General features: G+C 38.7%; 53 protein-coding genes and 1 pseudogene (2 of these 54 only partly in view). 26 read left to right on the top strand and 28 right to left on the bottom strand.

Annotated features, from left to right (window positions below):
* Positions 1–937: the 5' portion of a hemolysin family protein gene (locus C9J45_RS06950; protein WP_107208268.1), read on the bottom strand. The gene continues 353 nt to the left of window position 1, outside the view; the window shows 937 of its 1,290 coding nt (coding positions 1–937); it begins with the start codon at positions 935–937; its stop codon lies off the left edge, out of view.
* Between the two features lie 398 nt (positions 938–1,335).
* Here C9J45_RS06950 and C9J45_RS06945 point away from each other — a divergent pair, with 398 nt between their 5' ends.
* Entirely contained in the window at positions 1,336–1,704 is a 369-nt protein-coding gene (locus tag C9J45_RS06945) for a lipoprotein (RefSeq protein ID WP_107208269.1), read from the top strand.
* Between the two features lie 364 nt (positions 1,705–2,068).
* Here C9J45_RS06945 and C9J45_RS06940 read toward each other — a convergent pair whose 3' ends face one another.
* A complete protein-coding gene (locus C9J45_RS06940; RefSeq protein ID WP_107247678.1) occupies positions 2,069–2,461 on the bottom strand; it encodes a nitrous oxide-stimulated promoter family protein in 393 nt (130 codons plus the stop codon).
* 241 nt (positions 2,462–2,702) lie between these two features.
* Here C9J45_RS06940 and C9J45_RS06935 point away from each other — a divergent pair, with 241 nt between their 5' ends.
* Entirely contained in the window at positions 2,703–2,996 is a 294-nt protein-coding gene (locus C9J45_RS06935; protein WP_005367981.1) for a hypothetical protein, read from the top strand.
* A gap of 185 nt (positions 2,997–3,181) precedes the next feature.
* Here C9J45_RS06935 and C9J45_RS06930 read toward each other — a convergent pair whose 3' ends face one another.
* Positions 3,182–4,057 (bottom strand): NAD(P)-dependent oxidoreductase, encoded by an 876-nt coding sequence (locus C9J45_RS06930; RefSeq protein WP_107292348.1) that lies wholly within the window; start codon positions 4,055–4,057, stop codon positions 3,182–3,184.
* A 307-nt stretch (positions 4,058–4,364) separates the two neighbouring features.
* On the opposite strand from C9J45_RS06930, the gene C9J45_RS06925 reads away from it, so the two are divergent.
* Both C9J45_RS06925 and C9J45_RS06920 read left to right on the top strand, forming a co-directional pair.
* A complete protein-coding gene (locus C9J45_RS06925) occupies positions 4,365–5,702 on the top strand; it encodes a PLP-dependent aminotransferase family protein (RefSeq protein ID WP_107292347.1) in 1,338 nt (445 codons plus the stop codon).
* A 129-nt stretch (positions 5,703–5,831) separates the two neighbouring features.
* Positions 5,832–6,470, top strand: coding sequence for a thiopurine S-methyltransferase (locus C9J45_RS06920; protein ID WP_107208272.1), 639 nt, complete (start codon positions 5,832–5,834; stop codon positions 6,468–6,470).
* A 105-nt stretch (positions 6,471–6,575) separates the two neighbouring features.
* On the opposite strand, the gene purT is transcribed toward C9J45_RS06920, so the two are convergent.
* From purT to C9J45_RS06875, 9 genes are all read right to left on the bottom strand, one after another.
* Positions 6,576–7,754, bottom strand: coding sequence for a formate-dependent phosphoribosylglycinamide formyltransferase (gene purT / locus C9J45_RS06915; RefSeq protein ID WP_107247650.1), 1,179 nt, complete (start codon positions 7,752–7,754; stop codon positions 6,576–6,578).
* Positions 7,755–7,947: 193 nt separating this feature from the next.
* Positions 7,948–8,832 (bottom strand): DMT family transporter, encoded by an 885-nt coding sequence (locus C9J45_RS06910; RefSeq protein ID WP_107247649.1) that lies wholly within the window; start codon positions 8,830–8,832, stop codon positions 7,948–7,950.
* Between the two features lie 149 nt (positions 8,833–8,981).
* Positions 8,982–9,869: a cytidine deaminase gene (gene cdd / locus C9J45_RS06905; RefSeq protein ID WP_005367973.1), complete on the bottom strand. Its 888-nt coding sequence runs from the start codon at positions 9,867–9,869 to the stop codon at positions 8,982–8,984.
* Positions 9,870–10,097: 228 nt separating this feature from the next.
* On the bottom strand, positions 10,098–10,781 hold the full coding sequence (locus C9J45_RS06900; protein WP_107247647.1) for a CidB/LrgB family autolysis modulator: 684 nt from the start codon (positions 10,779–10,781) through the stop codon (positions 10,098–10,100).
* Positions 10,778–11,122: a CidA/LrgA family protein gene (locus C9J45_RS06895; RefSeq protein ID WP_107292346.1), complete on the bottom strand. Its 345-nt coding sequence runs from the start codon at positions 11,120–11,122 to the stop codon at positions 10,778–10,780. The genes C9J45_RS06900 and C9J45_RS06895 overlap by 4 nt, the downstream gene beginning before the upstream one ends.
* Before the next feature lie 125 nt (positions 11,123–11,247).
* Positions 11,248–11,769, bottom strand: coding sequence for a hypothetical protein (locus C9J45_RS06890; RefSeq protein WP_107208277.1), 522 nt, complete (start codon positions 11,767–11,769; stop codon positions 11,248–11,250).
* 239 nt (positions 11,770–12,008) lie between these two features.
* Positions 12,009–13,430, bottom strand: a complete 1,422-nt coding sequence (gene sbcB, locus C9J45_RS06885; RefSeq protein WP_107292345.1) for an exodeoxyribonuclease I — start codon at positions 13,428–13,430, stop codon at positions 12,009–12,011.
* 549 nt (positions 13,431–13,979) lie between these two features.
* On the bottom strand, positions 13,980–15,155 hold the full coding sequence (locus C9J45_RS06880) for a serine hydrolase (RefSeq protein WP_107292344.1): 1,176 nt from the start codon (positions 15,153–15,155) through the stop codon (positions 13,980–13,982).
* Between the two features lie 215 nt (positions 15,156–15,370).
* Positions 15,371–16,444, bottom strand: a complete 1,074-nt coding sequence (locus C9J45_RS06875; protein WP_158259519.1) for a sensor domain-containing diguanylate cyclase — start codon at positions 16,442–16,444, stop codon at positions 15,371–15,373.
* Between the two features lie 321 nt (positions 16,445–16,765).
* Here C9J45_RS06875 and C9J45_RS06870 point away from each other — a divergent pair, with 321 nt between their 5' ends.
* A complete protein-coding gene (locus tag C9J45_RS06870; protein WP_233217650.1) occupies positions 16,766–17,068 on the top strand; it encodes a hypothetical protein in 303 nt (100 codons plus the stop codon).
* Positions 17,069–17,129: 61 nt separating this feature from the next.
* Here the strand turns inward: C9J45_RS06870 and C9J45_RS06865 are convergent, their stop codons facing one another.
* The 3 genes from C9J45_RS06865 to C9J45_RS06855 form a co-directional block, all read right to left on the bottom strand.
* A complete protein-coding gene (locus C9J45_RS06865) occupies positions 17,130–17,432 on the bottom strand; it encodes an antibiotic biosynthesis monooxygenase (protein ID WP_107292342.1) in 303 nt (100 codons plus the stop codon).
* Positions 17,433–17,541: 109 nt separating this feature from the next.
* Complete coding sequence (locus C9J45_RS06860) at positions 17,542–18,576, bottom strand: HupE/UreJ family protein (protein ID WP_107292341.1); 1,035 nt, start codon at positions 18,574–18,576, stop codon at positions 17,542–17,544.
* Positions 18,569–19,378, bottom strand: coding sequence for a peptidyl-prolyl cis-trans isomerase (locus C9J45_RS06855; protein ID WP_107287380.1), 810 nt, complete (start codon positions 19,376–19,378; stop codon positions 18,569–18,571). The genes C9J45_RS06860 and C9J45_RS06855 overlap by 8 nt, the downstream gene beginning before the upstream one ends.
* A 205-nt stretch (positions 19,379–19,583) precedes the next feature.
* On the opposite strand from C9J45_RS06855, the gene C9J45_RS06850 reads away from it, so the two are divergent.
* Complete coding sequence (locus tag C9J45_RS06850) at positions 19,584–19,991, top strand: GNAT family N-acetyltransferase (RefSeq protein WP_107208118.1); 408 nt, start codon at positions 19,584–19,586, stop codon at positions 19,989–19,991.
* 59 nt (positions 19,992–20,050) lie between these two features.
* The gene (locus C9J45_RS06845) at positions 20,051–20,482 is read left to right on the top strand and encodes a DUF2000 domain-containing protein (RefSeq protein WP_107208119.1); all 432 of its coding nucleotides are present in this window, start codon (positions 20,051–20,053) and stop codon (positions 20,480–20,482) included.
* Positions 20,483–20,767: 285 nt separating this feature from the next.
* Here the strand turns inward: C9J45_RS06845 and C9J45_RS06840 are convergent, their stop codons facing one another.
* Positions 20,768–21,337, bottom strand: coding sequence for a DUF2938 family protein (locus C9J45_RS06840; RefSeq protein ID WP_107287381.1), 570 nt, complete (start codon positions 21,335–21,337; stop codon positions 20,768–20,770).
* Positions 21,338–21,539: 202 nt separating this feature from the next.
* Here C9J45_RS06840 and C9J45_RS06835 point away from each other — a divergent pair, with 202 nt between their 5' ends.
* Complete coding sequence (locus C9J45_RS06835) at positions 21,540–22,430, top strand: LysR family transcriptional regulator (RefSeq protein WP_107292340.1); 891 nt, start codon at positions 21,540–21,542, stop codon at positions 22,428–22,430.
* Positions 22,431–22,604: 174 nt separating this feature from the next.
* Here the strand turns inward: C9J45_RS06835 and C9J45_RS06830 are convergent, their stop codons facing one another.
* The gene (locus C9J45_RS06830; protein ID WP_107292339.1) at positions 22,605–23,081 is read right to left on the bottom strand and encodes a peroxiredoxin; all 477 of its coding nucleotides are present in this window, start codon (positions 23,079–23,081) and stop codon (positions 22,605–22,607) included.
* 375 nt (positions 23,082–23,456) lie between these two features.
* Between C9J45_RS06830 and C9J45_RS06825 the strand changes: the two genes are divergently transcribed.
* The 4 genes from C9J45_RS06825 to C9J45_RS06810 all read left to right on the top strand — a co-directional run bounded on the left by C9J45_RS06825 (position 23,457) and on the right by C9J45_RS06810 (position 27,318).
* On the top strand, positions 23,457–24,068 hold the full coding sequence (locus tag C9J45_RS06825; protein WP_107246681.1) for a hypothetical protein: 612 nt from the start codon (positions 23,457–23,459) through the stop codon (positions 24,066–24,068).
* A 16-nt stretch (positions 24,069–24,084) separates the two neighbouring features.
* Positions 24,085–25,572, top strand: coding sequence for a hypothetical protein (locus C9J45_RS06820; protein WP_107292338.1), 1,488 nt, complete (start codon positions 24,085–24,087; stop codon positions 25,570–25,572).
* Between the two features lie 503 nt (positions 25,573–26,075).
* Entirely contained in the window at positions 26,076–26,882 is an 807-nt protein-coding gene (locus tag C9J45_RS06815; RefSeq protein WP_107292337.1) for a DUF6597 domain-containing transcriptional factor, read from the top strand.
* 52 nt (positions 26,883–26,934) lie between these two features.
* A complete protein-coding gene (locus C9J45_RS06810; RefSeq protein WP_107292336.1) occupies positions 26,935–27,318 on the top strand; it encodes a VOC family protein in 384 nt (127 codons plus the stop codon).
* A 189-nt stretch (positions 27,319–27,507) separates the two neighbouring features.
* Here C9J45_RS06810 and C9J45_RS21740 read toward each other — a convergent pair.
* Positions 27,508–27,650: pseudogene (locus C9J45_RS21740) on the bottom strand (phage integrase N-terminal SAM-like domain-containing protein); the annotation flags it as partial.
* 15 nt (positions 27,651–27,665) lie between these two features.
* On the opposite strand from C9J45_RS21740, the gene C9J45_RS06805 reads away from it, so the two are divergent.
* Together C9J45_RS06805 and C9J45_RS06800 are read left to right on the top strand one after the other, a co-directional pair.
* Positions 27,666–27,965: a DUF3088 family protein gene (locus C9J45_RS06805; RefSeq protein WP_107292335.1), complete on the top strand. Its 300-nt coding sequence runs from the start codon at positions 27,666–27,668 to the stop codon at positions 27,963–27,965.
* 186 nt (positions 27,966–28,151) lie between these two features.
* The gene (locus C9J45_RS06800) at positions 28,152–28,469 is read left to right on the top strand and encodes an antibiotic biosynthesis monooxygenase (RefSeq protein WP_107246676.1); all 318 of its coding nucleotides are present in this window, start codon (positions 28,152–28,154) and stop codon (positions 28,467–28,469) included.
* 292 nt (positions 28,470–28,761) lie between these two features.
* Here the strand turns inward: C9J45_RS06800 and C9J45_RS06795 are convergent, their stop codons facing one another.
* The gene (locus C9J45_RS06795) at positions 28,762–29,052 is read right to left on the bottom strand and encodes a hypothetical protein (RefSeq protein WP_107208129.1); all 291 of its coding nucleotides are present in this window, start codon (positions 29,050–29,052) and stop codon (positions 28,762–28,764) included.
* Positions 29,053–29,445: 393 nt separating this feature from the next.
* Here C9J45_RS06795 and C9J45_RS06790 point away from each other — a divergent pair, with 393 nt between their 5' ends.
* Positions 29,446–30,048, top strand: a complete 603-nt coding sequence (locus C9J45_RS06790; RefSeq protein WP_107290793.1) for a LysE/ArgO family amino acid transporter — start codon at positions 29,446–29,448, stop codon at positions 30,046–30,048.
* Between the two features lie 117 nt (positions 30,049–30,165).
* On the opposite strand, the gene C9J45_RS06785 is transcribed toward C9J45_RS06790, so the two are convergent.
* The gene (locus C9J45_RS06785) at positions 30,166–30,501 is read right to left on the bottom strand and encodes a multidrug efflux SMR transporter (protein WP_107208131.1); all 336 of its coding nucleotides are present in this window, start codon (positions 30,499–30,501) and stop codon (positions 30,166–30,168) included.
* Positions 30,494–31,825: a hypothetical protein gene (locus C9J45_RS06780; RefSeq protein WP_107292334.1), complete on the bottom strand. Its 1,332-nt coding sequence runs from the start codon at positions 31,823–31,825 to the stop codon at positions 30,494–30,496. Before C9J45_RS06780 ends, C9J45_RS06785 begins: the two co-directional genes overlap by 8 nt.
* 478 nt (positions 31,826–32,303) lie before the next feature.
* Here C9J45_RS06780 and hflX point away from each other — a divergent pair, with 478 nt between their 5' ends.
* The 3 genes from hflX to C9J45_RS06765 all read left to right on the top strand — a co-directional run bounded on the left by hflX (position 32,304) and on the right by C9J45_RS06765 (position 35,104).
* Positions 32,304–33,647: a GTPase HflX gene (gene hflX / locus C9J45_RS06775; protein ID WP_107208167.1), complete on the top strand. Its 1,344-nt coding sequence runs from the start codon at positions 32,304–32,306 to the stop codon at positions 33,645–33,647.
* Between the two features lie 311 nt (positions 33,648–33,958).
* Positions 33,959–34,531: an elongation factor P-like protein YeiP gene (yeiP, locus tag C9J45_RS06770; RefSeq protein WP_107246668.1), complete on the top strand. Its 573-nt coding sequence runs from the start codon at positions 33,959–33,961 to the stop codon at positions 34,529–34,531.
* 111 nt (positions 34,532–34,642) lie between these two features.
* A complete protein-coding gene (locus C9J45_RS06765; RefSeq protein ID WP_107208134.1) occupies positions 34,643–35,104 on the top strand; it encodes a GNAT family N-acetyltransferase in 462 nt (153 codons plus the stop codon).
* Positions 35,105–35,197: 93 nt separating this feature from the next.
* Here C9J45_RS06765 and C9J45_RS06760 read toward each other — a convergent pair whose 3' ends face one another.
* Together C9J45_RS06760 and C9J45_RS06755 are read right to left on the bottom strand one after the other, a co-directional pair.
* Positions 35,198–35,407 carry a cold-shock protein gene (locus C9J45_RS06760; RefSeq protein ID WP_005367917.1) on the bottom strand — a complete coding sequence of 70 codons (210 nt, stop codon included), beginning with the start codon at positions 35,405–35,407 and terminating at the stop codon, positions 35,198–35,200.
* 481 nt (positions 35,408–35,888) lie between these two features.
* Positions 35,889–36,098, bottom strand: coding sequence for a cold-shock protein (locus C9J45_RS06755; protein ID WP_005367915.1), 210 nt, complete (start codon positions 36,096–36,098; stop codon positions 35,889–35,891).
* 517 nt (positions 36,099–36,615) lie between these two features.
* Here C9J45_RS06755 and C9J45_RS06750 point away from each other — a divergent pair.
* On the top strand, positions 36,616–36,924 hold the full coding sequence (locus C9J45_RS06750; protein WP_105060198.1) for a DUF496 family protein: 309 nt from the start codon (positions 36,616–36,618) through the stop codon (positions 36,922–36,924).
* Between the two features lie 357 nt (positions 36,925–37,281).
* On the opposite strand, the gene rsmF is transcribed toward C9J45_RS06750, so the two are convergent.
* From rsmF to C9J45_RS06730, 4 genes are all read right to left on the bottom strand, one after another.
* Positions 37,282–38,712 carry a 16S rRNA (cytosine(1407)-C(5))-methyltransferase RsmF gene (gene rsmF, locus C9J45_RS06745; protein ID WP_107208135.1) on the bottom strand — a complete coding sequence of 477 codons (1,431 nt, stop codon included), beginning with the start codon at positions 38,710–38,712 and terminating at the stop codon, positions 37,282–37,284.
* Positions 38,713–38,860: 148 nt separating this feature from the next.
* A complete protein-coding gene (locus C9J45_RS06740; RefSeq protein WP_107292333.1) occupies positions 38,861–41,488 on the bottom strand; it encodes an MlaD family protein in 2,628 nt (875 codons plus the stop codon).
* Positions 41,469–42,665, bottom strand: coding sequence for a paraquat-inducible protein A (locus tag C9J45_RS06735; RefSeq protein ID WP_107208137.1), 1,197 nt, complete (start codon positions 42,663–42,665; stop codon positions 41,469–41,471). The genes C9J45_RS06740 and C9J45_RS06735 overlap by 20 nt, the downstream gene beginning before the upstream one ends.
* Positions 42,666–42,782: 117 nt before the next feature.
* Positions 42,783–44,615, bottom strand: coding sequence for an ABC transporter ATP-binding protein (locus tag C9J45_RS06730; RefSeq protein WP_107208138.1), 1,833 nt, complete (start codon positions 44,613–44,615; stop codon positions 42,783–42,785).
* Between the two features lie 84 nt (positions 44,616–44,699).
* Here C9J45_RS06730 and C9J45_RS06725 point away from each other — a divergent pair, with 84 nt between their 5' ends.
* From C9J45_RS06725 to C9J45_RS06710, 4 genes are all read left to right on the top strand, one after another.
* The gene (locus C9J45_RS06725) at positions 44,700–45,158 is read left to right on the top strand and encodes a GAF domain-containing protein (RefSeq protein WP_107208139.1); all 459 of its coding nucleotides are present in this window, start codon (positions 44,700–44,702) and stop codon (positions 45,156–45,158) included.
* A gap of 109 nt (positions 45,159–45,267) precedes the next feature.
* Positions 45,268–45,900: an RNA chaperone ProQ gene (proQ, locus tag C9J45_RS06720; protein WP_107208140.1), complete on the top strand. Its 633-nt coding sequence runs from the start codon at positions 45,268–45,270 to the stop codon at positions 45,898–45,900.
* An 18-nt stretch (positions 45,901–45,918) separates the two neighbouring features.
* Positions 45,919–47,922 (top strand): carboxy terminal-processing peptidase, encoded by a 2,004-nt coding sequence (gene prc / locus C9J45_RS06715; protein ID WP_107292332.1) that lies wholly within the window; start codon positions 45,919–45,921, stop codon positions 47,920–47,922.
* A gap of 200 nt (positions 47,923–48,122) precedes the next feature.
* Entirely contained in the window at positions 48,123–48,788 is a 666-nt protein-coding gene (locus C9J45_RS06710; RefSeq protein ID WP_107208142.1) for a lipocalin family protein, read from the top strand.
* Between the two features lie 153 nt (positions 48,789–48,941).
* On the opposite strand, the gene pncB is transcribed toward C9J45_RS06710, so the two are convergent.
* Complete coding sequence (gene pncB, locus C9J45_RS06705) at positions 48,942–50,141, bottom strand: nicotinate phosphoribosyltransferase (RefSeq protein ID WP_107292331.1); 1,200 nt, start codon at positions 50,139–50,141, stop codon at positions 48,942–48,944.
* Between the two features lie 673 nt (positions 50,142–50,814).
* Here pncB and pepN point away from each other — a divergent pair.
* From pepN to C9J45_RS06690, 3 genes are all read left to right on the top strand, one after another.
* On the top strand, positions 50,815–53,439 hold the full coding sequence (gene pepN / locus C9J45_RS06700) for an aminopeptidase N (RefSeq protein WP_107292330.1): 2,625 nt from the start codon (positions 50,815–50,817) through the stop codon (positions 53,437–53,439).
* 126 nt (positions 53,440–53,565) lie between these two features.
* Positions 53,566–53,790 (top strand): DUF2835 domain-containing protein, encoded by a 225-nt coding sequence (locus C9J45_RS06695; RefSeq protein WP_006645627.1) that lies wholly within the window; start codon positions 53,566–53,568, stop codon positions 53,788–53,790.
* A 112-nt stretch (positions 53,791–53,902) separates the two neighbouring features.
* A protein-coding gene (locus tag C9J45_RS06690) for an NAD-glutamate dehydrogenase (protein ID WP_107246661.1) crosses the window boundary here: on the top strand, positions 53,903–57,671 show its 5' portion. 1,055 nt of this gene lie beyond the right edge of the window; 3,769 of the gene's 4,824 nt are visible here — the first part of the coding sequence; its start codon is at positions 53,903–53,905; its stop codon lies off the right edge, out of view.

Below are 57,671 nucleotides of genomic sequence, written 5' to 3'. Positions count from 1 at the left end.
CCACGAAGGCAAAGTCTGTACCTGAGCTTTGGAACATTTCTAATAGCGTTGTACCTGTCCAGTTTTCTGGTACGAAAACGGGAGGGGTTAAGTAATCTAAAATTGATAGTGGATTTTCAGCCGTATTATCATTGATAAATTGTAATAACTGCTTGGCATTTAATGTGCCTTTTAAATCGCTGAAGCCGTTATTTCCAACAGGAAGGCAAGCATGCGTGCTTGAGAGTAATTTTTGTAAATAGCTCTCAGGCGAATAATTTAAATCAAGATACGCAATTTCATTTCGTGGCGTCATCATTGAAGATACTTTGCGGTCATCGAAATTGAAGACATTACGCACCATGTTATGTTCATGCTGGTGGATAACACCTGACTGAGAACCTTCCGCGATCACTGCACGGATATCATCTTCTGTTAGTGCTGAACTGTCGTCTTTTCCTTTGCCCAATAAACGCAACAGTAAATCGGTTGAGTTTGCCAATAGCCAGACAAATGGACGAGAAATAAAAGCGATAACTGCAATTGGGCGGGCGAAAAATACCGCAATAGAAACAGCGTTTACTTGACCTAATCGTTTAGGGACTAATTCACCAATAACAATCGATACATACGTTAAAACAATGACCGCAATTGCTGAAGCAGTAAAGCCAACGGATTTTGCAGGAAGGCCTAACTCAATTAACCAATGTGAAATAGGGCCAGCTAATGCAGCTTCACCAATAACACCGTTCAGAATACCAATAACAGTGATACCGATCTGCATTGTTGATAGAAATTGAGTTGGTGATTCACCTAGCTCTATTGCTTTTTGAGCAGAGATATTCCCTTCATCTGCTAATCGCTGTAGCCGGTTTTTCTTTGCTGTGACAAGTGCTATCTCAGACATAGCAAATAATCCATTAATAATGATCAAACAGACCAAAATAATGATACTCATTTATTTCTCCTAGAAACTTCGAGTGCACCATAGGGTGGGAATAAAAATAGGTGCGTCTATAACATGAATAAAAGAAAGCCTATTCACACATTGTAGGTGATTATATCTATAGTATGCCTATAAGGTTAATTAAAAATTAACCTTTATTGGTTATTGATAAGAAATAAATTATGTATTCGTTTAGCCAATAAACAGAAGTGAAAACAATTAGTGATACTTGTTAGGGTAAAGAGGTGAAATTGTGAATTTGTTGTTGCTGGTTTGTGATTGATGGATGTTAGCACTGTCTCAGCAATGCTAATTCATTGAACTTGTTATGTTTGATATAGTCTACGTAAAACTTTCTTTGTTATAGTGAACAAAGATCACCGTTCAGCGGAATACATGAGGATATCAGTGTGAAAAAAATTCAACTTGGCCTTGTTGCAGTTACAACGGCATTATTATTAACAGGCTGTGGGGAAGCAAAAATCACCGGTACGCCAATTAAGAATGTAGATTCTATCGCGGTGACGTCCGCAGAAGATATTGATGTGTTTTGTCCTACAGGTATTTGTACTTTTGAATTAACGGCTTCTAAACCTGTTACCGCAACTGTCACCATGCATTACGATTACACCAAGCTATATACCAAGATTGAAGGTGTTGACGTCATTGGGGAAGGGGCAAAAAATGCGAAAGTTGTTGATGACGATCAGTTTACTGTCGATATTAGCAGCGCAGATAAACCTGTGAAAATTCAAGTAATTGATTATTATCGAAACTAAATAAAACTCATCCGTTATCAAAAAGCAGCGATCATCTATCGCTGTTTTTTTAGGTAGCAATACTCTAAATATTTAAAGTGATGAGCCTTTACTGATAAATACCAGCCATTTGTTACTACAATTAACATGTTGACTGTTTTATTTATAAAAAGTCATGAAACGAAACATTTATGTACATACGGGCTATTTTCAATAGTTTCCTTCTTATATCGGTATTTCTTGTCATTACATTGATGTATGTTTTTTACACAGCAGTAAATGGGCTGATTATAAAGTAGCCAAGCCCTAAAGCGGACTTAAAAGTAAATGAAATATAAAAGTAAAAATATATTTTACTGAACATTTAACTTTTACTTGTTGTTTATTAACTCTTTCTTATTTTTCTGTTTGAAGTCATTGCTTGATTTAACGCTTTAACTTTTCTTTTATCATTAATTAAGTGTGTAATAGCCATTATTGGATGTTTATACATCATTTTAGGGCCCGAATAACGCATAATTGTTTGTGATTTGACCTTTTCTTGAACGTTGTAGCAATGAATAGGGCACTGTCGACATGTCGGCTTGTTGATACCATAAGGACAACGATCTAGCCTTTGTTTTACGTAGTTTTTGAAAGATTCACAGTCTTCACATAAATTAACTTTTTTACATTTTTCGTAATGGTGATGTGAGCAGTAAATTTCGATCATTGCTGAAATCGTCAAATATTCACGATTTAATTTACCTAGCAGCTTAAAGTTAGTGTTTATAGTCATCATTTTGTATTTCTTAATAGACTCTATCTAATACTGTCATTATACAAACATGTATATGAAATAACATTTAAGTTTTTAGAGGGTGAATATGAAATTAAATCGTGTTTTTAATGATAAATAGCATCATCTTTGTTACCAAATTGAAAAAAAGTATCAGTTTTTTAAAGAAACATAAGGCGATGGGTTGATTTAAATAGGCTAGAGCAGTAGTATCCACGCCTCGATTTTTATGGTGGTGTATATGAGCAGATTTGAGTGCCTTGAAAGAATTGTCGACGAATATCGTAAAAAAGTTCGTGACGCTGAGTTTAACCGTCAGAACGATAGCGAAGTTGCTAAAGTTCTTGTTTTACTAGTCGGTAACTCTATGTTCAGTCTGGCTGATGAATTTGCTGATTGGGTTAATCGTGGTGGCGATCGTAGCTACGGTGGTAAGTTTTTTGTTTCTAAGCAACTAATGACGTTGTTAGAGCCTGTAACTTTCCGTGGTGTAACAGTACGTCGTGATTCGATTAAACTATTCAGAATTTCGTAAGCTGAATGGATTCAATCGGTATTCCATGACTCCAATGTAGAATTGGAAAACGGATTTTTGATCTTGATGTTTATCGGGGTCGGCAGAAGGGGATGCAAGTGCATCCCTTTCGCTTTTCTGGCGTTATGTAATATCGGTTTTCACAAAGTCACTTTCTCATCTCAGTGGCTGAGGTCTAGGTAAAATTAAACCGCTTTATTGAAAGCTTTAATCAAGACAGATGTATCCATTCTGCCTAGCCCTTCGTTTTGTAATAAGCCATAACGTTTATCCACTGCGTCCGTCAGTGGTAATTCAAGATCGTGTTTTTTCGCTTCATCTAAACAAAAGCCCATATCTTTACGCATCCAATCAATAGCAAAGCCAAAATCAAATTTATCTTCAGCCATCGTTTTAGCACGATTTTCCATCTGCCAAGAGCCCGCCGCACCATGCTTTAGTACGCTGACAACTTGTTCGATATCAAGGTTTGATTTTTGTGCCAGCGTTAATGCTTCACTCAATCCTTGTAGTACACCGGCAATACAAATTTGATTCACCATTTTACAGCGTTGACCTTGTCCATAACCGCCAACCAATACCGCTTGTTTCGCGTAGCTGTTTAAAATCGGTAATACGTTATCAAAAACAGCTTGTTCGCCACCGCACATGATAGTAAGTGCACCATTTTCAGCACCGGCTTGACCACCAGAAACTGGCGCATCAACAAAGTTAACGCCTTGAGCTAAGCATGCTTTCGCTAACTCTTCAGCAAGTTCCGCAGAGGTTGTCGTATGATCAACAAGCGTAGAGCCCGCTTTCATGCCTGCTAAAACGCCGTCAGCGCCAAATACAACGCTTCGAACGTCATTATCGTTACCAACACAAAGCGCAACCACATCTCGGTTCTGAGCAGCTTCACGCGGTGTTTCACTGTATTGTCCTGAAAACTCCGATGCCCATTGCTGTGCTTTAGAGGTCGTGCGGTTATACACAGTGGTGTCGAAACCTGAATTAAACAGGTGACGTGCCATTGGGAAGCCCATTACACCCAAACCAATAAAAGCGATACTTGTTGTCATAGGTTTCTCCTTACCAAATACAGTAAAATTGAGTTATGTCATTATGTGATATGTCGTCAGCAGGCAATGCCTTTATTCATAAACGATGGCGAGCTGAACGTTTGTTATTAAAGGTTGTAACTACCTTTGTAATATCAGATTTTATCCATTTGTGCTCATTGTTAGCTAAATGGTTACCAAATGATGGTTAGTACACTAGGGGTTACATTGACATATGTCAATTTGTTTATTTAAGGTATCATTTTTGAGCTAACTTGGTTAAAGTTAGTTAAGTGATTGGTGATAATGATAAATATAGGATCAGACTGTGAGTGTCGCTAAATATAAACAAATAGCAAAAACAATAGAGGCGCGCATAGACAATGGTGAATATCCGAAAGGGTTTAAATTGCCGACACACCGTGTACTTGCGGATGAGTTAAACACCACACCCGCGACGGTAGCTAAAGCATATCAGTTACTGGTAGATAAAAAACGCGTGGAATCGTTTGTTGGGCGTGGAACATTTGTATGCTCACCATCAAGACTCAGCGATGTCATTCAACCTGCTGATGATGAAACTGATTTTAACTTCTCTATCTTGCAACCTTGCTTGTCTCAAAACCTGTCTCCACTGCGTGATGCTATGATGAATGCAGCAGATCAACTGAGTTGTCATTTAATGGGCTACACCGAACATTCAGGCCATGAAAGCCATCGTTTGGCTGCTGTAACATGGGCGAAAAAGTTTGGTTTGGAAGGGGGGAATGTTAAAAATACCTTGTTGACGAATGGCGCACAGCATGGCTTATCGTTACTTATTCATACGTTAACAGAGCCTGGTGATACCATCGCGGTAGAAGCCTTAACTTACCCCGGTATTATGGCGATCGCTCAAGCAGCAGGTCGTCATGTGGTTGGGGTCAAACTTGATGAGCAGGGGATGTGCCCTGATGATCTGCAACAGGTGATAACTCAACATCAGCCTAAATTAGTCATTGTCGTGCCATCTCATCAAAACCCAACAGGTATCACCATGCCGCCAATAAGACGAGATGCCATTGCAACAGTGATTGAACGCAATAATATTTGGTTAATTGAAGATGATATCTACGGCTTTTTAAATCCAGATCCTATCGCCGCGATCAGTAATCGCATTCCACTGCATAGCTTTCATATTTCAGGTTTATCAAAAGCCCTTAGTCCTGCTTTACGCTGTGGCTTTTTAAAAGTACCCGAATCACATATCGCGGTTTTACAGGCCACTATTCGCGCTAACATTTGGCTATCGTCACCGCTAAATTATATTGCTGCAACGCAGTTAATTGAGAGTGGTGAAGCCTTTGAGTTAGCAGAAAACCAGCGTGAAACTGCCTGTAAAAGGCAACAACTAGCCCGTGATATTTTAAGCCATGATGGTAATGAAACTGGTTTTCAAATCTGGTGGCCGTTGCCTCAACATTGGCAGCAGGAACGCTTTGTGATGGAAGCAAAAAACCAAGGGTTAATTGTCAGTAGTGGGCGTTATTTTAATGCAAATGGCGACGATCCGAAGCATATCCGTTTGTCTCTAATGGCTATTAATTCTGAGCAGCGGTTACAACAAGGTTTAACATTATTACGCGATTTAGCTCACTCTGAAGTCAGCAGCGTTATCCCGTTTTAAGCGCAAAGATAGCAAAATTGACAGTCACTGCGAAGTTATAAAAAGCGACTGTTAGCACTCTTTGAAAGCCACTGACCTATGTTATTATTTCAGCATTATTATTTTAATTAGAAAAAGTCGAGTCATAAAATGGATGCAGAATTTTGGCACTCACGCTGGGCAGAAAATCGAATTGGTTTTCACTTATCAGAGGTTAATCCGTTACTGATCAAGCATTGGTCGGCGTTAAATGCACAACGTGATGATCGCGTGTTTGTCCCTATGTGCGGTAAGTCGGAAGATCTTGTGTGGTTAGCACAAAAACATGACCACGTGATTGGGGTTGAGCTGAGTGATATTGCAGTTAAAGCCTTTTTTGCAGAAAACCTGTATACACCTTTAGTGACAGGTGTTGGTCATCAACATCTTTACCAATTTGATGAGATTTCGATTTACCAAGGTGATTACTTCACGCTAAATATCGATCCTGTCGATGTGGTTTATGATCGCGCTGCATTAATTGCAATGCCAGAAGATATGCGACAAATGTACGTCGACAAACTGTTATCGTTGGTTAAAACTGGCGGTCGTATTTTGTTGGTGACGTTAGACTACCCACAAGATGAATTGGCAGGGCCTCCTTTCTCAGTGCCAAAAGCAGACGTTGAAGCATTATTTGCGGGTTGTAAAGTGACGCATCTTGAACGTGATGATGCCGATGAAAGTCATCCTCGTCGCCAACGTGGTTTATCGCGATTTGCCGAAGAAGTATGGTTAATTGAAGTATAACTTGTTGTTATAAAGTACAGATAAAAATAAAGGCATGGTTTCTTATTAGTGGAAACCATGCCTTTTTGCTGATAGAGAAATTGTAATATGCTGAGTTAAGCGTGGTTAATCGAAAATGACTTCAACATCACCAGCGGCATTGACGGCATCATTTACTGCGCTAACAATATCTTCTCGACGTGTAAGCGCGACACCTAAACGACGACGACCATTAATTTCAGGTTTACCAAATAATCGGATCTGTGTTTGTGGGCGAGAGAGTGCAGGTAACAGGTTATCGAAACGGATGTTTGATGATACACCTTCAGCAAGGATCACTGCAGAAGCTGATGGGCCATATTGGGTGATGTGTTGAATGGGTAAACCAAGGAAAGCGCGAACGTGAAGCGCAAATTCTGATAACTCTTGTGAAATAAGCGTCACCATACCCGTATCATGTGGGCGAGGAGAGACTTCACTGAATAACACGGTATCGCCTTTAATAAATAGCTCAACACCAAATAAACCAAAACCGCCAAGTGCGTTCACTACTTTTTCTGCTACATCCTGTGCCGCTTTTAATGCTGCTTCAGACATTTGCTGTGGCTGCCATGACTCACGGTAATCCCCATCTTCTTGACGATGACCAATAGGTGCACAGAAATGCACACCATCCACCGCACGAACAGTTAATAACGTGATTTCGTAATCAAAATCAACAAAGCCTTCAATGATCACACGACCCGCACCAGCACGACCGCCTTCTTGTGCGTATTGCCAAGCAGATTCAATATCAGCCTCGGTTTTAATCACACTTTGACCTTTACCTGATGAACTCATAATTGGCTTTACGACACATGGCATACCAACGCGATGTACCGCTGCTGAGAAATCATCAAATTGATCGGCAAATTCATAAGGTGATGTAGGAATCGATAAGGTTTCAGCGGCTAGGCAACGAATACCTTCTCGGTTCATTGTCAGTTTCGTCGCATTAGCGGTAGGCACAACGTTAACACCTTGCTGCTCTAATTCTACAAGCGTGTCAGTGGCAATGGCTTCAATTTCAGGAACAACGTAGTCGGGCTTTTCTAGTTCAATAATGTGTTTTAACGCCTCGCCATCGAGCATATCAATCACATGGCTACGATGTGCAACTTGCATTGCTGGCGCGTTGGGGTAGCGATCTGCGGCAATCACTTCAATACCTAAACGTTGGCATTCAATCGCGACTTCTTTGCCAAGCTCGCCAGAGCCTAAAAGTAAAACACGTGTTGCATTTGAACCATTAGCTGTACCTAACATTATTATTCCTTACTATTTATGTTGGATAGTGTTGGTTGGGCGTGATAATACCTTGTTTTTTTATTTAAGCAAACGTTTGCGTCGGGATTTAAATAGACTTTAAAAGTAAATATTAGAAAAGCTTTAGAGCTTATAATAAAAAACCGCCAAGAAGGCGGTTAGTGAATCTTTTATGGGGTACGGTTATTACTAGCTATTTTCGCTTTTCCCATTGGGTGATAAAGGCCACAGAAGCAATAATAATCGCCGCACCTAACCATAATCGACCCGGTGGTACCCAACCAAATACAAGCCAACCACCTAACACGTTTAGTGGTAATTTTGCGTGGTCGAATGGTTGAACAAATGACGCATCAGCGACGGCATAGGCTTTAGCAATCGCCCATTGTGCCAGTGCGGTTAACAGACCAGCAGCGATGATTAATGTCCATGTTGTGCCGCCTGTTGGCATAGTAAAATCAGGTAGAGCCAGTAACAAGTTAAATGGCGTGATCAGAATAAGTAAATACATCACAACAGTGGTTGGTGATTCTGTAGTAGATTGCTTTTTCACCATCAAAGAATAACCCGCCCAGAAAACCGCAGCGCCGACAGGTAATAATGTCGCAATACTAAATGAATCAGACCACGGCTCTAAAATGATCATTGCACCAATAAAGCCAGCAAGCGTTGCGCACCAACGTGCAGCGCCAACTTTCTCTTTTAGTAATACACCTGAGCCAATAGTTGCAAATAACGGTGAAGTCATAAGCAGTGCAATGCCTTGCCAAATAGGAACAGGATAGGCAAGTGCCCATAGCCAGAGTTGGATACCAATCACCGCAAGAAAGACACGGAAACAGTGCTGGAAGAATTGCTCTGTCTTTAGTGAACGGCGAATACCCATGGTTCTCAGCCATGGCAGCATAGCCACCAGTGCAACAAAGTATTGGATTAACGCAAAAGTAGTTGAAGAGACATGGAGCTTAATACTGAGAAATTGTGCAAGGCTATTTACAATCGCAAAGGCAAGGCCTGCAGAAAGCATCCATCCGGCACCTTGGACTGGGTTATGAACTGGGGTATGTGAATCAGACATTAAAAATTGGTTTCGTCAAAAAAGCATAGCGAGATAATACGCTTTTGTTTTTAGATAGCCAATATAACTGATTGTGTTGAATGCATTAGGCAATAAAAAACCGCCTATTATGGCGGTTTTACATCAACAGATATTGCTAGCACTAACGATTAGTAAGCAACATAAGTCATTTGAATATCAGGATTTAGTGCTTCTAGTAGTGCTTGAGTACGCGCTAATTGACTGATTAGGCTTTCTGCACTTTCTACTAATGCCGCTTCAACTAATTCAGATAGTTTGTAACCTGACATATTCATGTTGATTAGCGCAACTTGCAGCGGTGGTAGGCTTGGGTTAAATGCTGCATTTTCAGCATACATACCCACAAAAACACGACCATCTTTGGCTTTTAATGCAACACCACTGAAGTTCTTAGAGTACGGTGCATGAGAGCGGTTTGCAGCATCACAAGCAGCAACAGCAAGCTCTGATTGCTCAGCAATCGTAATACCATTATTAATGTCGCTTAATAGCGCATCTTTAATCCCAAGATCAGCAGGGCCGAAAGATTCAGGCAGGTATTGTTGCAGTGTCATTGGCTGACGTTCAGGAAGTTGAATAACTAAATCTTGCGCCGTATTCAATTCATTCATGAACTGACGACAGTGACCGCAAGGGCTGTAGTTAATCGTTACGTCTTTAATGCCTGTTTCACCTTTGATCCAAGCATGGCTAATTGCAGATTGCTCAGCATGGATCGTACACGCCATACTTGCGCCTACAAATTCCATATTTGCACCGAAATATAGGCGACCAGATGTACCACGAACAATAGCACCAACATAGAAATTAGAAATAGGAACAACAGCGTAAGCAGCAGCAACAGGAAGGAGAGCAAGACGAAGATCAGTATCAGATAAATTAGTTTGGGAAACTAACTGTTCAAATTGTTCAGGACTAATTGTTGAATCAAAATCTTTATCTTCAATAATTGGTCGTAAAGCTGATGCAAGCTCTTTAGGTAATTGACCTAATGCATCCATAACTTTTGCGTGCATTGGTGTGTTACTCCGTATTGTTGATGGAGAAACATTCTAAGTTAATTGTCATTAATCAAGTGTGATTTGAATCACATTAATAATGATAGTGTAGGTTGGTATACATTATCGAGAGCGAACTCACACATGTAAATGTAATTTTTCCTGTAATAAATAGTTATCAAAACATTATGAACTTAAAACTAATAAGAATTAGTGTTTAAGCTCATAACATGAGATAGGAATAACTTAGTGGAAAAACAGGTGTTCTAAAATAGGGAACATGATGGGAGCGAGTAACGTTGTCATGATCCCACAGATAACTAACGCTAATGAGCTAAATGCCCCTTCTTGATAATTTTCTTCGACAGCTTTTGCTGTACCTAAAGCATGAGATACCGTACCAATCGTTAACCCTTTTGCTAACGGATGGTAAATACGGACCAGTTTCATCACTGGATAACCTAACACCGCACCAAATAGCCCAACAATAATCACCATTGCTGCTGTAATCGCAGGAATCCCGCCAATTTGTTGAGAAGCGGCCATCGCAAGTGGTGTGGTAATAGATTTTGGTAAAATACTGGCTGCAAGTTGAGCATCAGCACCCATTAAAAACGCAATGGAGGTACCAAATGTCATCGACAAGATACTACCAACAAAACAGGCACTTAAAATTGTTTTCCACTTACGCTTAATTAAAGGCAGTTGCTGATATAAAGGTAAGGCTAAGGCCACTACCGCAGGACCTAACAAATAGTTAATTATTTCGTTATCTGCAAAGTAGGTTTCATACGGCACCTGTAACCAATGCAGTGCAGCGATTAAAATAATCAGCGAAATGAGCAATGGATTAAAAAGTGGATTACGAATCTTCATTGCTAAATAGCGCATGCTGTAAAATACCACTAGCGTTGCAACTAACCAGATCATGACTCTTTTTCCTTATGATGAAGCGCAAGGCCGATCACAAGCAATACAATTAATGTGCTGCCTAATGTGCTCGCAAAGATGATAGTTGCATTGTGCTTAATTAAACCAAGGTAGTTTATTAAGCCAACTCCAACAGGCACGAATAGCAATGCCATGTGTTTGATGAGTAAATTACAGGTTTTATCGACCCATTTTGTTTTGCATATGCCAGTAACGAGGCCAAAGAACAGTATAAACAAGCCAATAATACTGCCAGGGATCGGCAAATGAGTCAGATGTTGTATGCCTTGACCAAGTAAAAAGCAAAACATAACAATGGCAAAAGATCGAATGTAATCCATAGTAAAAAAAGTAATGCTAGAAAATTTTATTTATCATACAAATAAACGTGTTATTTGTCACACAAAAAAGAGCATTATTTAGATAATTCGTTAAAAAATGTAGATCGCGTGATATTTATTGATGCTTAATTCCACAAAAATAGACCAATGAGCGCGGCAAGTGTCAAAAGAATCGTCACTTTTAGCCAAATAAAATCGATTACCACATACTTAAACCATGCTTTATTGAATAACAAAGGCTTTTTTTTAGAAGGGGTAGCACGAGGGCAAGGACGGGTAGTAAAAGGCAGTCGACGTGATGTTTTCGAAGGTAATGGGACACGAAAGCCATAGTGAGGCACAACATGGATAGGTATCGCCATTACTCCGTTACATTGTAACTTCCCTGTAAGTGATACCAGTAGTAAATTCAAGTCATAATTGTGATCACTGGTTTCTTCAAACGCATCTAATGATGTAAACGTTTTACGGTAGAGTGAATCGGCTCCAATCACTTCTCCAGCGCAGAGACATAACACTTCTAATAACCGAGATTCTTCTCGCGTTAATAACGTTTGCGTATGATCTTTCCATATCAATAGATGCTTTTCAGGAAAAAAATCTATTTTGTCGTAGCTATAACATTTCAATAGGGTTTGTGTTGTCATAGTGCACACCTACCGCTTAATAGATCTCGAGCGTCACGGTATCAATGATCGCTATTCCGTTATTAATAAACGCAAATCAGTGAGCCGTTTTATTGTTGTCTTTAATTGTTAACGTTAATGACGTAATCATCAAATAAATCACTACATAATAATCTTAAAAAAAAGAAGCCTATTCGCGACATTCAAAAAGAAAATCACGTAATAGGCTTCATTTATCGCTATCGTATTAATAAAAAGGTTTAAACCAATTTAGAAACATAGTCATAGAGAGATTTTAAAACTTTCATCTTATTTTCGTCAGATTCATGCTCGTAGGCGACAGCCTCAAAGTTTTCCATATACTTTGGCATATTCATTTCAAAGAAATCCTGACAATGATGCTTCCAGCGTACTTGCTCTTCATAACTTAACGTCATTGGGAAATTACGGGCACGATAGCGGAATAACAGCGGCTTAATACGCTTGTCATCGACATTGATTTCAAGTGAAGCTAACTGATCGGGTGTCGTTTCACGGATAATATCCATGGTTGAACGATCAGCAGTAGAGAAGAACCCATCGTAGAGCATCGCATCAACATTATCGTTAGCCGCATATTCACGTTTAACACTAAACATTTCGATTAACTTTTCACGAATTTCAGGGTGCTGCTTAATTAAGGCAAGGTTCTTTAAACATTGCTCTCTATCAATCCCTAAACGCGCGGCATCTTCAGCTTTTAATGTTTTAGCTGGAGCAAGAACAGGGCACTTATTCAAATGCACTTCTTTAACGGGCACCGGTAATTCATCTGGTGCTAAATCAACACGCTTAGTATATAAACGCTCACGCAGTTGGTCGGCATCAAGCTCAATTAATGGGGTAGGATCAAGCGCGAGGTTCACTGTAATAACAGCGTTCTTATTATCAGGGTGCCATGCCACAGGCACAATCCAACTCGTATTGCCACAATCAGTACCAAACATGCCAGAGATATGTACTAACGGCGTTAAGTTAACAATATCGATTAATTCTTGTAGCTTGCGCTTATGACGTAAATCAAACAGGTAATCAAACAACTTAGGTTGATTCGTTTTAATGATTTTAGCCAGCTCGATTGTCGCGTAAACATCAGCCATTGCATCGTGAGCATTCGCGTGTTCAATACCATTGGCAACAGACAGCTTTTCAAGTTTAAAGCTAGGGCGATCTTCATCATCCAGCGGCCAGTTGACACCTTCTGGGCGCAATGCGTAACAAGTACGCATAATATCTAATAAATCCCAACGCGAGTTACCATTTTGCCACGCCCAACCGTATGGGTCGAAGAAGTTGCGGTATAAGGTATAGCGCGTTACTTCATCATCAAAACGAACGTTGTTGTAACCAATGACACATGTATTGGGTTTTGACAGTTCAGCATGAATCGCTTCAATAAATTCAGGCTCTGATAAGCCTTTTTCCATCGCTTCTTGCGGTGTAATACCTGTGATTAAACACGCTTCAGGTGACGGTAAGTAATCGGCTGGTGGCTTACAGTAAATAACGAGTGGCTCACCAATAATGTTCATGTCCATATCAGTACGGACACCCGCAAACTGGCAAGGACGATCATTGGCAGGACTTGCGCCAAACGTCTCGTAGTCAATCCAATAAAGTGTTGCTTGGTTCTTATCGTTCATAAATCATCCATAGCCATTACGGTTGTTATTATTACTCTTTATCTAAGCAATGGCTTGTTGTTAAAACCGCTTATAAATTCAGCAGTTTATTGTATTTAAGTCGTTAAACGCTTCAGAGTAAAACCCTAAGCACGCATAACATTAAGTATCCCGTATTTAAGGGCAAATAGGCAAGGCGGGAGGCGGATAAATTAATCGTGGTGTTGAGATATAGGACTTCCAGAATACCGATGGCGTCACTATTTTATTTGCAGAGCAGTTAGAAAGCTTACTTAAAGATATTGCTGCTGGGTTTATTGGTTTGGATAGAAATTAATGTCTCGGTTCTTCCGAAAGAGCAAATTGCGCTAACAGCTCATGCTCTCAGGAGAATAAAATTTTTCTGTAAACCACCACCGAGGTGGGTGAATAAGACCTCGGTGGTGAAGGGGAGAGCGTGATGCGTAACGTTATAAAAAAGAGAAAGTGCATTCAAATAAAAAGGGAGCCAAATACAGCAAATTATTAGTACCTTAAGCTTACATAACTAACGGTACTCGTATAAATACATTATGTTATATATTCGGCTTCGTCGATCCCAAGTGACGGCAGAATATAATCGACGATCAGCTTAAAAGGGTAAGTATCATCTTGATCCATATACGCACCTGATGTGATAACAATCGTCAGTTGGAGCTGTGGAATGATAAAAACTTCTTGACCACCTGTACCTCTCATTCCTGCTATATCTATTTTTTTACCCTCTTTTTTTATTGTTGGAAACCACCAGTTATGGCCGTAAGCAATAGACTTATTAGGCCAAAATTTACCTTTAGGTTTTAAAGACTCTTGTGCCCATTGTTTTGAAAAAATACGCTGACCCTTCCATACCCCTTGGTTTATATAAAGTTGTCCTAACTTCGCAAGATCTCTTGGACGTAAATATAAACCTGATGAACCTAAATAATCACCGGTCACTTCATGAGCAAACCAATCATAATGAGTGATACCTAGTGCTTGGAATATTGCTTGATTGGTATATTCTTTAAGGTTCATCTTTGTGATTTTTTCTATTACTCCACCTAGTAATACACTCATAGCTCCTTGATAGACAAATGTTTTACCGGGCTGATCTTTAATACCTTTTTGGAAAATATATTGATAAGGGTCATCGGATAACCACATGGACATCGCATCGCTATGTCTTTCATGCCATTCTGCCCAATCAAGACCACTATTGAAATCTAAAGCATGTCGAAGTTTAATTTGCCTTTTCTTTTCAAAATTGGGGATATCTTTTTTATTAAAATAATCAAACAGCGAGACATCAGTATTGGCTATTTCTTTTTTATATAAAAGATGGCCAATTAATGTTGATGTGACCGTCTTGGTAACTGATTTTATATTGTGATACGTATCGGGTGAAGGTGGAAAAAAATCTGGCATTGGGGTGCCATCTCCAGAGTGCCTAACAGGGTAATATTGTTCAAAAATTAATTTATCATTCCGTGTTATCAGCAATGACTGCACCTTTTTTGACTTACGTAAGGTTACTTGCTGGTGAAGTTCAATTAGCTTATCTGGGTTAAAACCTTCTGCTTTGGGGGAGCTAACTTTCCAATCATTTTGTTCAGACGTTTGAGTCCAATTAAAATCACTCATGTCAGTTTTAGGAGGAAAGGTTATCATCCATAAGATAAAAATAGCAGGTGATAATAATAATCCGATTTTGATAATACGTTTCATCTTGGCTGCTTGAAATTTGTTCACTTAAAATAAATTAAACAATTTATTAACATGCCGGTAGGTTGAAAATCAATCTAATGGTTCTTAATTTACGTGTTGGAATTGATTTAATTTATAATGTGAAATAATTACATTTTGGATGAAAGATAACGGGAGTAAGCACAAGATTATTTGCAGAGCAGTGAGAAAGTTTACTCAAAAATATGCTGCTTTAGTTAAAGTGACGTATCGCTATAAACACCTAAACGGTGCTGCTTTGCATGATACATTGCTTGGTCTGCTTTCTGAATGAGTTGATCTAAGGCTTGATTTTCTTCTGTTGACGTTGCGACACCAATGCTTACACCAAACCCCAGATCTAATATATTGGCTGGTACTTTGGCCATAATAGCGTCGTGAAGTCGGTTTGCGACTTGAGTACCATCTCTTGTATGGGTGTTTTCCATTACGATAATAAACTCATCGCCACCAAAACGGGATGCAATATCACAGTCACGTACTTGTTGAGATATAACGTCTGAAACTAAAACAAGTAGATCATCACCAACTTTGTGACCCAAATTATCATTCACTAATTTAAATTTATCCAGATCGATAAATAACAGTGAGCTTTTTAAATTTTTTCGTAGGCACAGTGATAAAAATTTAGTTGCGACTTCATTTAAATAAGTACGATTATGAAGCTTGGTTAATTCATCATGTGTTGCGCTAAAGCGTAGCTGTTCTTCGAGTATTAATTTCTCGTAAGCGACTGATATAATGAGTGCAGCGACATTAACGATTTCTTCTTCAATGTCCGAAGGTGATTTAGGTTCACTATGGTAAATGGCGAATGTGCCTAATACATTTGAATTTGAATCGGTATAAGGTACAGACCAGCAAGAGTGTAGATTTGCTTTTTGTGTAATGGCTAAAAACGGCTGCCAGTTTGGGTGTTCATTGATATTGCTAGCAATGATTGTTTTGTTAAGAAAGGCTGCCGCACCACAACTTCCTACATTTTTTCCGATTTTGATACCATTAACAGCTTCATTATAAAAATCAGGAAGGTTGTTTTTTATCCCTGTATGTAAAGTACCTTGTTGTTGATTTAAAGTGAGAATGGAGACTTTGCTGCCTGGTAAAAAACTTTCTACCATATCAACCATTCGCTCTAGGAAAGGTTCAATTTTTGAGCTCAGAACAAGGTCTCTCAATAATAAATTGAATTTGCGATGTGCAGATAAAAGCATCGATTCTTTCTTCACAATAGGCATATCTTTTTTATTAAATTTTTCTAATTTTAGCATTTTATTAACATTGTGTGGCATGGATACACTATCTATTTTGCTTGTTAACAATTGCACTTAAGTCTTTTAATTTAAAAGCTATTAATTGTTTTTTAGTGATAACAAGTGGTTGTTAGAGAAGTGACTTAATTTTCAATAAAAGTGGTGTGATAGTTAATGTATCTGCTCATTTCTTTACTTATGTGTAATATGATACAACGCACGACTATGTGTATATATCGTTGTGGCACGTTTACCTTGCAAGGCTAGGTGCGTAAGGTGCTGTTTTAAAGTTAAATGGCAGGCAACTTGTCTTTGCGCCTACACCAAGATGGAGTAAATGTGAGTACTGCAGCGATATTTCTGATTATATATCTGATCCCCGTACTGTCTTTTGCAAGTACGATTGGTACTTATATGTTGCTTCATGGTGAGAGTCTTAGCCATCCTCTGATCAATGTTGTTTTGCTGATAGTCGCTTCTGGTTTTATCGTTTCATCTTATCTTTCTGTAAAGCTGATCTCTAAGTTCGTTAGCGAGAAAGTGATGTATTTTGGCATCGTTTTTACTGTATTAGCTTGGCTATTAGGCGTGATCGCGGTGGTGTTTAATCTTGTAATGTTTAAAGAACTCTTCAGTATTTAGGCAAAAAATACCCAAACACAGGTAAATCGTATTTGGGTATACATTTCTTGTTAAATGTAAATTATAGGCAGCTTTCAAACCCTTCAAAGTTTGGTGCGCCTAAATAAATGTCTTTATTACCGCGAGCATTAGCATGAGCTTTACGGAATGCTTCTGATTGTGTCCAGTCTTCGAAAGCTTGGCGAGAATCCCATACTGAGTGCGATGCAAACAGGGTGTACTCATCGTTTGATTCACCTTGAAGCAAGTTGAATGATTGAAAACCCGGTACGGTATATAGGTAGGTATCGCGGTTCTTCCAGATATCGATAAATTCTTGCTCAGAGCCTAAACGGATTTTAAAACGGTTCATTGCAATATACATGATGACTTCCTTTACTAACTTCAGTTTTTATTTTTGTCTTGCCACTATTACAGTATTGGCTAATACAAGCTAGCAGCAAAAATACAATATATGTTCTCTGTAACTTCCACTATAAAACATGGAACATAATGTACGCCCGTTGAATAAACCAAAAAGACGCCATGATCCCCATGGTATACAAAGGTACTTTTTGAAAGAACTTATGATGAAATACAGGCACTTTAGCGCACAATTTCAATAGCACGATAAGAAACGATAAGAAGATCAATTGCCCGATCTCAACCCCAATATTAAAACAGGCGAGGGCTAACGGAATGCTGGTTTGGCTCAATCCTACTTCTTTTAATGCGCTGGCAAACCCCAACCCATGTAATAAACCAAAGGAAAACGAAATCAGCCATGGAAATTTTCGGCTTAATGTTGGATGTGCTTTGTCATAAGGGCGAGTAAGCTCATAACACAAAAACAAAATACTCAGTGCAATTCCCGTTTCTACTGGCGGTTCTGGAATGTGTACCAGATTAAGCGCAGACAAGCTTAACGTAATACTGTGGGCTAAGGTAAAACAGGTAATGGCCTTTAAAAAGGTTTTAAAATCGCGCGTAAATAACAATAAGCCCGCCACAAACATTAGGTGATCAATCCCCGTTAAGATATGGGTTATACCTAAGGTGACAAATAGCTTTATTGTTGTCCAAATCGAGATCTTATCGGTTAAGTGTAGGCTGTTATGCCCTTTATACAGCGCAAGCGTACTCACTTTCCCATCTTTTTGCGTTAACTGCGTGAGTAGCTGGCCTGTTTTTAGTCCGTTAAATACCAGAGTCGGTGATGATGTATTCGCTTTAAGTTGCAGCAAATAATCTTGTTCATCCATTCCGAAACCATTGTCACTTCGCTGTGATGACAATAAACGTACCGTGCCGCTATTAGTTAAGGTGGGTGTTATTTGTGTATGTTCACCTGCAATTACCGGTAGTTTTAACGCCAGCTTATATTGTTGATTATCTAACTGTGTGATCAAACCCACTGAGGGCTGATAAGGATGCGCCATTGCCAGTGGTGCCATTACTACCGAAATCAGGGCGCCAACGACTGTGCCAACAACTAAGCGCCACATAAAATAAGAGATGTGCTTATACATTGTTTAATAGTGTCTTTGTGTTAACGGTAAAATCTGAACCTGCGGGTAGTGCAATGTGATATTGCTTAATAACAGCAGCTATTTTGTTATTAACATCATCACGGGCAAAATCTTGTGCTAATTGTTGCTTGGCCTGCTTAAAACTGAGAACGCCTGCTTTTTGATAATCGAGTACCTTTACTGCTATCGCGCCAAAGGGAGTATCAATCGGTGTTGACCATTGGTTTGGTGCTAGTGCGGCTAATGCGTCTACTGTTTTTGTACCCAGCTTTGCCAATAATGCCTGCTTACTCACATCACTTAAACATTGTTGAGAATCCATCGTAGCAATAGGGTGTTGCACTTCTTGTGGCGTTAAAAAGTGATAGCACAATGAGTACATATCAGGATGCTTATAACGCGCTTGATGCGTTAAATAGTATTGATGTAATAAGGTTGTGTTGGTGGCATTGATCTTAGCTAACTGTGAAACATAGGACAGGTAACGTTGCATCAACATTTCATTTAAGTTTGGATCGCCTTTCTCCAAGCCTAATTTTAATGCCTGTTGAGATAGCATCTGTTTTAACACTACATGGTTAATGTCTTTGTTTAGTTCTGTGCTCGACGGGGGGGAACCAAAATAAAGCGTATCGTCTTTTTTTTGTTGCTCAACTTGTGACGGCGTCACTGAAATGGTGTTTACAGAAGTAGACGAGTAATACTGTGAATAACCAATAAACAGCACAGCACCCGCGATAAGGAAATGCGAAAAGGGATCTTGAATGAATCGCTTAAGCCAATAGCAGACTTTTTTTAACATGTTACGGGATCTTTTCTTATATTAAATAATGCCCTATAAGAATACCCATGCTAACTGTATGAGTGTTGAATGCTGACTGCATGTAGATTTTTACTTTTTGTGATGCTACGTTATTTATCAATAAGATAAGAATGTTTTAAAAGTCGCATTTTTATTAAGTATATGATTAAAACATTCGGCATGATGATATGGGAGTACCGTTTATATGGATATTAACGTTGAACTTAACGGCGAGATTGAAGAAGCCGAAGTTATCGCATTGTACCGTGCGAATGAATGGTCTTCAGCAGATAAGCCCAAACAACTCTTAGCTGCATTACGTAATTCTCATACTTTGGTTACTGCTCGTGCTAACGGTAAGTTAGTTGGAGTGGGGAACGCTATCACAGACGGTTATCTTGTTGTGTATTATCCCCATATGCTTGTTCACCCTTTACATCAGGGTAAGGGCATTGGTCGTAAAATGATGGAAGCAATGTTGTCTGTATACAGTGGATTTCACCAACAAATGTTGACTGCTGATGGTGAAGCCATTGCGTTTTATCAAGCGCTTGGCTTTGAACGAGCAGGTAAAACAGAATCAATGTGGGTGTATGAAGGCACAGAGCATTAATATTTTACGTAAGCGCTTTTATACAGCTAATATGAACGTTCAGTTTATAAGGGGATATTATGGTTGATTTACCTGATGAAAATCAGAAAAGGTATATTTCAGTTTTAAGTAAAAAAATGGATTTAGGGCGTACCTTAAATGTACTTGGGCATTTGAGTGTTGGTTTGTCTAAACAACTGTCTGAAGATGAAGGTGCTTATCTAGATTATGTTGATTTGGATGGCAATGTGCATCCGAGTTTATCGCATTATCCATTCATTGTGTTAAAAGCTGATAATTCAAATAAATTACGTAAAGTAAGAGAAGAGGCTTTGAGTCGTGGTATTAAATTCACTGATTTTACAAGTACTATGATAGATGGGGGATCAACAGAACAGCAACTGAGGACGAAAGAAACAAAAGAAGCTGATTTGGAGTACTTGGGAGTTTGTTTGTTTGGTGATACTGAAACATTACGAGAATTTACTAAAAAGTTCAGTTTGTATAAGTAGTGTGTTGTATTACAAATTTCTCAAGCTGACGCATATTGTGAGATACTTTTGTTTCAAAACCATTTTAACATTTTATGGTATTAACGAACTAAAAACGTTGTTATTTCCAACCGAATATATAACAGCAAACAAGCAGTCGCATGAAGTACTCAAACTTCTTACTTTAGTTGCTGATGTTTGCTTTTCAGATAAATAACAAATCACGCGATGCTATATAAAATATATCGCGTGATTGGCAATGTATTTAATCGAACAACGCAATGATTAATTTACCTTTTCTTAATGTTATGTCGCATTGTTGACGATTATTGCATGATGTTCTTTCGCTTCTTTGAAAATCTCTAATCGACTAGCGTAAAGCACTTTCGTAGTGATATACAAACCAATACCGTAGCAAGAATGACAAAAAATAGAGAACAAAATCGCGTGGATCATATTGGGACTATTCACGTGGAAAAAGCCTTCACCAAAGGCATAACTCACCACAACTAATGGAAAAAATAACAATGACCATGCATAAACAAGCGATTTTTTAAGGCTTGGTTTTAGAAACAATCCTTTCTCAACAAAGCTAATATAAATCACGGTATAAACTAAGCTAACGCTAAAGTGCACAATCCAACCGATGAGAACATCATGGGGAACGGCTGGCACCTGCTGTATAGCTTCAACCAGTGGATGCCCTTGAGTGATATAAACCAAATAACGGCCTAAACTCGCAAAATTATTTAGTGGGTGATCACTAAATAATAGATATAAGTTGCTGCCTAAATCTAAACAAAGACCACTAAATACACTAATAAACAGAAGGTGAAGAAGGTAGGATGAACGTTGGTGATGTGGGTAATAGAACATAGAGCATCTCCTGATTAATTATGCTTTCATTATGATAATGAAAAGAGCTTGTCATAGTCAGGTGTGGTTTATTAACACCGTGGCAATGGCTTTCATAAGTTCAATGATTTGTTGATGTTTATAGTCTAAGGCAATGAAAAATTGGGATATATAAAGTATGCTTTATGCAAAGCATTACGAATGGTTATATATGGGATCAAGGATGAAACCAAATTTAGATTTGAATTTGCTGGTGGTATTCTTAGAAGTGTATCGGCTTCGTTCCATCACATTAGCATCAGAATCATTAGGTTTAACACAACCTGGGGTAAGTGGCGTATTAAAGCGATTACAATCCCAGTTAGGGACGCCTCTTTTTGTAAGAGAAGGACGTGGGATTAGCCCAACACATGCCGCAATTAAATTAGCTAATGAGATAGAGCCAGCGCTAACGACAGTACAAAGTGCGTTAGGTAATATCGCGGGGTTTGATGTTCAAAATCATCACGCGTTTACGGTTTATGTAAATGAGGTGGTTATGCACACGATTAGAAATAAAATTGAGCTCGACCCAACGATGGGGAATTGCAAAATAAACCTCTATATGACGCCTAATACAGAAGAAGAGTTGCTATCTCAGTTAAGTTTACAGAAAGCAGATTTAGCCATTGATATTGGTTTACGCAGTAATCCGTCTTTTTTCTATCAATCATTTATCGATGATGAAATTGTCGTAGTCTGTCGGAAAGATCATCCCAATATCCAACAGACAATCACGCAAGCGCAGTTCTATGCTGAAAAAATAATCTTCATGCAGAAAAGGCGAATAGACTTACTTGAAATGAATTATTTCTCTGATGAACGCTTTCTACCAAGAGATTTAGACTGTGAAACCGCATCTGTTGTATCAATCTTAGCATTAGTGTCAGAGAGCAACGCCGTTGCGCCAGTTAGCCGACTCATGGCTGAAAAATATGCCTCATTATTTAACTTACAAATACTGCCATTGCCATTTTCTTCCAAACCTTTCAAACACATTATGATGTGGCATAAGCGTGATGAACATAACTCAGCTAACCAATGGTTGAGAAATAAACTCAGCGAAATATTGTGACATTGTCACTAATTTAGTGAGCATTTCTTATTGGCTGATGGTATGAAGACGTTCATATTCACTGAAGATAAGCTAGTCGTGAGCTGGTTGACGCTTTCAGAGTTGGTTAAATATAAATATGGTTCAATGATCACACACTGAACCATATTATTGATGTTTAAAGTCTTATTGCGGTTACTTCAAGCTTGCTAAAATCGTTTCCGCTTTACTCGCTTCAAATTGTTTTGGCTCTTCAACGTTGAGCTGAGTTACCACGCCATTATCAACAACCATTGCATAACGTTGAGAACGAATACCACCAAAGTTAGCAGTGTCCATTTCAAGCCCTAATGCTTTAGTAAAGCTTCCATCGCCATCGCCCAACATCATAATTTCAGATGCGTTTTGCGCTTCGCCCCAAGCTTGCATAACAAAGGCATCATTAACAGATACACAAGCAATAATGTCGACACCCGTTGCTTTGATCTCATCTGCTAGCACGACATAACCCGGTAAATGGGCTTCAGAGCAAGTAGGAGTAAATGCTCCTGGTACAGCAAACAGCACAACACGTTTGTTGGCAAAAAGCTCTGCGGTATCGTGTTTAACCATACCGTCATGTGTGAGTTCACTGAGCACTGCGACTGGTAATGTTTGGCCTTTTTCGATCATGGTTTACTTTCCTTGTTGTATTAGTTTGAAACAGTGTAGCGAGGATTTTATCTCACGGCTAATTTTGCTGGTGGAGCAATCATTGTCAATGTCATATTCAGATATTTGAAATTTGTTGTCTCGGTAGCAAATTGAACAAAGAAAATAAGCAAAATATCGCGACTGTAATGGAATGCGCATTACTTCACAGACTCACTATTTATAAAACCCTATAAATTATAAATAAAATTTAATGCTTCATATTTAGCTATCTGTAGTGGAATGGCTGATTCCTAAATTCTTTGGCCTTATATTGTATGGTTATGAAATGCTGGTGGTTGTTAAATATAGAGACTCAATTTGAACATATATCTTGATATTGAAAAGGATTAATACATGAGCTTTTGGAAAGTTATTGGTGGCGCAGCCGCTGGGATTGCATGTGTAGTGGCATTACCAATTGCAGGACCAGTAGGTGCAATTACTGCAGCAGGTGCAGCGATTGCGGGTGGTGTTGGTGCTGCCGCCGGTGGTGTTGCCGCAGCAATGGACGACAGTGAAGAAGAGGCAGAACGCCGTGGTGAGCGTCGAGCTAATGCTGAACAGGAACTTAAATACAGTAAATTAACGGCTGCGTTTGAAGACGCAAAAAATCGTTTAGACGAAACTGAAAATTATTTTAATTTACTGATCGCAATGGAAGCAGTTGGCCTTGCGTGTGCTAATTGTGATGGTGAAATTTCATTAGAAGAACGCCAAGAGATCGATGAATTTATTGCGGGTGTGTCTTCAAGTGAATTACCAAGTCACGTGAAGCGTAAAATCGAAGATATGGCTAAGAACCCACCAAATGTTAATACTGCGTTTGCACTAGCACAAAAGGTGGGCTTGAATTCATTTGAACTTTACAACGAAATCATCGAAGTGGTGATGCATGCTGATGGTCGTGTTCATGAGAATGAAAAAGCGTTCGAACAAGCATGGAATACATTGGTAAAAGCAGCGTAAGACAGGGCAGTAACAAATGAGTAGTAGATCGGAACGCTTTAAGAAAAGACAGCAACTTCGCAGTAATTATGCCGAGAAAAGCCATATTAAAGAACTGGCAAATTCTGAAGTATCGCAACAGATGTTAGCCCGTCAGGTTGATCAAGAGTTTATTGATAATGCGCTGTTAGAAAAAGCGCCGATCTACGATCTTAATGTCTCTGAAGCAGAAGTAAAAGCATCATTAAAGATGCTAGATAGTGATTTTAATAAAGAAAAATACGATGTATTGTTTGAATCAAGTAAAGACGTTTTGATCAATCAACTGCTAAGCCCACTTAATTTAAGTCGTGCTGACTTAGAAAATGTCGATCGTAATTTTAAATACAATCGTAATGATTACACCAAATCACCAAAGAGTTCTGGTGGTGAAGGTGTATCGTTTGATACACAACGGAAAAAAATAAAGCTGCAATCGACTAACGAGCAGGGGCAGATTAAAGACACGTATACAGGTCAATATCACGATGCATCTGAGATGGACTTAGACCATGTTAAATCGCTAAAAGCCTTTCATGAAAGTGGGGCATATATGTTATCGGATGTTGAGAAACGCCAATTTGCAGCTGATCCTGATAATCATGAATTTACCCATAACAGTTTAAACCGATCTAAAGGTGAAAAAGGTCTTAAAGAGTTCTCAGAAACCAATGAACAAGCCGATAAAAGACGCACTAACGCTGCACATACAAGAGCAGAAAAAGCCGCGGAGAAATATGTACCGTCAAATCCTGTTGGTAAAACCGTTTTTGTTGCTAAACGTGGTGCGGTAGATGGTGTAAAAGCGGGTAGCCAACAAGGTTTACAACAAGCATTAGGTGCTTTGTTATCTGAGTTTATTTCTGCCACCTTCATAGAAGTAAAAGATATATTTAATAATAGTTTCAAAGGTAACGCACTGGAAATGTCGTGGGTGGATGCATTGATCTCTCGGCTTAATAACATCAAAAACAAACTGCTTTCAAAATGGAAGAATGTGGCTCAAGCGTTTGCAGCAGGGGCGTTGTCAGGCTTTTTAAGTTCAATCATTACCGCATTGCTGAACATGTTTGTACGCACAGGAAAAAACATGGTGCGTATTATCCGTGAAGGCTTTATGTCATTAACCAAAGCTTTAAAAACATTAATATTTCCACCCGAAGGAATGACAGCAAAACAAGCAGCCCATGAAGCAACTAAAATCTTAGCCACGGGTTTAGTGATCACTGGCGGTATTATGGCAGGGGAAGCCATTGCTACTGCATTAGGGGCGATTCCGTTTGCTGGCACTATCAGTATGGTATTGACAGGATTACTTTCTGGTTTAGGCTCTCTTTTTGTCGTGTTTATGTTAGATAAACTAGACATGTTTGGTGTTAATGAAGCAGAACGCCATGAGTTTATTATGGGACGTTTAGAATCGCGCATTACTGTCAGTATCGAGCGTTCAGAAACTATCATTAAAGAGCTAGGCTTGAGTTATTAGCGTGATAAAAGAATGAATTAAAGCTACAGGCTTTCATGGAAAGCTTGTGGCTTTTATATTCAATTTGTATTAATAAGAATACATACATTTCTTACTTTCTTTGTGTTCAATCAACACTTTTTGAACAAGAGTATCTCCATCTTTGCTTAAGTTTCTTACCTGAAACTTAAGAAGTATTGCTGAGCAGCAAATATCCGAATATAACTTGTTTCAACCTGAAGCTAAGTAATCGCAGTTTAAACTTATATCGAGCTTCTATACTTAATCAAGTTATTGAACCTTCAATTGTAGTGGTCAACAAATACTGGCCACAGTTTTACATGCTAAAAACTATAGCGTGTTTTGTGTTGGCTTTACTATATTTTTAGCTGATTTAACCCTGAAAAGGAACTAAAAGTTATAGGTTGCACTAGTCTATATAAATCAGTAGGTTAGCTGTTAAAGATGCCCGTTATGAGCGCGCTATATTTTTCCTATACTCTCTAAGAGGCGGATATTCAATTATGCTGATAAACATTAATGATGACTCCTTGCAAGGTCGTGTAAATAATCCAAATTATTATATTACTTTCAAACCAATACCACCGTTAAGTAATTGGGTGCAGGAGTTTTGGCAACTTAATGTACCTGATGGTCAGTATTTTTATCGTAGTCTCCCTGATAATTGTGTCGACATCATAATTAATCTTACTTTTCCTGAAGACGCCTTTGTTGTAACACCATTCTGCTCGGCTAAAGTATTTGAGATGACAGGGCCTGTTTCATATTTTGGTATTCGGTTTCGTATATTAGGGCATCAAGGAATAATCCAGGCTCCTTTGAGTCAATGGAGTAATGACGAGAATGTAACAATCATCAGTGACCTATTACCCAAACATTTATTAAGTGCTTTATACAATAACGCTTATCAGGCAATGTCATTTCAAAGACGTTGCGAAATTATTTCTCAAATATTACTTGGTAATATAGGTTCTAGCGAAGTTGATCGTAGATTAATACGCTTTATTTTGTATTGTGATCGAAGCATTACATCTAGTATTGATTTGTCTAATAAACAGTGTTCTGAATTTGGTATATCAGCTCGGCACCTTCGTCGATTAACTTCACAATATTTAGGACTTTCGCCTAGAGAATTCACTAAGGTTTTTCGTTTTCAGAAAATATTACGTGCGATGAATATGGAGAGTTTCGTCGATGTATGGGCGTATTATTATTATGACCAACCGCACTTTAATCGAGAATTTAAAAATATATCTGGTGTTACTCCCAGCGAGTTTAGGACTATGTCCGCTTTGTACAAGGCAGATTGAATTAAATGAATAATAATATTGTTTTAATAATCTAATCTCAGGAGTAAATAAAATGATAGACGTTGATGCTATGTTCCCCGTAATGGTGACGAGTGATTTAGAGGTAGTAAAGCAGTTTTATGAGACCGCTTTTGGATTTAACGCCGTATTCTATGATTCAAATTTTTACCTTCATTTGGTCTCGCCTAATAATAATATCCAGCTTGGTTTTCTATTGCCAAACGTCGCAAGCCAACCTGAATTTCTTCATCCTATAATGTCTTCTAAGGGGTATGTTATTTCGCTTGAAGTCAAGGATGCTACCTTTGCGTATGCCGAAGCTAAGCAAATGGATCTCAACCTTATAATGGCTTTAAAAGAAGAAGAATGGGGGCAAGTACATTTTATGATTCAAGATCCTGCAGGTTTAAGTATTGACGTCGTTCAACATTTGTAACCTACAGATAATGCGTTAAAAATAGAACAAATAAGAGATATGTACCGATAGCCGACACCTCTCCTTGGTGTGAATCAGTGATTGTAACACTCTAATTTATAATAAAACCTTTTTTAATTCTGAAGCGTGGATGCCATTTCGAACAATTATCATGGGTACTTCATGAATGTGTTTTGATCTGTTGTGTAAATATCGTTTCAGATCGTCGGTAGTTAAGGTGTCTGGCTATTTACCCAGTTGATGTTAATGCGACGTAGAGCACGACTATAAGTTTCAATCGTAGCGGGACGTTTACCTTGCAAGGTGAGATGAGTAAGGTATTGTTCAAAAACATAGAGTAGTCATTGATGAAGCCGAAATTATTTATTTTAAACATGCCATTTGAAGATGGTCCCGGGAAAATGTGGATCTGTTCACACTGTGCACTTATTGAAGGTGCATTATCAGTAAATACGCACTGGGAAGATATGGTGGAAGTTCGCCGTATAGCGTTTCCAAAACCAAGAAAGGAAGTAGTGAATATATTGGGTGAAGAAAACCAATGGCTTCCTGTACTCATACTTGAAAATAATAAGACGATCACTGAACCAACAGAAATTATTAATTATTTAGCAAGAGAATTTAGTGGGGCTGCGGTACACCCATAGTGAGGGTAAAGTAAGCTTAACTAGAAAATAAAAAAGGACTTAAAACAGTTAAATTTTGGTTCCTTCGTCGAATATTTTAGCTAACAATTTTAAGTCAGGATAACTTTTAGATAATGGTGTCTGGGAAAGTAACCATTATTTATTGAAATAAGCAACTAACAAGACGTTATATGCCAAGGATAATTGATGACTCTTTTAGTGAATACCCCAAAACCACCATACTATGCTGTTATTTTTACTTCAGTTCGTACTGCGGGTGATAATGGTTATGGCGAAATTGCAAATAGGATGATTGAGCTTGCTGCACAGCAACCAGGCTATTTAGGTGCAGAGTCAGCAAGAGAAGATCTAGGTATTACAGTTTCTTACTGGCTTGATTTGGAGTCTATTAAAAACTGGAAGGCGAATACTGAGCACCAAGAGGCTCAAAAATACGGTCGTAAATTATGGTACGAGTCATTTAAGGTTCGTATTTCAAAGGTAGAACGAGACTATGGCATATAACAAATAAGGATATGTGTCGCGTAGCCGACACCTATCCGAAGTGTTGAACAAGCCTCCCTTATATAAGTAAATATTGTGAATATTATAAAGGGTGTTGCTGAAAATCGAACATAGCCTTACTTGCCCTAATAAATATCTACTGGTCTAAATAGAGTAACGTCCTAACACATTATGTCTTCACATGAGTTATCAATTCAGCTAATTCACCATTACCCTAATTATTTATTAGGTAAAGACACTTATAAAAAAAATACCGACCTACATCAGGTCGGTATTAAATTTGTATCAGGGGTTATTGGCCTGCACAATCAAGCGACATTTTACCATTAGCATCGCGAGTTAGGGTGATAGTTGTACTTGCTTTTGAGGCACCTTTCGGTAAGTAAACTGCACATTTTTCAAAGTTTGGTACAAGTGCTTTATTGATTGTTTTAACCGCTTGTTTTTGGCTATCAACATTGTCACCCGAATAAATGGTAATGCTATCTACTTGTGCCAGCATTTGCTCAGAATGTTTAGCTGGAGCTGCATGTGCGAAAACAGAAACAGAGCTAAGTGCTAGTAATAGTAATACTTTTTTCATTATATACCTCTAATAATTTAATGAATATTGTGCGTTGGTTCGGTTGCTAATATAGCTATAAAACAAAACTAAATAAATAAAAAATTATCGTAAAACGATAATTAATTGTTGTTAAGTTTGTTATGGATTATTACGGGATTAACTAATATCTTGATTATTATCAATAAATAGTGAATTAGAGTTTTTGAAGAACAAAACCAGAGAGGCGTGTTTTTGCATGTATTTCTGTATGAAAAGTATACATCTTTCTTTTTGGGTATAATTGAAAGGTGATTATCGCTGTTAATTATGAGTAAAGTGGTCATTCATTGCTGAATTATTAACTACTTTGTAACTTACGTAGATAAATAGTATTAACCTAATACTCGTCACTTTTTACATGGATGTGCTGTAATGACTATCTTTCTTGCTGGCTTTTCGCTTGGCTTATCTTTAATACTGGCAATTGGCTCTCAAAATGCGTTTGTATTGAAACAAGGACTTAAGAATCAATACGTGTTTATCATCTGTATTGTTTGTGCGTTGTCAGATGCATTATTGATTAGCTTTGGTGTCGCAGGCTTTGGCGTTATTGTCAGTAAGTATCCAGATATTGAAACTGTGGCGCGTTACGGTGGCGCAATTTTCTTAACGGTTTATGGGCTGTTGAGTTTTAAATCGGCATTGATGACGGATCATGCTTTGCTTATTGATCAAAGAACATCAGGTTCATTATTAAAAACGATACTGACTTGTTTGGCTTTTACGTGGTTAAACCCACATGTGTATTTAGATACAGTCGTGCTACTTGGCTCTATTTCTACCCAATATCAACCTTATGAGTGGCAATTCGCGCTGGGTGCTATCACGGCATCTTTTGTGTTTTTCTTTTCACTGGGCTATGGATCGCGTTTATTAGCTCCATTATTTCAGCAGCCTAAAGCATGGAAGGTGTTAGAAATACTGGTAGGGGTAATTATGTTATCTATTGCAGCATCGTTGGCTCTCGGTATTTGAGTCGGTTAGAGTGATTCAAATTACACCGAGAACAGCAATGGGAATAATGGTCGGGTATCAACGATCCATATCAGCCCACACTTGTTATGGCTGCAGAACTGATGGCTTATGTGTTTATTAATGCATGACAGATTTTGAAAAAAGTTGAATCGTGATGATGCCTGCGGCAATAAGGATTAACCCAAGCAAGGCTGGAAAATCGAGCTTTTGCTGATATACAAAATAAGACAGTGTAGAGACTAAAAAGATACCGATCCCTGCCCAAAGTGCATAAGCGATGCCGACATTCATGATTTTAACGACTTGAGAAAGCCCATAAAATGAGATCGCGTAACCAACTAGTACAACAAGGCTGGGAGCGAGTCGGGTAAAGCCTTCAGATGCTTTCATCATGGTTGTTGCAAGTGTTTCAGCAATTATAGAAATAAAGAGTATCAGGTATACATTAGTCATAAAAATTACTCGCTAAATTGTTTTGTGTGCGTCTGATTGCTTGCTGCAAAGAATATTTAAGTGATAACCGTTGATACCAAGGTAATGAAGCTGGTTGAACAATGCTGTGTAACACGCGGCTATAATCCATCGTTAAACCAGGTGTCCATGCCATCATCATTGCACGATGTCGAATTTGAGCTGCAAGCCATAACTCAGGGCTGCACAACAGTTTTAAAAGTGTGAATATACTGCTGCTTTTTTTATACAAGACACCGTCTAATGCCGCTTCTAGTGCATAAGCGGTATTACTTGAACAGTTATTGGAGGTTAAATTATAAATAGGATTTTTATAACAATGATGCCAGAACTGCTTTAATGTTAGTGCGTTATATTGAATAAATTCTATTTTAACATTTGATTCACACCATTCAGCGGCTTCGGTTTTGTAATCCGGTAGGTAACGGCCAAGCACATTATTTTCAGGAGTCGCTTTTAGAGTGCGAATAAACTCAGAAGGTGAGCGATCAATATCTTCTGATGGATATAAACTAATATAACACTCAAATCCTGCTTCTAATGCGGCATGACCGGTAGAAATAACCCCGTTTACATCTGTAGCTGCAATGTAACGATTAATAATGGGGCGAGGAACATGTGGGTTTTCTGCTGACCCCTCTGGTGTCCATATATGTATTGTTAACGGTTGCGTATTATTTCTATTTTCTGTGCTATTTATCGAATATACGCTGTCAGTTGTGGATATATATTCATTTCCACTATTATTTAATAATTGAAAAATAGGGCTGTTGTATTTTAATGAACTAACCTTCATTAGAACAATGATACTTCGAATACTTCCTGTGATCATAATAAACCCAAGAAAGTAAGAAATAACATAATTATAATTTTGTAATAGGAAAATAGAATAAAAGATTTGAATACATCCCCACACGATAGCTCTTTTCCAATGAGCAAAACGAACAACCCAAGCGGATGCAATATTAAAAATACCAACAGAAATATAAGTTAAACCAAAAGTCGCAGATAATAAAATATTGCTAAATTTGATATTTACGAGTGCCGAAATTGCGCAACAAAGGAATATTAATCCTTTTAAAATAAGGATGTTACGGTGCAACCCCAATCCGCTAGGCGCTACGATTAAAGTTGTTAAGCTTTCAAGTAAAAGAAAGTAACTGAAGGAATCAAATACTTTTCCGTCAAGGCCATCAATGAAGATGAGAAGGCCAGCAAATCCCCAAAGGGTGCTGAATCCTAACAGATGAAATATTTTACTTTTTACGAAAGGTGCACCGAAAAGTAGCATCGCTATTTGTAACATGAAGAACCGTAATTTTTTATTTGTGATCTAGCGTTCTAATAGAACTATTAGATAAAGCTAAAAGTAAGATACTTTCTAAAACTAATTGATATATTCAAAACGAAGGCGCGGATATTATTACATGGTTGAATGTTAATCAAGGTATTGTTTTATATTACTTATGTGATTCAATAATATAATCTAATATTGTAAGTTGTTACATAATAAGTCACGTTGTATTTAAATAATATTTTTATAATTCATCAATATATCATTTAAATTTATTCTGGATACTTAGGTAAATGCGATGACATATCGTGGTGGTATTTAAAATAAATCGTTAGAACCTTTAAACAGAGAGCAACATCTTTATTATCGTAATAATAAATAGAAAGAATGTTAAATAATAATATCTTTTCTTGTATAAAGCCTGACTATAAGAGCGTAGGATGAAGGTAATTATAAAGATAGGGTGCACGTTAGTGCATTAGCATTCAGTATGCAATTAACACAAAAACCGTTAAAAAACAACGCATTACTAATTTCAATCCAAACGCCGCAATTTAAAGGCGATGAAGCAAAAAGTTCATTAGAAGAATTAGCACGCCTAGTGACGACATTAGGCTTTAAAGTTGTTGGCACACAGTCTCAAAAACTAAGCTCAACAAAAAAAATGAGTGTACTTGGTTCTGGTAAAATGGCTGAGATCGCGCAGTTAACTGGAAACCTTGGTGTTATTGAAGACGATGGTGAAGATGATCCTCTTGATGACATTGATTTTATAGATGTGTCACTCGATGATTTACCCAGCGTACTTGCCGATGTTGTGGTGTTTGACTGTGATTTAAGCCCATCTCAATTACGTAATGTGGAAAATCAATTAGGCGTTGAAGTGTTTGATCGCACAGGCATCATTATTGAGATATTTAGCCGTCATGCTCGTACACGAACGGCACGACTACAGGTTGAAATTGCTCGTCTTAATTATTTAGCGCCACGTTTACGCGAATCCACCAGCGGTAATAAAGAGCGACAAATGGGTAAAGGTGCGGGTGAAACAACGCTAGAGCTTGATCGTCGTAAAATTCGCGATCAATTGGCGGAATTGCGCCGTGAATTAGTCAGCGTTCAAGATGAAATGAAAGGGCGTCGAACTCAACGTTCAGAGCTTTTTTGTGTGGCGTTAGTTGGCTATACCAATGCGGGTAAGTCGTCTATGATGCGAGCATTAACAGGTAGTGATGTTGAAGGCGAAAATAAATTATTTGCTACGCTAGATACCACTGTTCGCGCCTTAAAACCAGAAACACAACCGCGTATTTTAGTATCAGATACGGTTGGTTTTATTAAAAAATTACCGCACGATTTGGTGGCATCTTTCCATTCAACCTTGGCTGAAGCTCATGACGCTTCCCTATTATTGTATGTGGTTGATGCATCTGATGTGTCATTCCGTTCTCAATTAGACGTTGTTCATGAAGTGCTAAAAGAAGTGGGTGTTGATGGTATAAAAAAACTATTAGTGCTGAATAAATCAGATCAATTAAGTGTTGATCAGCAACAGGCATTAATGGCTGAATTTCCTGATGCTATGATGACGTCAACCCGTAATCCACTAGATATTACCAAACTTCATCAATACGTTGTCGATGTAGCTCAACACGAGATGATAGAAGAAGAAATCATTGTGCCTTATACCGCAAAAGGGCTGATGGGGGATATTCGTTCGGTGATGAGTGTAACGAAAGAAGAATATGAATATGACCATATTAAGCTGACTGTTCGCTCTAATGAGATTGAACTCGCACGCTTGAAAAAACGGATGTCTGAATATCAAAAGTGACATATGTAGCTTTATATAGAAACTTTATTGAGTGAGCAAATAGCTGTGTGTGTTTGCTTGTTTATAACGATGGATTAAAGTTCTAGATTGATGTTTGAAATCAGTTGGTTGAGCCTTTGTCACAAATGTTGGATGGGATATCAAAAGCAGATAAACCGTGGTTTTTTATGCAAAGTGTTTATGGTTGTTTAAGCTTTGAACAAGCTTAGGGAGTAAACGCAAAAAATTAGTGTTTGTACTACTATAACACTTGCTATAAATCTGTATCTTGGTGTAATTTCTCACCACTATTTTTATTTGGAATTATGATCATGCCAAAGGCTAGTGACATTAAAAAATTTGCTGCTGTTGAAATCAACGGTAAAGTAGGTCTTGTTAAAGAAATTAGTAAGCTAACGCCTAGTGGTCGTGCTGGCGCAAGTCTTTACAGAATGCGTATTTATGATGTAGCTACTGGTACTAAATCAGACGTAAGCTTCAAAGCTGATGAAATGGTTAACTTAGCTGATTTCCGTCGTACAAAAGCATCATTCTCTTACATCGATGGTGAAGAGTATGTGTTTATGGATGATGAAGATTACACACCATACACATTCAACAAAGAAGCAATCGCAGAAGAACTACTATTCATCACTGAAGATACGAAAGGTATCGAAGTTCTTACTGTTGATGGCGCGCCTGTTGCTATCGAACTTCCAGCGACAGTTGAACTAACTATCGTTGAAACTGATCCATCAATCAAAGGTGCTTCTGCAAGTGCTCGTACTAAGCCAGCGACACTTTCAACTGGTCTAGTGGTTCAAGTTCCAGAATACATCGCGAATGGCGAAAAAATTAAAGTTAACACGGCTGAGCAAAAGTTCATGAGCCGCGCTGACAAGTAATAGGTTACTTATAATCTATACTGGATAAAACCAGCCTTCATCTTGCTAGCTTTTTGTTAAGCCGATGGGCTGGTTTTTTATTGGCTGCATGACGTCACGGAGCAATGGATAGTGCTATATCAAATACGACAAGCAGAAAAATCAGATCTTGCCGCGATATACCAATTAGAGCGTGAGCTATTTGGCAAGCATTGTTATCCTGATTTTTTATTTCGTCAGGCATATGATTGTTGGCCAAGTGGATTATTGGTTGCCATTTCAGAATGTGAACATGTAGTAGGCTATGTACTCGCAAGCCCAAGCTTTAATAGACAAACAGAAACGCAGAGCGATGCGTGGGTATTAGGTATTGCGGTTGCGAATAAGGTGCAAGGGAAAGGTGTTGGAAAAGCGTTGTTGAATAAGGCATTAGCGCTGCTAGCTGATTACAATCGAATTTTATTGACTGTGCATCCGAAGAACACGGCAATAAAGCTATATCAGAGACTAGGCTTTGTAGAGATAGGGCAAGAAGACGATTATTTTGGTTGTGGCTCACCAAGAATTAAGATGTGCTTAAATCGTAAAGAGTAGGCATATATTGTTTAAGTCGCTTGATATCATTTTCTACGGAAATAAAAAAGGGCATCCAAAGATACCCTTACTTCTTCAACTGTTCGTTGTAGATTAGATGCGCTCAACGTTAGCAGCTTGAGGACCTTTTTGGCCTTGCTCAACGTCAAAAGAAACTTTTTGACCTTCTGCTAGAGATTTGAAGCCTTCACCAGCGATAGCACGGAAGTGAACGAATACGTCAGCGCCGCCATTATCTTGAGTGATGAAACCGAAACCTTTCTCATCGTTGAACCACTTAACGATACCAGTTGCTTTAGACATGTGATGTCTCCTGAAATAAATTAATGTGTTACTTATGTACAAAAGAATATTGAAGCGCTTCAGGACAACTGTGTACGTTTGAACAGTGTAACGAAGTTTTTCTTTCACTTTTTTTCATAAATAGCCCTGTTATATAGGACGCTGATATTAAGCCATTTTCGATTTTAAAGAGCAAGTGAGTTACTTATTTATCGCGTTATAATGTGAGCCGCATTACAAAAAAAAAGCAAAGAATATTATGAAATAGGTGTCTTATTAATCAGGCTGGTTAATTCTTATCAGGAATTTTAATAATAACAGGTCTATCAATATCTATAAGTGTGCTCTAATCTTGCATTTTTAACTGGTAAATCACTTTTATGCAGTCGATTGTGAATGTGAGGCGGTAGGGTGGGAATATTAATTATGGATAAAAAAAGGGCCGTGACGACCCTTTTATCAAGTGCTATGTGAACTAACGTAACGTTAGATAAGCAAATAATTATGCTTTTTCAACATTTGCAGCTTGTAGACCTTTAGGACCTTGCTCTGTTTCGTAAGAAACTTTTTGTCCTTCAGTTAGGGTTTTGAAGCCATCGCCAGTAATCGCACGGAAGTGTACAAATACGTCAGCACCGCCGTTATCCTGAGTGATAAAACCAAAACCTTTCTCTTCGTTAAACCACTTAACGGTACCTGTTGCTTTTGACATGTTTTCTCCTGATAAACTTTACATCAAACACTGTGTCGCCAATATCGGGTTACTACGCTATTTGAGCTTGAACACTTCGAGGAAGCTATCCTTGTCCAGATTGCATTGTTGTAAACGAGTACTGGTCTATTTCAAGAGTAGGTGCTGATATGCCATTTGCAAATACAGGAAGGCTTTTTTTGTGGTGGATTTCACAAAAGATGCCATTTTGTTATTACAGATTACATATATTGTCTAATTGTCATAATTATTAATTAAAATAGGGTGTTTATTGTGATATATCAAAAATTTGTTGAGCTTTTTGTGTGATATTTAAGCGAGAAACATAAGTTGATGCTCATAGAATCATCATTGAGCATTTAATCATGAGTATTGCTTGAGTTTACGAATGACTTTCTGATATAACGATTTCAGTAATAAACTGAGACTCGACGGTTATGTACTAGGAAGTGCATTATTTCTATCCCTTGCATTAAATCAGTTTCACAAGGTTTTATTTTCAGACTAAGGACTACACATGAACAACATCCTTGAACTCGTTCGTCAAACACGTCGTAAAAACAAACTTAAACGCGAAATCCTAGACAACGATCGTAAAATTCGTGATAACCGCAAGCGTGTTGAGTTGTTAGAGAACTTGATGGATTACATTAAGGCCGATATGAGCCACGATCAAATCGTTGAAATTGTTGAAAACATGAAAGGTGACTACGAAGATCGTGTTGATGATCATATCATCATCAGTGCAGAGCTTTCGAAAGAGCGTCGTGAAGTAAGCAAAGCAGTAAAAGAGCTGAAAAAAGCTGAAATTGCACATAAACACTAATTCTCAGCACTAGAAAGTTGAGAGTGTGCAAAAGACATAGCATGCTTATATTAGTTAAATTAAACCGAGCGTAATGCTCGGTTTTTTTATATCTATCGCAAGTAATAACAATATCTATAGCGCTGGGCTTTTAAGTTTTAGCGCTGATTGGAAATATTACTTAAGGCAAAAAATAGCCCGAAACGATTCCTGTTTCGGGCTTAGGGGAATGGCTCTCGTAAGAGCCTTGCGCTAACTGGTTAGTAAATGGAGTATGATTACACTTTCAATGTTAGTTGAATAATGTTTATTTTCCAGTTATTGCATTTAATAAAGTCATCATTAACTATACTTTTTGATGCTAACGATATTTTTACCTTAAATATCAAATAGGTTAGTATCACGAACTAATTCACGAGGTAAGCCATTTTTGATACGGTTGCTCACCCATTTACCAATACCAATAGGGTAATCACGGTAAGTAACAATCACTTCACCTTTGCCTGCTGGTATTCCTGGGCGAATATCGCGTCCCATGAACCATTCTTTAGCTTGTTCAACATTAAGTTCAATAGCGATAGATTCTTTGCCTGTTGCCAGTGTCATTACCGCTTCATGTTGCCAGCGATAGCCTTTCTTGTGCTGTTCTGCGAGCTTAATACCAATACGTTGGAAACGGATTTCACCAATTAAAGTACGTAGCTGAGAAGGGAAAAGCCAAACTTCTTTATCACGTAACCAGACATCATGTTGCTCAGGTAAGGTAATATCTAAATCTTGTTTTAACTGTTGGGCTATCTCTTGTTGCTCTTTGTCTTTAAGCTGAGCAAACGGGAATTTCCCCATCCGCTTTTTTACGCTATCGGTTTCAACAGGTGCCAGCTTACGAATACGTGCGACAAAGAAACCTTCGCTATCAAAGATCTGAGGGTAAACGTGTAGGAAACCATCTTCTGTGAGTGACTTTTCTGCACCATCGAACAGATCGTTTAGCGATTCAAATTGAACAGCATCACCAAATTTTTCTTTTAGGAAATGACAAACGTCTTGGTTTTCACTTTGGTTTAATGTGCATGTTGAATACACCATAACCCCGCCAGTTTTCAGAGCTTGGAATGCACTTACAATAAGGTTGCGTTGTACTTCGGCAATTTCATCAATAGAAGCTAGGCTCCAATTAGCCATAGCATCTTCATCTTTACGAATTGCACCCTCACCAGAACATGGCGCATCCAATAAGATCGAATCAAAAGATTCTGGTGCCCATGTGCCAAATACACAGCCATCAAAATGGGTCAGTGCTGCATTGTGAACACCACAACGTTGTAAGTTTGAATGGAGTACTTTAATTCGGCTCGCGGCTAACTCGTTGGCAACCAGTGCGCCACGGTTTTGCATTGCAGATGCAATTTGGGTGGTTTTAGAACCTGGCGCTGATGCCATATCTAATACACAGTCTAATGCGTCGTTATCTTTAAGCAATGCGGTTACTGGCATCATCGAACTGGCTTCTTGAATATAGAAAAGTCCTGCCATGTGCTCTGCGGTATTACCAAGAGAAACAGTATCTTCGTCTTCTCGTTCAATCCAAAAGCCAGTATCACACCAAGGAACCGGCGTTAATGTCCAACCACGATTTGCAACACGCGCTAAGAAATCCTCAACACTAATTTTAAGTGTATTGACGCGAATGCTGCGACGAAGAGGTGTTTTACAACAAGCAATAAATTCATCGATATCTAAATGCTCAGGCATGGTTTGCTTGATTAAATCGATAAATGCGTCAGGGATGTGAATATTCGGATGCAAAGGAAGGATCTCTATTAACTAGCTAATGAGGCTGATTTTATAACAGATTGGTATGAATTGCAGTTTTTGCTAATACAAAGCGTAATAAAGGTTTTTTCTGAATAAAAAAGAGCACCGAAGTGCTCTTTATTTTGTTTGATTTTAGCTGTTAACTCTCAGGAATTGCAGTACGCCATGCTAACCATTTAGGGTTTGCTTCTTTATGTAGTAAGAAGTGTGTTCCTGCTTTAACTTGTGGTTCAAGTGGTTGCTTTTCGGGGGTTGCAAAGGCAATTCCGCCACGTAATAGGCTATCAAATGTACCTGCTTTTATGTTGGCACCTGTAATACCGATATCAACATTCACACCTGAGGTGTTCCAAAATACAGTGTTTTTTCGCACTAAATGGCGGTATTGCTTTTCAAGTTGGGCTTTTATGATAACACGGTCGGCTAAGTCACCGAGTGAAACGTTAACCACTTGTCCAACTTGAATATCACGGTAGAGCAATGGTGTACCTTCGCTAATTGAATCACGCTCTTCACTTTCTAATACTATCGTGACGCGGGAATCAAACAACTCTGCCGAACCAAGCTTAAAGGTATCAGCAAAATAGCCTTTCCCAGGTTGAACAGCAATGTAAGAGCTCAGCAACGAATCCAAGTTTTCACTACCACTTAAGCTGATCTTTGGTTTAACCACCCAAAAGTAGCTATCTGACTTTGCGATTTTTTGAGCGTATTTCGGATATAAACGGGCCTGTATTTTCACGTTGTTTGTATGAAAATCTGGTTCGATGTTAATGATTTTACCAATGGTTACGCCTTGGAACTTGATCTCAGTATTGTTAGAGACAGATCGTGCATCATCGGCTGTTAAAGTTATCAGCTGTCCAAAATGTTGCGCTGAACTTAAGCTTGGGTAAAGCTTGTATTTAGATCCGATACGGTTAGTCACTTGCTTCATGTTATCAAAAGCAATCCCGCCTTTGATAAGCGTGGATAGGGGATCGGTCACTAATTTAATACCATTTAATCCTGCTTCTACTTCGATACCTGAACGGTTCCAGAATACGGTGTGGTTAGTGATCAAATGACGGTATTTTTTCTCGATATTTAATTTAATGCTCACACCGTTATCTTTCAAAGCAAAGTCACTCACTTCACCTACTTGTAAGTTACGGTAAAGTACTGGACTACCTTCAGATACGGGGGGTAACTTTTCAGCAAATAAACTAATGCTGCTATAGCCTTTCAGTTTTTCATCCGCAAGATCGGCAAGACTTCGGTTTTTAAATAGGGTGTAGCTTTTGTTTATTTTTTTGCTACCGATAGAAGTGAAGCTAATCGCACTGCTGATTAATTGATCGGCTGGCGGAATAGAAACATCAATACCTTTGCTCGAAATGCTGGCATCGACACCACCATCAACGAAGAATCGACTACCACTTCTGATCAAATGGGTGTACTCAGGTTGAACTAAGACATCAAAGCTTACACGCTCACCGGTTAATTCAACGTTAGTGATTCGCCCGACATCTAATCCCTTAAAGCGTAATTTGGTGCCACGTTTAATACCAAAGCTTTTATCAGCATACAGTTTGAAGGTTGCTACACCGGGTTGTTGCTCTTCTAATGTGTCACGGGTAATAGCTGTAAATTGACGTGAAGTTTCGCCTTTACCCGGTATTAAACGTAAGAAATTGCCTCGTACCAGATTGCCGATATTTTTAACACCGTTTAGTGATACTTCAGCTTCTTCGAGTAATAAACGAGAGCCGCTATTTAAGTATTCACGCATGCTAGGTTCAATCGCAGCATGTGCGATAATTTTATTGGTTTTTTCATCAAGGCTTACATCGGTGATTTTACCGATCTGCAAACCCCGGTACATGATAGGTGAACCTGAATCGCTAATATCATTGTTATCTGGCAAGGTTATTGTGATAGCAATACCACGACCCGCTGTATTGATATCGGGGTAGAGTTTAAACTGGTGATTTGCTTCAATGGCTTTACCTTTATCTGGCGAATCAAATGCGATAGCACCCGCAATTAGTGCTGACAGGCTTTCAAACTGCACATCAACACCGTTGAAACCGATATCAGCACGCATGCCACTGACATTCCAGAAACGGCTTTTATTTGTAACGAGGTTGGCATACTTAGGTTTGATTAGTGCATCAATAATCACTTCTTTTTTGTTATCACTAAGGGTGTAATTGAACACCTCACCGACAGGGATCTTCTTATAGAAAATTTGCGAACCAATACTGATTGATCCAAGATTCGGTGCTTTTAATTGCAGCTTTAAACCATCTTCTAATGGGGTATCTGCTGGTTGGTTTTCTAATGCCGTAAATTTTGTTGCTTCAGGTCCATCACCAGGTAATAACGCAATATAGTTACCAGAAACAAGGGTATCTAGGCCTGAAATACCGGTTATTGAAGCTTTAGGTTTGACTAGCCAGAATCGGGTGTTTTTACGAAGAATATTTACCGCTTCAGGATAGATATCGGCAGTAACGTAAATACTCTTAAGATCTTTTGATAGGCTGATATCACGTACAATACCCACTTCAAGGCCTTGATAACGAATAGTCGTTCTTCCAGCGACTAAACCCACGGCATCGTTAAAGTGGATTTGAATACGTTCACCGGCTTCGTTAACTGATTTATACAGTAACCAACCAGCAAGTATTAATGCTAATAGCGGCAACAGCCACAGCGGTGATAACCCCCGATCACGGCGAATTCTCACCTTTTTGGGTTGTTCGTTATTTGGATCGTTGTTCATAATTGTCCCATATCAGGCGAGAATCTAAACTTTCTGCTGCTAACATTGTTAATACTACCACGACGGCAAAGGCAATTGCCCCAGGTCCCGGCGTGAAATCAAGAACTTGCCCACGGTCGATTAATGTGACCATGATGGCGATAACAAAAAGATCCATTACCGACCATTTACCTATCCAGTGTACGGCACGAAATAGTCGCATACGTAATAGGTGGTGTGTTTTTCGTTTGAACTGTACGGCTAAAAGGATATAAGCCAAACTTAGAATTTTCGCGACAGGGACAACAATACTGGCAATAAAGATGATTGCTGCGATACCTGTCATTCCCGTTCTGACGAGCTCAGCAACACCTGAAAAGATAGTATCTTCAATACGCTTACCGTTATTCATGAAAATTGAAATGGGATAAAGGTTAGCAGGCAAGATAAAAATACTTGCTGAAATTAAATATGCCCATGTTTTTTGAATAGAATGTGGAATACGATCGTGTAATGGACTATTACAGCGGCGGCAATGGGTCAGGTGTTCTTGCGTTAAATGACAGGTCGTACAAAGTGTGTCTAAGTCATCACTAATATGCTCATTTTCAGGTTGCCACGCATCCCAATAACGACGAACACTGATACGAGTCAGTAACACGAGAAATAATATCTGTAAGGTAATGAGACAGTACAGCCCAAGACCGATATTAATCTCTGCGACTTCTTGGACTTTAAAACAAGCAATGGCGAGACTAACTAAAAAAACATCGAGCATCACCCATTGCTTTAAATGGTGAAGAACCCATGTTGATGCTTTAAATAGAGTAAAGTGACGAAATTTAAGGGAAAATTGAGCGCTAAAAACCGCCCCTATGACTAATAGCGGGGCAATAACGCTACAAAATAAGATTAATGCGGCAACGCCAGGAAAATTTTCTGAAAGTGTGATGGCGCCAGATGGAAGTGTCGCAGGGATCATCTGTCCGAATAATCGTATTGTGATTAACGGTAAAGTAATGGTTGGAATAAAAAGGATTAAACCCGCTGCGGCAATCGCCAGTTCTGCATTAAATCTTGCTGTTCCCCCACGATATAAACGTGTTTGGCAACGGGGACAGTAAGCACTGTGTCCTTGTTGAGCCACCTCAGGGAGCACGAGTAAATTGCAACCGGGGCAGCGTCTGGCCGTTGACATAGTACGTTGTTTCCTTTGCAAAAGAGCGAGATATAAAAACGCTCACGAAATAAAAATTCACACGTTTGTAAAAACATAGTGAATGATAGCCCATGAGCGTCAAGGATGGGTACTATATTATTTTGTACCGATTCTTGCTACTGGAAGTTGTTGATCTGTTTGTTCAACATCATTATTAGGTGATTGAATTGAACCGTAAAGTGTTCGATATAACCCATGTTGGCTCACTAACTCAGTATGTGTACCTGATTGACTGACTAATCCATCTTCTAATACATAGATTAAATCAGCTTGTTTAACGGCAGATAAACGGTGGGCAACAATTAAGGTGGTTTTATCTTTTAAAAAACCATTCAGCGCTTTATGAAGTGCAGCTTCTGTTGAAGTATCTAACGCTGATGTTGCTTCATCTAAAATAACAAAGTCAGGGTTAGATAAGATCATACGGGCAATCGCTAAACGTTGACGCTGACCACCGGATAAACGAATACCTTGTCGACCAATTTCAGTGTCTAGGCCATGTGTTAACCGCTCTGTCATGTCTGTAAGTTGAGCAATGTCTAACGCATTCCAGAGTTCATCATCAGTATATTCACCACCTAATGTTAAGTTATGGCGTAATGTATCGTTGAATAAGACGGGCTGCTGGAGCACAACAGCCATACGTTCGCGAAGAGATTCATAACTGACCGCCTCAATCGGGTGACCATTAATAAAAATATCACCTGATTGCTTTTGGTAAATGCCAAGCAGTAATTGAATTAAGGTTGATTTACCGCCGCCTGATGCACCTACAAGAGCAACACGTTTTCCTGCAGGGATATCAATATTTAAACCTCGCAGCACTTGTTTATCGTTGTCATAAGAAAAACGGACATTTCTTACTTTAATATCCAGTGCTTCATTGTGATTAAAGGGATAAACGGTAGCGGTAGGGCGAACTTCTTCTTCTAAATCTAACAGCGTATTTAAACGCTGCATGGCCGCAGATGCACTATACCAAGAAAATTGAATCCCCAATAACTCTTGTACAGGCCCAAGCATGAACCATAAGTAACTAAAGACAGCCAGCATTTCACCGATAGATAAGCCACTGAAAAGCACCATTAACATTGCAGCGGCGCGAAATACTTCAAAACCCGCCAAGAATAATAAGAAAGAGATGCGTCCTGCCGCTTCTGATTGCCATGCAAACTTATCAGCACTGTGGCGTATATCATTTGCGTGCGATTTTAGTTGAGCTAAAAATTCACGCTCACGATTAGATGCGCGCAATTGGTATATGCCATCTAATACTTCGACTAAACGTTGTTGGAATTTTTCATAAGATTGATTTTCTTGACGCTTGAGGTTTTTAACGCGGTTACCCATCATTTTTGAAGCGTAAACAACAATAGGGTTAATGATGAGAATAAATAGCCCGAGTCGCCAATCTAACCATAATAAAACGCCAGCAGTACCAACGACGGTGAGCAAGCCGATAATAAAACGACTTAACGTATCTCCGACAAACTTATCGATAGTCTCAACATCAGTGACAAGATGCGAAGTAATGCCGCCACTTCCTTTTTCTTCATATTGGCGCATGCTAATACGCCCTAATTTATCCAATAAATGCTGACGTAAATTAAAGGTGATCTCTTTTGATACAAGCGTGAATTGGCGGCTTTGTAAAATGTTCAATGCTTGGCTTACGGTACGCATTAAGACAACTAAAAATAACACTAATAAGATATAGCCAGTAGGTGATTGCCATTGTTCGGGAAGAAGGTGGTTTAAATATTGGATCCCTTCAGCTGGCTTATGGAGTAATACTTCATCGACCATTAATGGCATAAGTAATGGAATTGGTACGCTAATCAAGGTGGCAATAACAGCAATAATATTCGCGGTGATAAGGCGGGGACGATGTTTTTTAGCTTGAATAAAAAGCCAAGACCAATTAATCATAGTGGGGAATGAATGCTTCACAGTGATAATGATTCCTATTATTGTTAAGTGTTTCCATTTTAACGATTATGTAAGGCGTATGCTATGGAAAATACAGGTTCTTTTTATAACCGTCTGACACTTCAAGCTTTAGCTATAGTTGAAGGTGAATCAGATCTCATTGCCAATCTCTCTAATATTAGTGCGTTGTTGAATATGGAGTTAGAGAACATAAATTGGGTTGGCTTTTATTTATTAAAAAATGATGAGCTCGTACTTGGTCCATTTCAAGGAAAACCTGCTTGTGTTCGTATTCCTGTCGGTAACGGGGTATGCGGTACGGCAGTAAAAGATAACAGAGTCATCCGTGTTGATGATGTTCATGCCTTTCCTGGGCACATTGCTTGTGACGCAGTTAGTCAATCTGAAATCGTTATCCCATTAAATATAGGGGAAAAATGTATAGGTGTACTGGATATTGATAGTCCAGATTTGTCAAGATTTGACCAAAATGATGAACAAGGTCTAGTTTCTTTGGTTACAGAGCTACAAAAAGTACTCTAATTTCATGCTTTCGGTGGTTTTTCCTTATTAGGTAATTATAATAGCCCCACTATTTCTTTTTGAACAAAGCACTAATAACGAGCAAATCTCGTTTATGTCAGGAAAGTCCATGGAAAACTCTGAAAAGTTAACGAACAGTAAAGAAGTTATTGCATATATTGCTGAGCGTTTCCCAAAATGTTTTACTATTGAGGGTGAAGCTAAACCACTTAAGATCGGTATTTTTCAAGATCTTGCTGAGCGCTTAAGTGATGATCCAAAAATCAGTAAGACTCAACTACGTACAGCATTACGTCAATACACATCTTCCTGGCGTTACCTTCACGGCGTTAAAGCTGGTGTAAGTCGTGTTGATCTTGATGGAAATGAGTGTGATGTACTTGAGCAAGAACACGTTGATCACGCACTTAAAGCCTTAGAAGAAAGCAAAGCAAAAGTACGTACTCGTCGTAAAGAGCAGGCTATCGCTAAAGCAGCTAAAGAAGGCGATGCGAAAAAAACTCGCGCAAAAACTGCTAAACCTAAGAACATTAAGCCAAAAACGGCTAAAGTTAATAAGAAGCCAGTTGAGACTACACCTGTACTAAAAGCTGACGAAGTTATTGTTGGTAAGAACGTACAAGTGAATATGGGCTCAGGTAACATGCCGGCAACTATTGTCGAAATTAACAAGGACGATGTGCGTGTTCGCTTAAATAACGGCTTAGTAATGGCTGTTAAAGCGGAGCACCTGCGTTCATAAAGGGAGAATGCGCGACGCATGAATTGTCGATTCCGTTTCTCACTGATTGCTGCCGGCATGATGCTGGCAGCTTCAGCGCAAGCCTTAGAGGCTAAATATTCATTAAGTGATTTGCCGCAACTTGCACCAGAGCAGCAGCACGCAACTGCGAGTAAGAGGGTAGCGTCACGCTTTACCCGCTCTCATTACAAGCATTTTTCACTTGATGATAAATTCTCTAGTCAGGTCTTCGATCGTTATATCGAAATGCTCGACTATAATAAAAGCTTTCTAACTGCTTCTGATGTAAAGCAATTTGAACGCTGGCGAAATCAGTTTGATGATCAATTGAAATCTGGTGATACATCGGGTGCATTTGATATTTTTAATAAAGTCCTTCAACGTCGTTTTGACCGTTATCAGTTTGCGATCTCGCAATTAGATACAGAGATTAAATTCGATAAAGATGAAGACTTTGTTATTGATCGCTCTGAACTTGAGTGGCCAGAAAATCAAGCTGAGTTAAATGAAATTTGGCGTAAGCGTGTGAAATACGATGCGTTGAATTTAAAGCTGGCAGGTAAAAACTGGAAAGAAATACAAGAAACACTAGGTAAACGTTATAACAACGCCGTTAAACGTTTAACGCAAACCCATAGTGAAGATGTATTCCAGTTATACATGAATGCTTTCTCGCGTGAAGTTGATCCTCACACTAGTTATCTATCTCCTCGAAATGCTGAGCAGTTCCAATCAGAAATGAACCTTTCTTTAGAAGGGATTGGAGCAGTGCTGCAAGTGAAAGATGATTATACGACGATTCAATCCCTTGTTGCTGGTGGACCTGCTGCGAGCTCTAAAAAGCTGGCTGCGGGTGACCGTATCATTGGTGTTGGTCAAGATGGCGAAAAAATTGTAGATATTATTGGCTGGCGTTTAGATGATGTTGTCCAATTAATCAAAGGTCCGAAAGGCAGTAAAGTGATTCTTGATGTTTTACCAGAAGGTAAGAACAGCAAGAGTTACACTGTCACTATTGTTCGAGACAAAATTCGTCTAGAAGATCATGCCGTTAAATCGGAAGTGAAAACTGTTGAAGGCAAGAAAATTGGTGTGATTAAAGTACCAAGTTTCTATGTCGGTTTATCTGAAGATACCAAGAAAGAATTGGTTAAGCTTAACGAGCAGAAAGTTGATGGTGTCGTTATTGATCTTCGTAACAATGGCGGTGGTGCATTAACTGAAGCGACAGCATTAAGTGGTTTATTTATTTCAAGCGGGCCTGTTGTTCAAGTTCGTGATAGTTATGGTCGCGTAAAAGTAAACAGTGATTCAGATAATCAAGTTTTCTTTAATGGACCGTTAACTGTTTTAATTAACCGTTATAGTGCATCGGCATCTGAAATATTTGCTGCGGCAATGCAAGATTATGGTCGAGCAGTGGTTCTTGGTGAACAATCATTTGGTAAAGGTACTGTGCAGCAGCACCGTTCTTTAAACCAATTATATGATTTATTCGATAAGCCACTGGGTCATGTACAATATACAATTCAAAAGTTCTACCGTATTAATGGCGGTAGTACTCAGAATTTAGGTGTTGTTCCTGATATCTCTTTCCCAACAGCAATTGATCCGTCTGAAACTGGTGAAAGTGTAGAAGATAATGCATTACCGTGGGATAGTATTAAACCGGCTAAATATCAACAACTTCATAATTATTCGTCAATTCTTCCTAAGTTAAATGAAGAACACCTTGCACGAATTAAGAATGATATGGAGTTTGGTTTCATTAATGAAGATATCAAAACCTATAAAAAGGAAAAAGATATCAATAGAATTTCATTAAATGAAAAAATGCGTTTAGCTGAGCAAGATAAACAAGATGCTGATCGATTGGTACGTTTAAATAAGCGTCAAAAAGTACTCGGTAAAAAACCGTTTGCTGATTTAGATGCAGTACCAAAAGATTATGAAGCACCTGATGCATATTTGGATGAAGCCATTGGTATTACCGCTGACTTAACCAAGATAAAATCATCGTAATTTTCTGATAGTATCCAGCAACACACAAATAAGCGCTCCTTCATGGGGCGCTTTTTTATTTCTCTTTGTTACTGTAATAATCTCATAAATAAGACTTGTCGCATATTTAAATGTGATCTGTCGCATATTTTTCATCGCAAAATAGCTTTACCAACTAGTTTTAAAGTACACGCACTTTGTTCTAGTAACAGGGGAAGCCTATGAAAAAACTATTCTTTATTACCGTGTTATTCTTCTTTAGCGCATTTAGCCGCCCAATCATTGCCGACGATATTACGGAGTTTGACTATCCATTTTTATTAGGTAATTGGTATTGGTTTAGCTCAACAGAAGCCGGTGTAGAAAGTGAAGGTGAAAGTTATCGTGCAATGCATGTGATGTTTAAATCTGACTATGTATTTGCAATGCGTTTACTTCGTATTGATGGAAAAATAGAACAATGGTCAGGTGAGTATGATATTGACGAAACCAATATTACTTTTGTCACCGAAGGCGAAGAAGATCAAATGCATACTTATATGCTTAGTTATAATCAGTTCGTGTTAGATGGTGCAAGATTTACTAAGTTAGCCCCTGAAAATCTACCAGGTAATTGGAAAACTTCAATGATATCAGGTTCTGATGTTGACCACAGTATTTCTGAACTTTCACTCACGTTACGCCCTGATTTTTTATTCTCTGCTGAAGTTTCAAATGATCAAGGAAAATCAAAAGAGCATCGTGGTATTTATTATATTGAAGATAACCAACTGGTTTTATTATATGAAGATGGGCAACACGATTCTGAATTTGAATTAAGTAGCAATGACACGCTAACGTTAACGAATACTCATTTTGGAATGGAAGCGATATTACAACGAGAATAATTTTTATTAATGTAGCGACAATGCTAGTGGTGAAAGGGAAGGTCATTCCATAACTTTTATAATATCAACAAATATAGCATTGGTTATGATGTGCAGACAAAAAGGCGAACAAGATAACTTGTTCGCCTCTCTAATTTGAAAATATATGAAGTTTTATTCGTTAGCGAGATTAAATGCAGTACGAAGCTGATCTAAATAGTCTTCATCCCGACAGATGCTCTTACCGGGTTCGTCTGAAATTTTTGCTACAGGGCGACCTTCGCATTCAGTTAGTTTCAACACAACATTCAATGTTTTTACATTTGGTAAATCACAGGTTAGCTGTGTGCCAATGCCAAAACTTACGTTTATTTGGTGGTTGAAATGCTTAAAGATGTTCAGTGCTTTATCAAGTGTAAGGCTATCAGAAAAAACCAGTGATTTTGTTTTTGGGTCAATGCCTAATGATTTGTAATGTGCAATGGCTTTTTCACCCCAAGAAATAGGATCACCACTATCATGGCGTAAACCAATGAAACGTTCAGATAAACGTTTATCAAAGTCACGTAAGAAAGCATCCATATTGATACAGTCGGTGAGCGCAATACCTAAATCGTTAGGGTATTCTTGTAGCCAACGATTTAATGCTAATTGTTGAGAATCAGCAAGCTCACCGGCTAATTGCTGATGGCCTTGGAACCATTCGTGAGCTTGAGTTCCAACCGGTCTTAAATTACGAGTATATGCAAGATAGTAGTTCGAAGTACCTTTGAACTCTGGCATGTTTTCTTTTAAGTAATCAACAACTTTATGATGAACGGCTTTAGAAAAACGGCGGCGAGTGCCAAAATCTACCAGCGAAAATTCACTTAAATCTGTATCTTGTGCATTGTGGTAGAAGCGTGAAATTTTTTCTTGTAATTGTTTAATGGCATCTTCGGGCGTAGCATTTGGATATAAGTGTGCACAGCGCACTTCACAAATAATTGCGAGAAGAGGAACTTCCCATAAGATCACATCCAACCATTTACCACGAATGATAATAGATAGCTGTTCACCAGAATCATCAACACAAACATCATCTGCATTTAGTTGAAAATTTCGTAAATACTTAAGATAGTCAGCACTGAAAAAAGTTAATGTTGATAGATAATTGATTTCATCGTCAGCAAAAGAGAGCGCTGCGATGTTTGCGATTTGATCTCTGATCTCTTGAGAGTACGGGCGCAGATCTTCGTCGCTTCGGCAGTGGAATTCAGCCACTGCTTCAACGTCTGGGTATTGATGAAAAATTGCCTGTTGCATATGCAATTTATACGCATCAGTATCAAGCAGGGAGTTGATAACCCCAATATTGTGTTGGTTATTATTCATATCTGGCTGTAGATACTTATTAGAAGTGATAATAAATCTATCTGTAACGTGATTTTATTATTATTCAATGGGTTATATTATTGAAGATAAATAAAAAATAGAATTTATTAATGCCTTAGGTTACGACTGATTGTGAACTAAGATGTGATGTTCGTCAAGTATAACCATTCTCATTAGGCTTTATAGGCTCATGAAGTTTACTTACTAAATATATAGCTTACGCATTATTTATGAGTTTTTAATTCTCTTATCGTTACGAGCAATATATAAACTATAGCTTGACGGGGAGTTTATTCATTAATACTGAGTGTTTTAAAAGTTTTCTAGTGTTTGGCAGTTAACTACTCATACTTTTCTGGGATAAATAATAATTATTAATAGTGAGTAAAACAGTATTTCTTTATTTAAAAATTGTACTTTACATAGAACAATTGATTAATTTATATCCAGAAAAGGCTGAGGTTAGATATGTCGATTGAAATTTGATTTATTTTTAATCGTTTAATTGCGAAAACTAAGAAATTGACCGTTAAAGATAAAACTATCGGATATATTTGATATTAATTCTTGTTTGAACGTTATAGTATCAAACTATGAAAATTGTTTGTCGTTCTATTAACACCTGTCTATTGATGCAAGGTTTGGTAGAGCCTTTATAAAAGGAAATATAATAATGACAGAGCAGGCATTTTTACAACCTACTGCTAAATATCGTTCCGATTATCGTCAACCGGATTACACTATTACAGATATCGATTTAACGTTTGACCTTTTTGACACCAATACAACGGTGATAGCGCAAAGCAAGGTTATCCGTATTAGTGATAACGATGATGCCCAACTTGTACTTGATGGTGATGAACTTGCCATTGTGAGTATTTCTGTCAATGGCAAAACATGGACGTCATATATTCAAGAAGGCTGCCACTTAACTTTATCAGATCTGCCTGCTCAATTTGATTTAACGATCGTTACAACCGTTAATCCTGAAGCAAATACTGCATTAGAAGGGCTGTATAAGTCGGGGGGTGGTTTCTGTACTCAATGTGAAGCAGAAGGTTTCCGTCGGATTACTTATTATCTTGATCGTCCAGATGTACTGGCTCGTTTCACAACTAAGATCATTGCGGATAAAGCAGCATTCCCATATTTACTTAGTAATGGTAACCGTATTGCTGAAGGTGACTTAGACAATGGTCGTCACTGGGTACAATGGCAAGACCCATTCCCAAAACCGTCATACCTCTTTGCTTTAGTGGCAGGTGACTTTGACGTTTTACGTGATAACTACACCACAATGAGTGGTCGTAACGTAGAGCTCGAAATCTTCGTTGATAAAGGCAATCTTGATCGCGCAGATTACGCCATGACTTCATTGAAAAACTCAATGAAGTGGGATGAAGAGCGTTTTGGTCTTGAATATGATTTAGATATCTACATGATTGTGGCGGTTGATTTCTTCAACATGGGCGCCATGGAAAACAAAGGCTTGAATGTCTTTAACTCTAAATTCGTTCTCGCAAACCCTAAAACAGCAACGGATACTGATTACCAAGGTATTGAAGCTGTGATCGGTCATGAATATTTCCATAACTGGACAGGTAACCGCGTTACTTGTCGTGATTGGTTCCAATTAAGCTTAAAAGAAGGTTTAACTGTATTCCGTGATCAAGAATTCTCATCAGATCTTGGCTCTCGTCCAGTAAATCGCATTGCCAATGTTCGTATTGTACGTGGTCCACAGTTTGCTGAAGATCGTGGCCCAATGTCGCACCCAATTCGTCCAGAAAAAGTGATTGAGATGAATAACTTCTATACATTAACAGTGTATGAAAAGGGTAGCGAAGTGATCCGTATGATGCATACCTTGCTAGGTGAAGCAAATTTCCAAGCAGGTATGAAGCTGTACTTTGATCGCCATGACGGAACAGCTGCAACTTGTGATGATTTTGTTCAAGCAATGGAAGATGCATCAGGTATTGATCTGTCTCGCTTCCGTCGTTGGTATAGTCAAGCAGGAACGCCAGTTGTTACAGTTGATACGTCATATGATGCAGATACTAAGTGTTACAACGTCACTATAAAGCAGCACACAGCCCCAACAGCAGGGCAAGAAGAAAAGCTACCACTTCACATTCCGTTTGATATCGAACTATATGATAGCAAAGGTGAGGTTATTGCACTTCAATCAAATGGTATACCTGTTCACAACGTGTTAGATGTAAAAGAAGCAGAGCAAACTTTCGTATTTGAGAATGTTGCGGAACAGCCTGTGATGTCGATGCTGCGTGAATTCTCTGCACCTGTGATCTTAAAATATGATTACTCAGATCAAGAGTTGATCTTCTTGATGATCCACGCGCGTAACGAGTTTGCACGCTGGGATGCTGGCCAAATGCTATTGGCGAAATACATTCGTAACAATGTGGCAGCTGTTCAAGCTGGTGAGTCAATTCAATTACCTGAAGCGGTTATTGATGCTTTCCGTGGCGCATTATTGGATGAAAATCTTGATCCTGCATTTATTGCTGAAATGCTAACACTGCCAAGCGAGAATGAAATCGCAGGCTGGTACAAGCAAGTTGATGTTGATGCAATCAATAAGGTTGTTGGTGCGTTAACTCAAATTTTAGCGACAGAAATGGAAGATGAATTACTCGCGATTTATCGTAGCTTAGCGCAAGGCGAATACAGTCTTGATCATGATGCTATGGCTAAACGCGCATTGCGTAACAAGTGTTTATCTTATCTAGCACATACAGCGCTAGGTAATGATTTAGTGATTGCACAATATGCAGCTGCTGACAACATGACTGATACGATGGCTGCTATGTCTGCTGCAAATAATGCGCAATTAGCTTGTCGCGCAGTACAAATGTCAGACTTTAGTGATAAGTGGACTCACGATGGCTTGGTTATGGATAAGTGGTTCATGCTACAAGGCACTAATCCTGCTGATAATGCGTTAGAAAATGTGCGTAATACTATGAGTCACGCAGCGTTTAGCTTGAAAAACCCTAACCGCACGCGCAGTTTAGTGGCGAGTTTCTGTGCCAATAACCCAGTGCATTTCCATGCGAAAGATGGTTCTGGTTATGCGTTCTTAACTGAAATTCTAACGGCATTAAATACCAGTAATCCACAAGTAGCTTCACGATTAATTGAACCGTTCTTAAAGTATCGCCAATACGATGAAACACGTCAGCAATTAATGCGTAGCGAGCTTGAGAAGTTAGCGGCATTAGATAACTTAGCAAAAGATCTGTTTGAGAAAGTGCATAAAGCGCTTGAACAATAAATCATAATTCGCTAAATAATAGAGCCAAGTACCTTATTACTAAACACTTTCTATGAGGGAGTGTGTAATGGGGACTTGGCTTTTTCTATATTGGGCTATTGAACGAATAACGAGATAAAAGGGATTATGCGAAGCTTTACTTTTCGAGTAAATATTAGTTATCAAGTTTTCTTACAACACTATTCTGGTGCAGCAAGTAGTGCTGTTGTGGTGACAGAGAATGGATTAAAACTTCAATTGCCCGCTGTGCGTTTACGTCCGTATTTAACGCAAATGGGTGTACGAGGGCGTTTTCAAGTTGCTGTCGATGATAATAATAAACTGACTACATTAACTAAATTGTCTGATTAGTGTTTACATCTCTTATCATAGCTAAATTGTTATCATGTATTTTATTTGAAACTCGGACAGAAAATTGCATACCTATACTTACCTAAGGTAGTAAAAGTTATGGGATTTTCTTATGAATGCACCAGACAATGTGGTTCCTGTATTACTTGAAAAAGTATATGGCTTAATAAAATCCAAAGTTGATAACACCCAGCAACCTTTAGTTGATGTGTTTGCTAAAAGCCTATTAAATCAATTGGCTGAAGATGATTTATTACAACGTAACGAATCTGATTTATATGGTGCTGTGCTGAGCCTATGGCATCATCTGGTTAAAAATAATCCGCAACAAATATCCGTTCGTGTGTATAACCCCACATTAAGTCGCCATGGCTGGAAATCTACCCACACCGTGGTTGAGATTGTTATGCCAGATAAACCCTTTTTGGTTGATTCTGTACGTATGACGTTAAATCGATTAGATATTACTAGCCATTTAATGCTGAATGGTCCTTATTATTTTGAGCGCGACAAAAAAAATAACATCGTTAAGGCGTGCGGTGATAAGGGGGATCTACAGACACTTTTTCATATTGAAGTAGATCGTCTTACAAAAAATGATCAAATGGCGATATTGCGAGATGAACTTGAAGCGGTGCTTAAAGACATTGAATTAGTGGTGAATGATTGGCAATGGATGCAAGATAAAATGCATCAAATTATCAAAGGGCTAAGAACAGAAAAATTACCTGTTGAAAATCAATACTGCGAGGAAGCGATTGAATTTCTTGATTGGGTTGCCAATCATAATTTTACCTTTATGGGTTATCACTGTTACGACCTAAAGCCGATAAAAGGTGATTATCAATTGAGACCAACGCAAGAGGCCGGGCTTGGTCTACTTAAAAAGCCGCGCCATGCACGACCACTTAATTTATCCAGTTTACCTGAATCAGCGCGTATTGAAGCGCAAAAGCCCGATCTGCTTATTCTCACCAAAAGTAATGCTAAATCTCGTATTCATCGCCCCGCTTACATTGATTATATCGGTATTAAACGATTTGACAGTAAAGGTAATGTTATTGGTGAACATCGCTTTATTGGTCTATATGCGTCAACGGCTTACCATCAAACAGCAATGAACATTCCATTGATCCGTAATCGGGTAAAACGAATACTCAACGCCAGTGGGTATTCGGAAGGCTCTCATTCTTGGAAAGCGCTCAATAATGTATTAGAAACTTATCCCAGAGATGAACTTATTCAAGCAAAAGAAGAGGAAATGCTTGAGGTGGGAGTAGGCGTAGTACGAATGCAAGATCGTGACATGCTGCGATTGTTTGTAAGGCGGGATCCTTTTGGGCGTTTTTTTTCCTGCATGGTCTATGTTGCCAAAGAGCGTTATGACACGGAGCTTAGGCGTAAGATCCAAAGTGTTTTAAAAGACTATCTTGGTTCATCACAAACTGTTGAGTTCACAACCTTTTTTTCTGTGAGTCCATTAGCTCGTACGCACTACATCGTTAGGGTAAAGAACAATAATTTCGATGTGGATGTTAAATCGATAGAGCATAATTTAGTTGTCGCTGTTGCCTCGTGGGAAGATCGTTTAACCCAGTCATTAGTGGCTAACTTTGGCGAAAGCAAAGGGATCCCAATTGCCAAAAATTATGCGCGTGCTTTTCCTCGATCTTATAAAGAGCAAATGCTACCAGGCTCTGCAGTAGCAGATGTTTTACAGCTAGAAGGGCTGAATGAAGATAATAAATTAGGCATGTTATTTTATCGTCCACAAGAGGAATCCGCCGACTCATCGATTGTAAAATTGAAGCTTTTTCACCGTAATGAACCGATTCATTTATCTGATGTTATGCCAATGCTTGAAAATCTAGGTTTGCGGGTCATTGGTGAATCACCATATCAAGTGATCACTGCGGATGGTGTCGTTAATTGGATCTTAGATTTTGCGATGTTACATCATGTTAGAAATGGATTTGACCTATCAGAAGCAAGAGATCGTTTTCAAAATGCTTTTTCTGATATTTGGCATGGAGAGCTTGAAAGTGATGGTTTTAACCGTTTAGTGCTGCGTTCTGGTTTGTCTGGTAGAGAAATTACCATATTGCGCAGTTATGCTCGTTATATGCGACAAGTTGGCTTTCCATTTAGCCAGCAGTATATAGAAGAGACATTGTCTAATCATTGTCAGCTAGCTTGTTATTTGGTGTCGTTGTTTAAATTACGCTTTGATCCCAAAGCGAAATATAGTGAGAAAGCAGAACAGTTATTGATCAAAAAGATCGTAGAGCGATTAGAGAATGTCGAGAGTTTAGATGACGACAGGATCATTCGTCGTTATATGGATATGATCTTAGCAACCCTCAGAACGAACTTTTATCAAAAAACAGATACCGGTAAGCCAAAAGCATGGCTATCACTCAAACTCAATCCATCATCTATCCCTGAAATTCCAGCTCCAATTCCTCGTTACGAGATATTTGTTTATGCCCCCGATGTGGAAGGTGTCCATTTGCGCGGGGGAAAAGTTGCGCGTGGTGGCTTACGTTGGTCAGACAGGCAAGAAGATTACCGCACAGAAATATTAGGACTAGTCAAAGCACAACAGGTTAAAAATACGGTAATTGTGCCTGTTGGTGCGAAAGGTGGCTTTATTTGCAAACGGCAGCCTCAATTAACAACACGTGAAGAGATAGCTGCAGAGGGATTACATTGTTATCAACGTTTTATCTGTGGGCTGCTTGATGTAACAGACAATATCTTAGAGGGTAAACGGTATCCACCAGCAAATGTCGTTTGTCATGATGAAGATGATCCTTATTTAGTGGTTGCGGCGGATAAAGGCACGGCAACATTTTCAGATATCGCCAATTCATTGGCTGCTGATTATGATTTTTGGCTAGGTGATGCTTTTGCTTCTGGCGGATCTAATGGTTATGACCATAAACAAATGGGAATAACAGCGAAAGGGGCTTGGGAGTCAGTTAAGCGGCATTTTAGAGAGATAGGTATAGATTGCCAAACAACAGATTTTAGCTGTGTCGGCATTGGTGATATGGCGGGTGATGTGTTTGGTAACGGGATGTTGTTATCAAAACATATTCGTTTATTAGCGGCCTTTAATCATCAGCATATCTTTATTGATCCAGATCCGGATCCTGCCGCAAGTTGGTTAGAACGCAAACGTCTTTTTGAACTTAAACGATCGAGTTGGGAAGATTATGATCGTGAAGTTTTATCTGAAGGTGGGGCGATATTTTCACGTAAAAGTAAAGCGATTAAGCTTGTACCTATTGTGCAAACTTTACTGCAAACGCGTAAGCAAAGTTGCACACCTAATGAGTTGATACATCTTATATTACAAATGCAGGTCGATTTATTGTGGAATGGTGGTATAGGAACATACATAAAATCGACTAAAGAGACTCACACCGATGTTGGTGATCGCACCAATGATGCTGTTAGGGTTAATGGTTCTCAACTTGCAGCAAAAATTGTAGGTGAAGGGGGAAACTTAGGCTTAACCCAGTTAGGTCGAGTTGAATTTGCGAAAGCTGGTGGTCGAGTGAATACCGATTTTATCGATAATGTTGGTGGGGTTGATTGCTCAGATAATGAAGTGAACATCAAAATTTTACTCAATAGCCTAGTGACCGCTGATGAGCTGACATTTAAACAGCGTAATAGTATTTTAGAAAAGATGGAAGATGAGGTTGCTGACATTGTATTAGATGATGCCTATCGCCAAAGTGAATCTATTTCAGTAACAGAGCAACAGCAAGTACAACTATTAAAGGAACAAACGCGGTTTATTCATTTACTGGAACGACAGGGCAAATTGGATCGAAGCCTGGAATGTTTACCTGATGATGAAACATTAGTAG

Source organism: Photobacterium sp. GB-1 (assembly GCF_003026165.1).
In the GTDB taxonomy this organism is placed as follows: domain Bacteria; phylum Pseudomonadota; class Gammaproteobacteria; order Enterobacterales; family Vibrionaceae; genus Photobacterium.
This window is presented reverse-complemented; position numbering and strand designations above follow the sequence as displayed.

What these genes read in the sequence shown, in the direction of transcription:
- C9J45_RS06815 (WP_107292337.1), top strand. Translation starts at nt 26,076, where the DNA reads ATGCTGATAAACATTAATGATGACTCCTTGCAAGGTCGTGTAAATAAT.
- C9J45_RS06875 (WP_158259519.1), bottom strand. Translation starts at nt 16,444, where the DNA reads ATGCTAAAATTAGAAAAATTTAATAAAAAAGATATGCCTATTGTGAAG.
- C9J45_RS06840 (WP_107287381.1), bottom strand. Translation starts at nt 21,337, where the DNA reads ATGTTCTATTACCCACATCACCAACGTTCATCCTACCTTCTTCACCTT.
- C9J45_RS06895 (WP_107292346.1), bottom strand. Translation starts at nt 11,122, where the DNA reads ATGGATTACATTCGATCTTTTGCCATTGTTATGTTTTGCTTTTTACTT.
- C9J45_RS06800 (WP_107246676.1), top strand. Translation starts at nt 28,152, where the DNA reads ATGACTCTTTTAGTGAATACCCCAAAACCACCATACTATGCTGTTATT.
- C9J45_RS06735 (WP_107208137.1), bottom strand. Translation starts at nt 42,665, where the DNA reads ATGTCAACGGCCAGACGCTGCCCCGGTTGCAATTTACTCGTGCTCCCT.
- prc (WP_107292332.1), top strand. Translation starts at nt 45,919, where the DNA reads ATGAATTGTCGATTCCGTTTCTCACTGATTGCTGCCGGCATGATGCTG.
- hflX (WP_107208167.1), top strand. Translation starts at nt 32,304, where the DNA reads ATGCAATTAACACAAAAACCGTTAAAAAACAACGCATTACTAATTTCA.
- C9J45_RS06750 (WP_105060198.1), top strand. Translation starts at nt 36,616, where the DNA reads ATGAACAACATCCTTGAACTCGTTCGTCAAACACGTCGTAAAAACAAA.
- C9J45_RS06830 (WP_107292339.1), bottom strand. Translation starts at nt 23,081, where the DNA reads ATGATCGAAAAAGGCCAAACATTACCAGTCGCAGTGCTCAGTGAACTC.
- C9J45_RS06855 (WP_107287380.1), bottom strand. Translation starts at nt 19,378, where the DNA reads ATGTTAAAAAAAGTCTGCTATTGGCTTAAGCGATTCATTCAAGATCCC.
- C9J45_RS06845 (WP_107208119.1), top strand. Translation starts at nt 20,051, where the DNA reads ATGGTTGATTTACCTGATGAAAATCAGAAAAGGTATATTTCAGTTTTA.
- C9J45_RS06880 (WP_107292344.1), bottom strand. Translation starts at nt 15,155, where the DNA reads ATGAAACGTATTATCAAAATCGGATTATTATTATCACCTGCTATTTTT.
- C9J45_RS06710 (WP_107208142.1), top strand. Translation starts at nt 48,123, where the DNA reads ATGAAAAAACTATTCTTTATTACCGTGTTATTCTTCTTTAGCGCATTT.
- C9J45_RS06835 (WP_107292340.1), top strand. Translation starts at nt 21,540, where the DNA reads ATGAAACCAAATTTAGATTTGAATTTGCTGGTGGTATTCTTAGAAGTG.
- C9J45_RS06910 (WP_107247649.1), bottom strand. Translation starts at nt 8,832, where the DNA reads ATGTCTGATTCACATACCCCAGTTCATAACCCAGTCCAAGGTGCCGGA.
- C9J45_RS06860 (WP_107292341.1), bottom strand. Translation starts at nt 18,576, where the DNA reads ATGTATAAGCACATCTCTTATTTTATGTGGCGCTTAGTTGTTGGCACA.
- C9J45_RS06730 (WP_107208138.1), bottom strand. Translation starts at nt 44,615, where the DNA reads ATGATTAATTGGTCTTGGCTTTTTATTCAAGCTAAAAAACATCGTCCC.
- C9J45_RS06790 (WP_107290793.1), top strand. Translation starts at nt 29,446, where the DNA reads ATGACTATCTTTCTTGCTGGCTTTTCGCTTGGCTTATCTTTAATACTG.
- C9J45_RS06935 (WP_005367981.1), top strand. Translation starts at nt 2,703, where the DNA reads ATGAGCAGATTTGAGTGCCTTGAAAGAATTGTCGACGAATATCGTAAA.
- yeiP (WP_107246668.1), top strand. Translation starts at nt 33,959, where the DNA reads ATGCCAAAGGCTAGTGACATTAAAAAATTTGCTGCTGTTGAAATCAAC.
- C9J45_RS06940 (WP_107247678.1), bottom strand. Translation starts at nt 2,461, where the DNA reads ATGACTATAAACACTAACTTTAAGCTGCTAGGTAAATTAAATCGTGAA.
- C9J45_RS06820 (WP_107292338.1), top strand. Translation starts at nt 24,085, where the DNA reads ATGAGTAGTAGATCGGAACGCTTTAAGAAAAGACAGCAACTTCGCAGT.
- pncB (WP_107292331.1), bottom strand. Translation starts at nt 50,141, where the DNA reads ATGAATAATAACCAACACAATATTGGGGTTATCAACTCCCTGCTTGAT.
- C9J45_RS06755 (WP_005367915.1), bottom strand. Translation starts at nt 36,098, where the DNA reads ATGTCAAAAGCAACAGGTACCGTTAAGTGGTTTAACGAAGAGAAAGGT.
- pepN (WP_107292330.1), top strand. Translation starts at nt 50,815, where the DNA reads ATGACAGAGCAGGCATTTTTACAACCTACTGCTAAATATCGTTCCGAT.
- sbcB (WP_107292345.1), bottom strand. Translation starts at nt 13,430, where the DNA reads ATGAACGATAAGAACCAAGCAACACTTTATTGGATTGACTACGAGACG.
- C9J45_RS06760 (WP_005367917.1), bottom strand. Translation starts at nt 35,407, where the DNA reads ATGTCTAAAGCAACTGGTATCGTTAAGTGGTTCAACGATGAGAAAGGT.
- C9J45_RS06780 (WP_107292334.1), bottom strand. Translation starts at nt 31,825, where the DNA reads ATGTTACAAATAGCGATGCTACTTTTCGGTGCACCTTTCGTAAAAAGT.
- purT (WP_107247650.1), bottom strand. Translation starts at nt 7,754, where the DNA reads ATGTTAGGTACAGCTAATGGTTCAAATGCAACACGTGTTTTACTTTTA.
- C9J45_RS06795 (WP_107208129.1), bottom strand. Translation starts at nt 29,052, where the DNA reads ATGAAAAAAGTATTACTATTACTAGCACTTAGCTCTGTTTCTGTTTTC.
- C9J45_RS06930 (WP_107292348.1), bottom strand. Translation starts at nt 4,057, where the DNA reads ATGACAACAAGTATCGCTTTTATTGGTTTGGGTGTAATGGGCTTCCCA.
- C9J45_RS06900 (WP_107247647.1), bottom strand. Translation starts at nt 10,781, where the DNA reads ATGATCTGGTTAGTTGCAACGCTAGTGGTATTTTACAGCATGCGCTAT.
- cdd (WP_005367973.1), bottom strand. Translation starts at nt 9,869, where the DNA reads ATGCACGCAAAAGTTATGGATGCATTAGGTCAATTACCTAAAGAGCTT.
- C9J45_RS06825 (WP_107246681.1), top strand. Translation starts at nt 23,457, where the DNA reads ATGAGCTTTTGGAAAGTTATTGGTGGCGCAGCCGCTGGGATTGCATGT.
- C9J45_RS06890 (WP_107208277.1), bottom strand. Translation starts at nt 11,769, where the DNA reads ATGACAACACAAACCCTATTGAAATGTTATAGCTACGACAAAATAGAT.
- proQ (WP_107208140.1), top strand. Translation starts at nt 45,268, where the DNA reads ATGGAAAACTCTGAAAAGTTAACGAACAGTAAAGAAGTTATTGCATAT.
- C9J45_RS06805 (WP_107292335.1), top strand. Translation starts at nt 27,666, where the DNA reads ATGAAGCCGAAATTATTTATTTTAAACATGCCATTTGAAGATGGTCCC.
- C9J45_RS06810 (WP_107292336.1), top strand. Translation starts at nt 26,935, where the DNA reads ATGATAGACGTTGATGCTATGTTCCCCGTAATGGTGACGAGTGATTTA.
- C9J45_RS06695 (WP_006645627.1), top strand. Translation starts at nt 53,566, where the DNA reads ATGCGAAGCTTTACTTTTCGAGTAAATATTAGTTATCAAGTTTTCTTA.
- C9J45_RS06740 (WP_107292333.1), bottom strand. Translation starts at nt 41,488, where the DNA reads ATGAACAACGATCCAAATAACGAACAACCCAAAAAGGTGAGAATTCGC.
- C9J45_RS06865 (WP_107292342.1), bottom strand. Translation starts at nt 17,432, where the DNA reads ATGTATATTGCAATGAACCGTTTTAAAATCCGTTTAGGCTCTGAGCAA.
- C9J45_RS06725 (WP_107208139.1), top strand. Translation starts at nt 44,700, where the DNA reads ATGGAAAATACAGGTTCTTTTTATAACCGTCTGACACTTCAAGCTTTA.
- C9J45_RS06850 (WP_107208118.1), top strand. Translation starts at nt 19,584, where the DNA reads ATGGATATTAACGTTGAACTTAACGGCGAGATTGAAGAAGCCGAAGTT.
- C9J45_RS06785 (WP_107208131.1), bottom strand. Translation starts at nt 30,501, where the DNA reads ATGACTAATGTATACCTGATACTCTTTATTTCTATAATTGCTGAAACA.
- C9J45_RS06920 (WP_107208272.1), top strand. Translation starts at nt 5,832, where the DNA reads ATGGATGCAGAATTTTGGCACTCACGCTGGGCAGAAAATCGAATTGGT.